The sequence below is a fragment of the Streptomyces sp. RLA123 genome (assembly GCF_056270165.1).
Map to the genome: position 1 here is coordinate 5037844 of NZ_JBWDOR010000003.1, position 55126 is coordinate 5092969.

Annotated in this window: 53 protein-coding genes, 3 tRNA genes and 5 pseudogenes (2 of these 61 running past the window's edge); 18 read left to right on the forward strand and 43 right to left on the reverse strand. The window is 73.1% G+C overall.

Going from position 1 to position 55126, the window contains the following annotated elements; all coding sequences use genetic code 11:
- From RV983_RS22925 to RV983_RS22935, 3 genes are all read right to left on the reverse strand, one after another.
- Positions 1–449, reverse strand: partial view of a YidC/Oxa1 family membrane protein insertase gene (locus tag RV983_RS22925; protein ID WP_475987620.1) — the 5' portion only. It extends 223 nt beyond the left edge of the window; only the first 449 of its 672 coding nucleotides appear in the window; its start codon is at positions 447–449; its stop codon lies beyond the left edge, outside the window.
- A 92-nt stretch (positions 450–541) separates the two neighbouring features.
- On the reverse strand, positions 542–862 hold the full coding sequence (locus RV983_RS22930; RefSeq protein ID WP_475987621.1) for a DUF6412 domain-containing protein: 321 nt from the start codon (positions 860–862) through the stop codon (positions 542–544).
- 168 nt (positions 863–1030) lie between these two features.
- The gene (locus tag RV983_RS22935; RefSeq protein ID WP_475987622.1) at positions 1031–2338 is read right to left on the reverse strand and encodes a DUF445 domain-containing protein; all 1308 of its coding nucleotides are present in this window, start codon (positions 2336–2338) and stop codon (positions 1031–1033) included.
- A gap of 178 nt (positions 2339–2516) precedes the next feature.
- Here RV983_RS22935 and RV983_RS22940 point away from each other — a divergent pair, with 178 nt between their 5' ends.
- Together RV983_RS22940 and RV983_RS22945 are read left to right on the forward strand one after the other, a co-directional pair.
- Positions 2517–3824, forward strand: a complete 1308-nt coding sequence (locus RV983_RS22940) for an SGNH/GDSL hydrolase family protein (protein WP_475987623.1) — start codon at positions 2517–2519, stop codon at positions 3822–3824.
- A gap of 53 nt (positions 3825–3877) precedes the next feature.
- Entirely contained in the window at positions 3878–4990 is a 1113-nt protein-coding gene (locus RV983_RS22945; RefSeq protein ID WP_475987624.1) for an aminotransferase class V-fold PLP-dependent enzyme, read from the forward strand.
- Positions 4991–5014: 24 nt separating this feature from the next.
- Here the strand turns inward: RV983_RS22945 and RV983_RS22950 are convergent, their stop codons facing one another.
- From RV983_RS22950 to RV983_RS22960, 3 genes are read right to left on the reverse strand one after another with little or no spacing between them, the layout of a single operon-like run.
- Complete coding sequence (locus tag RV983_RS22950; protein ID WP_475987625.1) at positions 5015–5983, reverse strand: ABC transporter ATP-binding protein; 969 nt, start codon at positions 5981–5983, stop codon at positions 5015–5017.
- A gap of 7 nt (positions 5984–5990) precedes the next feature.
- The gene (locus tag RV983_RS22955) at positions 5991–6794 is read right to left on the reverse strand and encodes an ABC transporter permease (RefSeq protein ID WP_475987626.1); all 804 of its coding nucleotides are present in this window, start codon (positions 6792–6794) and stop codon (positions 5991–5993) included.
- Positions 6787–7587: an ABC transporter permease gene (locus RV983_RS22960; protein WP_475987627.1), complete on the reverse strand. Its 801-nt coding sequence runs from the start codon at positions 7585–7587 to the stop codon at positions 6787–6789. Before RV983_RS22960 ends, RV983_RS22955 begins: the two co-directional genes overlap by 8 nt.
- A gap of 291 nt (positions 7588–7878) precedes the next feature.
- On the opposite strand from RV983_RS22960, the gene RV983_RS22965 reads away from it, so the two are divergent.
- On the forward strand, positions 7879–10119 hold the full coding sequence (locus tag RV983_RS22965) for a transglycosylase domain-containing protein (protein WP_475987628.1): 2241 nt from the start codon (positions 7879–7881) through the stop codon (positions 10117–10119).
- Between the two features lie 25 nt (positions 10120–10144).
- Here the strand turns inward: RV983_RS22965 and RV983_RS22970 are convergent, their stop codons facing one another.
- From RV983_RS22970 to RV983_RS22980, 3 genes are all read right to left on the reverse strand, one after another.
- Entirely contained in the window at positions 10145–10465 is a 321-nt protein-coding gene (locus RV983_RS22970; protein WP_475987629.1) for a DMT family transporter, read from the reverse strand.
- A 101-nt stretch (positions 10466–10566) separates the two neighbouring features.
- A complete protein-coding gene (locus RV983_RS22975) occupies positions 10567–10905 on the reverse strand; it encodes a GroES family chaperonin (protein ID WP_475987630.1) in 339 nt (112 codons plus the stop codon).
- A gap of 10 nt (positions 10906–10915) precedes the next feature.
- A complete protein-coding gene (locus RV983_RS22980; RefSeq protein ID WP_475987631.1) occupies positions 10916–11239 on the reverse strand; it encodes a DUF3618 domain-containing protein in 324 nt (107 codons plus the stop codon).
- 100 nt (positions 11240–11339) lie between these two features.
- Between RV983_RS22980 and bcp the strand changes: the two genes are divergently transcribed.
- Positions 11340–11807 carry a thioredoxin-dependent thiol peroxidase gene (gene bcp / locus RV983_RS22985; protein ID WP_475987632.1) on the forward strand — a complete coding sequence of 156 codons (468 nt, stop codon included), beginning with the start codon at positions 11340–11342 and terminating at the stop codon, positions 11805–11807.
- A 30-nt stretch (positions 11808–11837) separates the two neighbouring features.
- Here the strand turns inward: bcp and RV983_RS22990 are convergent, their stop codons facing one another.
- The 10 genes and pseudogenes from RV983_RS22990 to RV983_RS23035 all read right to left on the reverse strand — a co-directional run bounded on the left by RV983_RS22990 (position 11838) and on the right by RV983_RS23035 (position 20167).
- Positions 11838–12482: a class F sortase gene (locus RV983_RS22990; RefSeq protein ID WP_475987633.1), complete on the reverse strand. Its 645-nt coding sequence runs from the start codon at positions 12480–12482 to the stop codon at positions 11838–11840.
- Between the two features lie 5 nt (positions 12483–12487).
- Complete coding sequence (locus RV983_RS22995; RefSeq protein WP_475987634.1) at positions 12488–13480, reverse strand: hypothetical protein; 993 nt, start codon at positions 13478–13480, stop codon at positions 12488–12490.
- A 109-nt stretch (positions 13481–13589) separates the two neighbouring features.
- Entirely contained in the window at positions 13590–14369 is a 780-nt protein-coding gene (locus tag RV983_RS23000; RefSeq protein WP_475987635.1) for an HAD-IIA family hydrolase, read from the reverse strand.
- Between the two features lie 79 nt (positions 14370–14448).
- On the reverse strand, positions 14449–14709 hold the full coding sequence (locus RV983_RS23005) for a hypothetical protein (protein WP_475987636.1): 261 nt from the start codon (positions 14707–14709) through the stop codon (positions 14449–14451).
- A 167-nt stretch (positions 14710–14876) separates the two neighbouring features.
- A pseudogene (locus RV983_RS23010) lies at positions 14877–15017 on the reverse strand (ATP-binding cassette domain-containing protein); the annotation flags it as partial.
- Between the two features lies 1 nt (position 15018).
- The gene (locus RV983_RS23015; protein WP_475987637.1) at positions 15019–15708 is read right to left on the reverse strand and encodes a phosphonatase-like hydrolase; all 690 of its coding nucleotides are present in this window, start codon (positions 15706–15708) and stop codon (positions 15019–15021) included.
- A 5-nt stretch (positions 15709–15713) separates the two neighbouring features.
- A complete protein-coding gene (locus RV983_RS23020) occupies positions 15714–16835 on the reverse strand; it encodes a TIGR03364 family FAD-dependent oxidoreductase (protein WP_475987638.1) in 1122 nt (373 codons plus the stop codon).
- A gap of 144 nt (positions 16836–16979) precedes the next feature.
- Positions 16980–17732, reverse strand: a complete 753-nt coding sequence (locus tag RV983_RS23025; RefSeq protein ID WP_475987639.1) for a GntR family transcriptional regulator — start codon at positions 17730–17732, stop codon at positions 16980–16982.
- Between the two features lie 138 nt (positions 17733–17870).
- Complete coding sequence (locus tag RV983_RS23030) at positions 17871–18959, reverse strand: hypothetical protein (protein ID WP_475987640.1); 1089 nt, start codon at positions 18957–18959, stop codon at positions 17871–17873.
- Between the two features lie 81 nt (positions 18960–19040).
- Positions 19041–20167, reverse strand: a pseudogene (locus RV983_RS23035) (ROK family transcriptional regulator).
- Between the two features lie 56 nt (positions 20168–20223).
- Between RV983_RS23035 and RV983_RS23040 the strand changes: the two are divergent.
- Complete coding sequence (locus RV983_RS23040; RefSeq protein ID WP_475987641.1) at positions 20224–21294, forward strand: Gfo/Idh/MocA family oxidoreductase; 1071 nt, start codon at positions 20224–20226, stop codon at positions 21292–21294.
- A gap of 61 nt (positions 21295–21355) precedes the next feature.
- Here RV983_RS23040 and RV983_RS23045 read toward each other — a convergent pair whose 3' ends face one another.
- The 3 genes from RV983_RS23045 to RV983_RS23055 form a co-directional block, all read right to left on the reverse strand.
- Complete coding sequence (locus RV983_RS23045; protein WP_475987642.1) at positions 21356–21904, reverse strand: hypothetical protein; 549 nt, start codon at positions 21902–21904, stop codon at positions 21356–21358.
- A gap of 130 nt (positions 21905–22034) precedes the next feature.
- Positions 22035–22400 (reverse strand): STAS domain-containing protein, encoded by a 366-nt coding sequence (locus tag RV983_RS23050; protein ID WP_475987643.1) that lies wholly within the window; start codon positions 22398–22400, stop codon positions 22035–22037.
- A 75-nt stretch (positions 22401–22475) separates the two neighbouring features.
- Positions 22476–23213 carry a GAF and ANTAR domain-containing protein gene (locus tag RV983_RS23055; RefSeq protein ID WP_475987644.1) on the reverse strand — a complete coding sequence of 246 codons (738 nt, stop codon included), beginning with the start codon at positions 23211–23213 and terminating at the stop codon, positions 22476–22478.
- Between the two features lie 316 nt (positions 23214–23529).
- Between RV983_RS23055 and RV983_RS23060 the strand changes: the two genes are divergently transcribed.
- On the forward strand, positions 23530–24015 hold the full coding sequence (locus RV983_RS23060) for a glycoside hydrolase family 6 protein (RefSeq protein ID WP_475990425.1): 486 nt from the start codon (positions 23530–23532) through the stop codon (positions 24013–24015).
- On the opposite strand, the pseudogene RV983_RS23065 reads toward RV983_RS23060, so the two are convergent.
- From RV983_RS23065 to RV983_RS23085, 5 genes and pseudogenes are all read right to left on the reverse strand, one after another.
- Positions 23991–24918, reverse strand: a pseudogene (locus RV983_RS23065) (glycosyltransferase family protein); the annotation flags it as partial. The gene RV983_RS23060 and the pseudogene RV983_RS23065 overlap by 25 nt on opposite strands.
- Positions 24919–25303: 385 nt before the next feature.
- Complete coding sequence (locus RV983_RS23070; RefSeq protein WP_475987645.1) at positions 25304–26428, reverse strand: PP2C family protein-serine/threonine phosphatase; 1125 nt, start codon at positions 26426–26428, stop codon at positions 25304–25306.
- A gap of 98 nt (positions 26429–26526) precedes the next feature.
- Positions 26527–28626: a SpoIIE family protein phosphatase gene (locus RV983_RS23075; RefSeq protein ID WP_475987646.1), complete on the reverse strand. Its 2100-nt coding sequence runs from the start codon at positions 28624–28626 to the stop codon at positions 26527–26529.
- Between the two features lie 154 nt (positions 28627–28780).
- Positions 28781–28853, reverse strand: a tRNA-Lys gene (locus tag RV983_RS23080).
- Complete coding sequence (locus tag RV983_RS23085; protein ID WP_475990426.1) at positions 28816–29214, reverse strand: LuxR C-terminal-related transcriptional regulator; 399 nt, start codon at positions 29212–29214, stop codon at positions 28816–28818. Before RV983_RS23085 ends, RV983_RS23080 begins: the two co-directional genes overlap by 38 nt.
- On the opposite strand from RV983_RS23085, the gene RV983_RS23090 reads away from it, so the two are divergent.
- The 3 genes from RV983_RS23090 to RV983_RS23100 all read left to right on the forward strand — a co-directional run bounded on the left by RV983_RS23090 (position 29161) and on the right by RV983_RS23100 (position 30722).
- Positions 29161–29796 carry a hypothetical protein gene (locus tag RV983_RS23090; protein ID WP_475987647.1) on the forward strand — a complete coding sequence of 212 codons (636 nt, stop codon included), beginning with the start codon at positions 29161–29163 and terminating at the stop codon, positions 29794–29796. The genes RV983_RS23085 and RV983_RS23090 overlap by 54 nt on opposite strands.
- 348 nt (positions 29797–30144) lie before the next feature.
- Positions 30145–30291, forward strand: coding sequence for a hypothetical protein (locus RV983_RS23095; RefSeq protein WP_401583050.1), 147 nt, complete (start codon positions 30145–30147; stop codon positions 30289–30291).
- 358 nt (positions 30292–30649) lie between these two features.
- Positions 30650–30722: transfer RNA gene (locus RV983_RS23100), tRNA-Lys, on the forward strand.
- Positions 30723–30770: 48 nt separating this feature from the next.
- Here RV983_RS23100 and RV983_RS23105 read toward each other — a convergent pair.
- Both RV983_RS23105 and RV983_RS23110 read right to left on the reverse strand, forming a co-directional pair.
- Positions 30771–31526: an IclR family transcriptional regulator gene (locus RV983_RS23105; RefSeq protein WP_475987648.1), complete on the reverse strand. Its 756-nt coding sequence runs from the start codon at positions 31524–31526 to the stop codon at positions 30771–30773.
- Positions 31527–31742: 216 nt separating this feature from the next.
- Positions 31743–32375: pseudogene (locus RV983_RS23110) on the reverse strand (ATP-binding cassette domain-containing protein).
- Between the two features lie 430 nt (positions 32376–32805).
- Here RV983_RS23110 and RV983_RS23115 point away from each other — a divergent pair.
- Positions 32806–34290 (forward strand): NAD-dependent succinate-semialdehyde dehydrogenase, encoded by a 1485-nt coding sequence (locus RV983_RS23115; RefSeq protein WP_475987649.1) that lies wholly within the window; start codon positions 32806–32808, stop codon positions 34288–34290.
- Positions 34291–34328: 38 nt separating this feature from the next.
- Here the strand turns inward: RV983_RS23115 and RV983_RS23120 are convergent, their stop codons facing one another.
- Together RV983_RS23120 and RV983_RS23125 are read right to left on the reverse strand one after the other, a co-directional pair.
- A complete protein-coding gene (locus RV983_RS23120; protein WP_475987650.1) occupies positions 34329–35420 on the reverse strand; it encodes an LLM class flavin-dependent oxidoreductase in 1092 nt (363 codons plus the stop codon).
- Positions 35421–35487: 67 nt separating this feature from the next.
- Positions 35488–37329 carry a putative bifunctional diguanylate cyclase/phosphodiesterase gene (locus RV983_RS23125; protein ID WP_475987651.1) on the reverse strand — a complete coding sequence of 614 codons (1842 nt, stop codon included), beginning with the start codon at positions 37327–37329 and terminating at the stop codon, positions 35488–35490.
- A 549-nt stretch (positions 37330–37878) separates the two neighbouring features.
- On the opposite strand from RV983_RS23125, the gene RV983_RS23130 reads away from it, so the two are divergent.
- Both RV983_RS23130 and RV983_RS23135 read left to right on the forward strand, forming a co-directional pair.
- The gene (locus tag RV983_RS23130) at positions 37879–39039 is read left to right on the forward strand and encodes a M6 family metalloprotease domain-containing protein (protein WP_475987652.1); all 1161 of its coding nucleotides are present in this window, start codon (positions 37879–37881) and stop codon (positions 39037–39039) included.
- A gap of 3 nt (positions 39040–39042) precedes the next feature.
- On the forward strand, positions 39043–40332 hold the full coding sequence (locus RV983_RS23135) for a M6 family metalloprotease domain-containing protein (RefSeq protein ID WP_475987653.1): 1290 nt from the start codon (positions 39043–39045) through the stop codon (positions 40330–40332).
- Here RV983_RS23135 and RV983_RS23140 read toward each other — a convergent pair.
- The 7 genes from RV983_RS23140 to RV983_RS23170 all read right to left on the reverse strand — a co-directional run bounded on the left by RV983_RS23140 (position 40333) and on the right by RV983_RS23170 (position 46597).
- Positions 40333–40408, reverse strand: a tRNA-Lys gene (locus tag RV983_RS23140).
- Between the two features lie 73 nt (positions 40409–40481).
- Entirely contained in the window at positions 40482–41009 is a 528-nt protein-coding gene (locus RV983_RS23145) for a bifunctional DNA primase/polymerase (RefSeq protein WP_475987654.1), read from the reverse strand.
- A 144-nt stretch (positions 41010–41153) separates the two neighbouring features.
- The gene (locus tag RV983_RS23150) at positions 41154–41522 is read right to left on the reverse strand and encodes a hypothetical protein (protein WP_475987655.1); all 369 of its coding nucleotides are present in this window, start codon (positions 41520–41522) and stop codon (positions 41154–41156) included.
- Positions 41523–41609: 87 nt separating this feature from the next.
- Positions 41610–42950, reverse strand: coding sequence for an AAA family ATPase (locus tag RV983_RS23155; RefSeq protein WP_475987656.1), 1341 nt, complete (start codon positions 42948–42950; stop codon positions 41610–41612).
- On the reverse strand, positions 42947–44509 hold the full coding sequence (locus tag RV983_RS23160; RefSeq protein ID WP_475987657.1) for a hypothetical protein: 1563 nt from the start codon (positions 44507–44509) through the stop codon (positions 42947–42949). The genes RV983_RS23155 and RV983_RS23160 overlap by 4 nt, the downstream gene beginning before the upstream one ends.
- Positions 44500–45552 (reverse strand): hypothetical protein, encoded by a 1053-nt coding sequence (locus RV983_RS23165; protein ID WP_475990427.1) that lies wholly within the window; start codon positions 45550–45552, stop codon positions 44500–44502. The genes RV983_RS23160 and RV983_RS23165 overlap by 10 nt, the downstream gene beginning before the upstream one ends.
- Positions 45553–45667: 115 nt before the next feature.
- Entirely contained in the window at positions 45668–46597 is a 930-nt protein-coding gene (locus RV983_RS23170; RefSeq protein WP_475987658.1) for a phosphatase PAP2 family protein, read from the reverse strand.
- 243 nt (positions 46598–46840) lie between these two features.
- Between RV983_RS23170 and RV983_RS23175 the strand changes: the two genes are divergently transcribed.
- Positions 46841–47539, forward strand: coding sequence for a TetR/AcrR family transcriptional regulator (locus RV983_RS23175; RefSeq protein WP_475987659.1), 699 nt, complete (start codon positions 46841–46843; stop codon positions 47537–47539).
- A 121-nt stretch (positions 47540–47660) separates the two neighbouring features.
- Here the strand turns inward: RV983_RS23175 and RV983_RS23180 are convergent.
- From RV983_RS23180 to RV983_RS23190, 3 genes and pseudogenes are all read right to left on the reverse strand, one after another.
- Positions 47661–48239, reverse strand: a pseudogene (locus RV983_RS23180) (glycoside hydrolase family 18 protein); the annotation flags it as partial.
- 364 nt (positions 48240–48603) lie between these two features.
- Positions 48604–49992 carry a sensor histidine kinase gene (locus RV983_RS23185; protein ID WP_475987660.1) on the reverse strand — a complete coding sequence of 463 codons (1389 nt, stop codon included), beginning with the start codon at positions 49990–49992 and terminating at the stop codon, positions 48604–48606.
- On the reverse strand, positions 49989–50666 hold the full coding sequence (locus tag RV983_RS23190) for a response regulator transcription factor (RefSeq protein WP_475987661.1): 678 nt from the start codon (positions 50664–50666) through the stop codon (positions 49989–49991). Before RV983_RS23190 ends, RV983_RS23185 begins: the two co-directional genes overlap by 4 nt.
- A 110-nt stretch (positions 50667–50776) precedes the next feature.
- Here RV983_RS23190 and RV983_RS23195 point away from each other — a divergent pair, with 110 nt between their 5' ends.
- Positions 50777–51349 carry a hypothetical protein gene (locus RV983_RS23195; RefSeq protein ID WP_475987662.1) on the forward strand — a complete coding sequence of 191 codons (573 nt, stop codon included), beginning with the start codon at positions 50777–50779 and terminating at the stop codon, positions 51347–51349.
- Positions 51350–51360: 11 nt separating this feature from the next.
- Here the strand turns inward: RV983_RS23195 and RV983_RS23200 are convergent, their stop codons facing one another.
- Positions 51361–52215, reverse strand: coding sequence for a spermidine synthase (locus RV983_RS23200; RefSeq protein WP_475987663.1), 855 nt, complete (start codon positions 52213–52215; stop codon positions 51361–51363).
- A 31-nt stretch (positions 52216–52246) separates the two neighbouring features.
- Positions 52247–52717, reverse strand: a complete 471-nt coding sequence (locus tag RV983_RS23205) for a hypothetical protein (RefSeq protein ID WP_475987664.1) — start codon at positions 52715–52717, stop codon at positions 52247–52249.
- 155 nt (positions 52718–52872) lie between these two features.
- On the opposite strand from RV983_RS23205, the gene RV983_RS23210 reads away from it, so the two are divergent.
- From RV983_RS23210 to RV983_RS23225, 4 genes are all read left to right on the forward strand, one after another.
- Positions 52873–54216 carry a tetratricopeptide repeat protein gene (locus tag RV983_RS23210; RefSeq protein ID WP_475987665.1) on the forward strand — a complete coding sequence of 448 codons (1344 nt, stop codon included), beginning with the start codon at positions 52873–52875 and terminating at the stop codon, positions 54214–54216.
- Between the two features lie 208 nt (positions 54217–54424).
- On the forward strand, positions 54425–54715 hold the full coding sequence (locus RV983_RS23215) for a Scr1 family TA system antitoxin-like transcriptional regulator (protein WP_475987666.1): 291 nt from the start codon (positions 54425–54427) through the stop codon (positions 54713–54715).
- Positions 54712–54978 carry a DUF397 domain-containing protein gene (locus tag RV983_RS23220; RefSeq protein WP_475987667.1) on the forward strand — a complete coding sequence of 89 codons (267 nt, stop codon included), beginning with the start codon at positions 54712–54714 and terminating at the stop codon, positions 54976–54978. Before RV983_RS23215 ends, RV983_RS23220 begins: the two co-directional genes overlap by 4 nt.
- Before the next feature lie 56 nt (positions 54979–55034).
- A protein-coding gene (locus tag RV983_RS23225) for a LacI family DNA-binding transcriptional regulator (RefSeq protein ID WP_475987668.1) crosses the window boundary here: on the forward strand, positions 55035–55126 show its beginning. It continues 937 nt past the right edge of the window; 92 of the gene's 1029 nt are visible here — the first part of the coding sequence; it begins with the start codon at positions 55035–55037; its stop codon lies beyond the right edge, outside the window.

Sequence of the window (55126 nt, forward strand, 5' to 3'; positions counted from 1 at the left end):
GCCTCGGGGGCGGCTTTGCGGGCGCGGCGGTAGGAGAGGAGGGCCACGGCGGCGACGACCGCGAGGACGGTGGCGTGCACGGGTGTGTCCCAGTGTTCGCCGAGGCGGGTGCCGGAGGAGGCGTGGTAGAGGACGGCGAAGGCCGGCAGTTGGAGCAGGGTGGGCAGGATGCCGGCGAGCGGCGAGGTGCCTTCGGCGGTGTGGAGGGCGGTGAGGGCGCGCTGGAGTTCGCGGGGGTCGCGCCCGTGGGTGCGGCGCAGTTCGGTGACGCGGGGTGCGAGGGCGGCGCGGGCGCGTTCGCCGCGTGCGGCGGCGCGGGCGAGGGGGTGGAGGGCGAGTCGTACGAGGACGGTGAAGGCGATGACGGCGGCTGCCGGGGCGGCGGCGTGGCCGGTGAGGGGGGCCAGGAGGCCGGTCAGGGAGTGCAGGAGGTGCGGGAGGACGGACATGGTGGCGGGAACCCTCCGCGGGTCTCGTCGTGCCGGACACGGTGGTGGTCGGCGTGACGGGCGGCGTGCGGGCTGCGCGGGTGGCAGGTGCGCTACGCGGCCGTCGGGACGGGACGGCCGGGGGCCCGGGGGCGTGGGCGGCCGGAGGCGTCGGGGTCGCGCTGGGGGAGGAAGGCGGTGCGGCGTTCGCGGTCGCGCAGGGCGGTGCGGACGCGTCCGCGGGGGACGGGCGGGGAGCCGGCGGCGGTGTGGAGGGCGCGGCCGAGCAGGATCGCGGCCGCGGTGGCGGTGGCGGCCGCGGCGAGTGCGCCGGTGAGTCCGGTGTGGGTGAGGAGCAGCCCGGCGAGGAGGGCGAGGGCCGTGAGGCCGATGACGGTGCGCGCCCGCAGTGCCGCGTCCTCGGTGCGGGTCATTGGGTCCTCCTCTCCGTCCGCCGGGTGGGCTGGGTCTTGTGGGGTGATGACGTTCGTGGGGCCGGCGGGGTTCCGCGGTGGCGCGCCGGGTTTCCGGCGGCCGTGCGGGGATTCCTCCGATGTCTGGCGGGGTGCGGTCGTCCGGGCGGGTGGCTGCCGCCGGTGGACCTACCCCGCGAGGACCCGCGACACCGTGTAGATGGCCAGGCCCGCGAGGGCGCCGACGACCGTTCCGTTGATCCGGATGAACTGCAGGTCCCGGCCGACGTTCGCCTCGATCTTGCGCGTGGTCTGCTCGGGGTCCCAGCCGGCGATGGTGTCGGTGATCAGGGCGGTGATCTCGTCGCGGTAGGTGGTGACGACGTAGGTGGCGGCGTCCTCCAGCCAGCCGTCGATCTTGGCGGTGAGCCGCGGGTCCTCGGTCATGCGCGCGCCCAGCGACAGCAGTGAGGCGCGGGCGCGCAGCCGCAGTTCGCTGCGTTCGTCCTCGGCCGCGGCGACGATCATGCTGCGGACCGAGCTCCACGCGGACTCGATGAGGTCCTGGACTTCGTGACGTTCGATGAGGTCCTTCTTCAGCCGCTCCACGCGCCTGCGGGTGTCGGGGTCGGACTGGAGCTCAGTGGCGAAGTCGGCGAGGAAGGTGTCGAGGGCGCCGCGTGCCGGGTGTTCGGGCATGTCGCGCATCTCGGCGGTGAAGCGCACCAGTTCCTTGTAGATCCGCTCGCCGACCTTGCGGTCGACGAAGCGCGGGGTCCAGCCGGGCGCGCCGCCCTGGACGGCGTTCATCACCGAGTCGCCGTGCTCGTTCAGCCAGTCGTGGGCCCGTACGCAGACCAGGTCGACCATCCGCCGGTGGCCGCCGTCGGCGACGATCCGTTCCAGCATCTTCCCTATGCCGGGGGCGATCTCCTGTGCGTCGGCCCGGCGGGTGATGGCTTCGCCGACCACGGCCTGGACGTCGGAGTCGCGCAGCACCGTCAGGGCGCCGCGCAGGGCCGCCGCGCCTTGTTCGGTGACGCGGTCGGCGTGTTCGGGGTCCTCGAGCCAGGTGCCGAGGCGGTGGGCGATGCCGACTTTGCGCAGCCGGGTGCGTACGACGGTCTCGGACAGGAAGTTCTCGCCGACGAAGTCGCCGAGGGTGCGGCCGAGGGCGTCCTTCTTGGTGGGGATGATGGCGGTGTGCGGGATGGGCAGGCCGAGTGGCCTGCGGAAGAGCGCGGTCACGGCGAACCAGTCGGCGAGGGCGCCGACCATGCCGGCTTCGGCGGCGGCGGCGACGTAGCCGCTCCATGTGCCGGCGCCGGCCGACTCCGCCCATTTGGCGAGGCCGTACACCACGGTGGCGGCCAGCAGCAGGCCGGTGGCGATCACCTTCATGCGGCGGACGCCGCGCCGCCTGTCCTCGTCGGCGGGGCTGTAGGAGAACGCCGGAGTCGCGTTCTCACCCGTTGCGGTCACCGGAGTCCTCTCCATCCGTCGCACCCGTCTCCCTTCCGCGTATTGCGCACGCCACACTCACCAGTTGGAACGAACAACGGGTTCCCGGCGTCCGAGAGAGCAGACGGCCGGGTCCGGCGCTCTCCATGGGATCATGAGTGGGGTCGGATCGCGCCGGTTTCCGACGCCCCCCTGCCCAGGAGTTGAGCACCGCGTGACCAGAACGACCGGTTATGCCCTGCTCGCCGGACTCACCGCCCTGGTGGCGGTCGTCTCTGCGGCGATCTTCGTCATGGTCGGCCGTGCGGATGTCTCGGCCCGTACGGGGCGTCCGGCCCTGGCGCCCGGCACCGCCGCGCCGGCTGTCGCGGGTTCCTGGGTCGGCACGTGGTCCACCTCTCCTGCCGGGGGTGAGCCCGGTACCCGGAGCGGGTACCCCGGATGGTCGATCCGCAACGTGGTGCACACCAGTGTCGGAGGCACCTCCGTGCGGGTGCACCTGTCCAATGTCTTCGGCACCGCGCCGCTGGTGATCGCGCGCGCCAGCGTCGCCCGCGCCGCGGGGGGCGGCGGCGCGGCGGCCGTCGAGGACACCATGCGCACGCTGAGCTTCGCCGAGCGGGAGTCGGTGACGATCCCGGCGGGCGGGGGCGTCGTCAGCGACCCGGTGCAACTGACCGTGCCGCAGCGGGCCGATCTGCTGGTCACCACGTTCACGGCGCTGCCTTCAGGGCCGGTGACCTACCATCCGCAGGCCCGGCAGATCTCGTTCATGGCGCGGGGCGAGCGCACCGCGCAGGTCTCGGGGGTGTCGTACCGGACGCGGAGTCCGTACTGGCGGTATGTCAGCGGCGTGGATGTCTTCAGCGCGCGGGCGGCGGGCGCGGTGGTGTTCCTCGGCGACTCCATCACCGACGGTCTCACCTCCACCTTCGGTGCCAACCGCCGCTGGCCGGACTACCTGTCGGACCGTCTGTCGGCCTCCGCGGACCGGCGGCTGCGTCTGGGGGTGCTCAACCAGGGCATCAGCGGCAACCGGGTGCTTCGCGACGGCGTCGCGGGGGACAATCCGAGCGCGCTGCGCCGGCTGGACCGCGATGCGCTGTCCCAGACGGGGGTCCGCACGATGATCGTGGAGCTGGGTATCAACGACATCATCCGGCCGCCGCAGGAGGCCGACGCGGACGCCGTGGTGGCCGGGCTGCGACAGATCGTGGCACGCGGCCACGCCCGCGGGATACGGGTGATCGGCGGGACGCTGCTGCCTTTCGAGGGCCACCGCCGGTTCGGCCCGGCGACCGAGGCGGTGCGGCAGCGGGTCAACGCGGCGATCCGGTCGGGCACGGTGTACGACGCGGTGATCGACTTCGACAAGGCGCTGCGTGACCCGTACCGTCCGACGAGGATGCGGGCCGGTTTCGACTCCGGCGACCATCTGCACCCCGGCGACGCGGGCTTCCGCCGGATGGCCGAGGCCGTCCGGCCTGCGCTGCTCAGGGGTTCCGCCGCCGCGAAGGTGTGACGGGACCCGGGGCGAGGACTGCACGGACTTCACGAGGAATTCAAAGGGCGGCGATGACGGATCACGCGGGCGGCCTGCCCGGTTACGCCGGGCACTTCACCGAGCCCGAGGGCTATCTGGACTTCGCCCGGTACGGGCCGCCCTCGCGTGACGTGCTGGAGGCGACGGCGGCCGCGCTGGCCGACTCCGCCGGGGCCGACCACACCACCGTCAACGAGCTCATGCGCGCCGAGCCGCGGGCGCGCGCCGCGGCGGGCCGGCTGGCGGGCACGGACACCGCGCACGTGGCGCTGCTGCCCAATGCCTCCACCGGGCTGTTCCACGCGGCGTTCGGCCTGGCCGGGGGCTCGGTCCTGGTGCCTGCCGCGGACTTCCCGGCCAACCACTACCCGTGGCGGCGCAGCGCGGCCCTGGGCCGTGCGGTGCCGCGCTGGCTCGACTCGGCGCCCACTCCTGAGGCGGTGCGGGCCGCCCTGACCGACGAGGTGGTCGCGGTCTCGGTCAGTGCCGTGGACTTCCGCACCGGCTACCGCGCCGATCTGGCCGCACTGCGCGAGGTCATCGGAGACCGGCTGCTGATCGTCGACGCCATGCAGGCCTTCGGTGTCGCCGAGCTGCCCTGGCAGGCCGCGGACGTCGTGGTCGCCGGCGGTCAGAAGTGGCTGCGGGCCAGCTGGGCTACGGGCTTCGCCGCGGTGTCGGACCGGGCCCTGGAGCGGCTGGAGCCGACGCTTGCGGGCTGGACGGGGGTGACGGACGTCGGTGTCTTCGACGACACCGAGCATCCGCCGGCGCCCGACGCGCTGCGCTGGAGCATCACCAATCTGAGCCCGGTGACGGCCGCGGCTTTCGCGGTGGCGCTGGAACTGGTGGAGTCGTCGGGGGTCGCCGCGATCGAGGCCCATGTGGCGCGGCGGGTGGACGAGCTGATCGAGGTGGTGCGCACGGCGGGCGGTGAGGTGCTGTCCGCGGTCGGGCGGGAGGAGCGGGCGGGCATCGTGTCGTTCTCGGTGCCCGGCACCGATCCCGCGCGGATCGCCGAGGAGCTGTACGAGCACGGGGTCACGCCCTCGGTGCGGACGGATTCGGTGCGGCTGTCGGCGCACGCGTCCACGACGTCGGGTGCGGTCGAGCGGGTGCGGGCGGCGCTGGGTTCGCTGCGCTGAGCCGCCGGGTGCCCGCCGGCGGTGTCACACGGGCGCGCCGCCGGTGGCGTACATGCGGGCGATGACGTCCTCGATGACGGGTTCGCGTACCGACAGGTCGACGACGCCGTGCCGGGCGGCGAGCTCCGCGACCAGGGGCGCCGCGCTCGCGGAGGCGGGGAAGGCGATCCACTGGCGGGGGCCGTCGACGCGTGCGCAGCGGGCGCCGGGCAGTTGCACGGGCGGCAGTTCGCGTTCGAAGTCGACGACGAGGGTGCGTTCGCTCTCGCCGATGGCGTGCAGTCCGGCGAGGCCGCCGTCGTACATCAGGCGCCCGTGGTCGATGACCATGACGCGGCGGCACAACTGCTCGATGTCGGTGAGGTCGTGGGTGGTGAGCAGGACGGTGGTGCCCTGCTCGGTGTTGACGCCGCGGAGGAACGCGCGGACCTTGGCCTTGCTGACCACGTCGAGGCCGATGGTGGGCTCGTCGAGGTAGAGCACTTCGGGGTCGTGCAGCAGGGCGGCCGCGATGTCGCCGCGCATGCGCTGGCCGAGGGAGAGCTGGCGGACCGGCACGTCCAGCAGCGGCGCGAGGTCGAGCAGTTCGACGCAGCGGTCGAGGTTGCGGCGGTAGCGCGGCGTCTCGATGCGGTACATGCGGCGTACCAGTTCGTAGGAGTCGCGAAGGGGCAGGTCCCACCACAAGGTGGTGCGCTGGCCGAAGACGACGCCGATACGCCGGGCCAGGCGGGCGCGTTCGCGGGAGGGGTCGATGCCCGCGACGCGCAGCCGGCCGGCGCTGGGGGTGAGGATGCCGGTGAGCATCTTGATGGTGGTGGACTTCCCGGCGCCGTTGGGGCCGATGTAGCCGATCATCTCTCCGGCGGGGACGCTGAAGGTGAGGCCGTCGACCGCGCGTACCTGGTGTCGTTCGCGGCGCATCAGCCCGGTCTTGCGGCGGACGTCGAAGACCTTCTCGACGTGGTCGAGTTCGATGACGGGGGTGGTCATGGCGGTATCAGCTCCCGGTGCTCCGGTACGAACGCAGGGCGGTCCGCCACAGTGCGCCGGCGAGCGCGCAGCTCGCGGCGGCGACGAGCGGCGGGGCGAAGTCGGCCCAGCCGGGCAGGCCGAGGGGGTCCTGCCGGCCGAGGATGCGCAGGGCGGGCAGCCAGTTGACGAAGGCGAGCGGTACGACGAAGGTGACGCCGCGTACGAGGTCCTTGGCGAAGATCGAGGGCGGGTACTGGAGCACGGTGTTGCCGCCGTAGGTGAAGGCGTTCTGGACCTCGGAGGCGTCGCCGGCCCAGAACTGGAAGGCGGCGCCCGCGATGAAGATCGCCGCGAAGATACCGGCGCCGCTGAGCACGCTCAGGGGCAGCAGAGCGATCGTCAGCGGGGTCCATGCGACGTCGAGCCGGGCCAGTGCCCAGCCGAGCACGAGCAGCCCCTGGGCGACGCGGCCGACGCGGCGCAGCGCGAACTGGTCGGCGGCGACCTGTGCCAGGACGGGCAGGGGCCGCACCAGCAGGGTGTCCAGTGTGCCGTCGCGGATGCGGCGGCCGAGCCGTTCCATGCTGCCGAGGGCCAGGTCGGCCAGGCCCATGGAGGTGCCGGCGGTGCCGTAGAGCAGGGCCACTTCGGGGAGGCTGAAGCCGCCGAGGCGGTCGATCCGCGAGAACATCAGCAGGATGACGGCGAAGTCCAGGGCGGTCGCCGCGAAGTTGCCGAGCGCCGTCATCACGAAGGACGCCCGGTAGGCCATGGTCGACCGGATCCACATCCCCACGACGAGTCCGTAGCCGCGCAGTGCCTCAGCCACCCTGGATCACCACCTTGCGGGTCGCCGCGGACTGCAGGAGCCGGCCGGCGCCGAGCAGTGCCACCGCCCAGCCTGCCTGGAAGGCCAGGCCGCCGGCGAGTCCCGCGCCGGTGCTGCGGCCGAGCAGGATGTCGGCGGGGACCTGGAGCAGCGAGGAGAAGGGCAGGGCGCGGGCGATCGCGCCGAGGCCCGGGGGGAAGGCGTTGAGCGGCAGCAGCGAGCCGGAGAAGAACATCGTGGCCAGTGCGGCGACGGTGACGACGCCGCTGCCGTCCAGCAGCCAGAAGGCGCTGAGGACCACCAGGTAGCGCAGGGCGAAGCTGACGATCGCTCCGAGGAGCACCGACAGCAGGAAGAACGCCCAGGTGGCGGGCGAGGCGGGCAGGGCGAGGTGGAAGGCCAGGGCGCCGCAGGCCATGGGCGCCACGCCGCGGGCGAGGAGTTGGTAGGCGGCCCGGCCGAGGTCGGCGGCGAGCCACCAGGTCTGCAGGTCGGCGGGGCGGTACAGGTCGACGGCGACGTCGCCGGTGCGGATGCGTTCGATGAGCTCGTCCTGGAAGCCGCCGCCCAGCAGTGCGCATGCGGCGATCAGTGCCTGGCCGATCCAGACGTACGTCAACGCCATGGAGCGGTCGTACCCCCCGAGGTGGGGACGTTCGTCCCAGAGGGCGATGTAGGTGTAGGCGATGACGAAGCCGAAGACCGTGTTGGTGAAGACCCCGGCCACGGTCGCCGTCCGGTAGGTCGCGTGCCGGCGGAAGCCGCTTGCCGCGACGGCGGCGTACAGGCGCATCCTGGTGTCGGCCCCTCCTGTCGTGCCGCTCTCCCGTTCCCGGGCCGTGCCGAACGGAGCGGGCGCAAGCGCTCGACGCTACCGGCCGCCGTAACGCGCTGCCACGGGTTTTTCACTCCGTGGTGTGGTCCCGGCGTGCTCCAGGGCTGTCACAGCCCTGTCACGGACGCGTGCCATTGGGCCGTTTTGTCCTGAAGGTGCGCGAGTGTCCGCCGGGTCGTACGGCACGATTGACCCAAGATGTTCCGCCGCGGCACAACCCTCGGCGGCCGCGGAGGAGTCAGTACAGACATGAGCAGCAGCAACGCTTCCCCCGGCGGCGGGGGAACCGCGCCGTCCGGATCGAAGCCGAAGCGCACCGGAGTCCGCAGACTGATCCCGGGCTGGAAGACGGTGATGGGTACCTTCCTGCTGGTCGTGCTGGCCTGCGCCGGTGCCTTCATCATCGGGTACCAGCTGGTGGAGATCCCCAAGGCCAACGCCGGCGCGGTCGCGCAGAGCAACGTCTACCTGTACTCCGACGGCAGCCAGCTGGCGCGCGACGGCCAGGTCAACCGGGAGAACGTCGACCTGGGCCAGATCGCCAAGACCGCCCAGTACGCCACGCTGGCCGCCGAGGACCGCAACTTCTACAACGAGTCCGCGGTCAGCCCCAAGGCGATGATCCGCGCGGCCTGGAACACGGTCACCGGCAAGGGCAAGCAGTCCGGCTCGACCATCACCCAGCAGTACGTGAAGAACTACTACCTGAACCAGGATCAGACGGCGATCCGCAAGGCCAAGGAGTTCTTCATCGCGATCAAGCTCGACCGCGAGAAGAGCAAGAGCGAGATCCTCCAGGGCTACCTCAACACCAGCTACTACGGCCGCAACGCCTATGGCATCCAGGCCGCCGCCCAGGCCTACTTCGGCAAGGACGCCGATCAACTCGACACCGCCCAGGGCGCCTACCTCGCCACGCTGCTCAACGCCCCCAGCGAGTACGACGTGATCGCCCACCCGGAGAACAGGACGCAGGCGCAGGACCGCTGGAACTACGTGCTGGACGGCATGGTCAAGGAGGGCTGGCTGAGCGGGACCGAGCGCGCTTCGCTGACGTTCCCGACGCCGTTGAAGGCCAAGCCCGCCACCAGCCTGTCCGGTCAGCGCGGCTACCTGGTCGAAGCGGTCAAGAACTACCTGGCCGCCGAGCACGTCCTCGACGAGGAGACGCTGCGCTCCGGCGGCTACCGCATCACCACGAGCATCGACCGCAAGAAGGAGGACGCCTTCGTCAAGGCGGCCGAGGACCAGCTCCTGGACCATCTGGACCCCAAGGCCCACAAGACGGACCAATACGTGCGGGCGGGCGGCGCCTCCATCGACCCGGCGACCGGGAAGGTCGTCGCCATGTACGGCGGCATCGACTACACCAAGCAGTTCGTCAACAACGCGACGCGCCGCGACTACCAGGTCGGCTCCACCTTCAAGCCGTTCATCTTCGCCTCGGCCGTCCAGAACGACTCCACCACGCAGAGCGGCCGGCGCATCACGCCGTACACGATCTACGACGGCACCAACAAGCGCGAGGTGGTGGGCCGCAGCGGTTCCACCGGCTACGCCCCGGCCAACGAGGACGACGTCTCCTACGGGCCGATCACGGTCACCCGCGCCATGGACAAGTCCGTCAACGCCGTCTACGCCCAGATGGCGCAGGACGTCGGCACGGACCACGTGAACAGCACGGTGCGCGCGCTCGGTGTCCCCGAGCAGGTCAAGCTGGTCAGCACCCCGGCGATGGCGCTCGGCACCATGGAGGCCAGCCCGCTGGACATGGCCCAGGCCTACGCGACCCTCGCCAACCACGGCCGGTACATCCCGTACACGATGGTGGTGAAGGTCACCAAGAACGGCGAGGACCTGAAGCTGCCCGAGCGGGCGCCCAGGCAGGCGATCTCCCGGGAGGCGGCCGACACCACGACCTCGATCCTGCGCTCGGTGGTGCAGGGCGGTACCGCCACCGCCGCCCAGGCGTCCGGCCGCCCGGCCGCCGGCAAGACCGGCACGGCGGAGGAGGACAAGGCCGCCTGGTTCGCCGGGTACACCCGGAACCTGGCCACCGTGGTCGCCGTGATGGGACAGGACTCGCAGACCGGCGCCCAGAAGCGGCTGTACGGCGCCGCCGGCCTGGAACGGGTCAACGGCGGCGGCTTCCCGACGCAGATCTGGGCGCAGTACACCGCGGGCGCCCTGAAGGGCACCCCGGTGCGGGGCTTCGACCTGCGGCTGGAGCCCGGTGCCTCGGCCCCGCCGGCCACCTCGGCGCCGCCCGCCAGCTCCGCGCCGCCGAGCTCGTCGGCCCCTCCGGCGTCCTCCCCGCCACCCGTCACCAGCAGCGAGCCCCCGGCCTCGTCGGAGCCCCCGCAGTCCCCGTCCGAGCCACCGGCCAGCAGTTCCCCGCCGCCGAGCGAGGGCGGCCCCGGAGGCGCCGAGTTGCCGATCGGCGGCCCGGTCGGAGGAGACGACGGCGGAGGGGGCGGCGGGTTCCAGTAGCCGCTGGACGGGCAGCGGGGCGGCCTCAGTGACCCGAGGTCGCCTTCAGCCCGACGACGGCCACCAGCAGCAGGCAGATGAAGAAGATCCGGGCGGCGGTCGCCGGCTCACCGAGGACCACGATGCCGAGCACCGCCGCCCCGGCCGCGCCGATCCCGACCCACACCCCGTAGGCGGTCCCGATCGGCAGCGTCCTCGCCGCGTAGGACAGCAGGAGCATGCTGGCGACGATGCCGAGCCCGGTGCCCAGGCTCGGCCACAGCCGGGTGAAGCCGTCGGTGTACTTCATACCGACCGACCAGCCGACCTCCAGCAGGCCGGCCACACACAACAGGACCCACGCCACGACGGCACCTCCATGATCATCGAAGACTCAGGCGGTGCGTCGTCTTTGCGTGGGTCCTGGTACGGCGCGTCTCGTCAGGGGATGAGAGCGACGATAGCAAATCAGAGGTAGAGACCGGTGGAATCCTTCGAGCCCTGAAGCCGCTCGGCGGCCACCGCGTGCAGGTCCCGCTCCCGCATCAGCACATAGGCCGTGCCCCGCACCTCGACCTCGGCCCGGTCGTCCGGGTCGAAGAGCACCCGGTCCCCGACCTCCACGGTGCGCACGCTCTGGCCGACCGCGACCACCTCGGCCCAGGCCAGCCGCTTCCCGACGGCCGCCGTGGCGGGGATCAGGATGCCGCCGCCGGAGCGGCGCTCGCCCTCGGGCGTGTCGGAACGGACCAGCACACGGTCGTGCAGCATGCGGATCGGAAGCTTGTCATGCGATTGCGAACTCACAGGTACGACGTTACCGGCGTCGTCTGCGCATCGAGAGCCCGGCCACCACGGTGACCAGCGCCACCGCCGCCACCGCGACCGGGACGATCCGCTCCACGCGCGGCGCGCCCTCCTCCGTGACGAAGTGCCCGCGGATCTCCGTCACACCCCGGTTGACCGCCACGTACGCCCGCCCGGCGGTGCGGTCCACGGCCGATGCGACCTTCGCCTTCGTGTCGGCGGCGATCGTCGCCGGATGCACGCGCACGGCGATCTCGTCCAGGGTGGCGGCCAGCTCCCGCCGCTTCAGGGCGATGTCCGCCTCGATCTGAGCAGGGCTCCTGCCATCCGACACCGTGCAGCCTCCATCGTTGTATCGACCGGTACCGTGCAGACAGTCTGTCAGTCCGCCCGTGCCGGCGCCCGTCGGCACCCCGAACCGGAGAACTGCACCCATGAGCGAGCGCCTCCAGCCCGGCGACACCGCACCCGCCTTCACCCTGTCCGACGCCGACGGCAACGAGGTCTCCCTCGCCGACCACGCCGGCCGCAAGGTCATCGTCTACTTCTACCCCGCCGCGCTCACCCCGGGATGCACCAAGCAGGCCTGTGACTTCACCGACAACCTCGACGTGCTCGCGGGCGCCGGCTACGACGTCATCGGCGTCTCGCCCGACAAGCCCGAGAAGCTCGCGAAGTTCCGCGAGAAGGAGTCGCTGAAGGTCACGTTGGTGGCCGACCCCGACAAGTCGGTGCTGACCGCGTACGGCGCCTTCGGCGAGAAGAAGCTGTACGGCAAGGTGGTGACCGGGGTGATCCGCTCCACGGTCGTCGTCGACGAGCACGGCAAGGTCGAGCACGCCTGGTACAACGTCAAGGCCACCGGGCACGTGGCCAAGCTCATCCGCGACCTCGGGGTCTGAGGCCCCGTCGGCCGGTGCGGTGCCACCGGCTCAGGCCCGGGTGTGCGAGCCGGTCAGCGCCGCGTAGACCACGACGTTGGCCGAGTAGCTCTGGGTGGCGTGGTCGAAGGTGCCGCCGCAGGTGATCAGCCGCAGCTCGGGGCGGACGCCCGAGCCGTACACCCGGTCCGGGCGGAAGCCCTCCTTCGGGACGATCTCCACGCCCTCGACGGTGAACTCCGCGACCGAGCCGTCCGAGCGGTTGACCTCCACGAGGGTGCCGGGTGTGACGGTGCTGAGGTTGTAGAACACCGCGGCCCGGGTGCGGGTGTCCACATGGCCGACGATCAGCGCCGCGCCCGCGTCGCCGGGCGCCGGGCCCGCGCCGAACCAGCCCGCCACCCCGGGCGAGCTGAACGGCGGCGGGTCCACGGCCCCGTCGGCGGTGAGCCCGCGTGCGACGAGCGGGGCGTCGATGCCGGCCGAGGGGATCTCGATGCTGAGCGGCCGGGCGTGGCCCAGCGGGGTGTGCGCGGCGTAGACCGGGGTGGGGCGCCCGTCCGCCCCGGGCGCGGACGTGGCGGTGACCCCCGGGGCGCCCATGGCGTCCCCGGGGGCCGGGTGGACGTAGCCCTTCAGCCACGCCGCGAAGAGCACGACCGCGGCCGTGGCGGCCGCGACGGTCCGTCCCTGCACCGCGCTCAGTCCCGGGTACGGCGCCGGTGCATGACCAGGCCCGCCGCCCCCGCCACGGCCAGCACGCCCGCGGCCACGGTGCCGGGCACCCCGGCCGGCTGTGCGGGGGAGGCCGCGTGCCGTGCCACGCCCGCGGCCATGGCGCCGCCGCCCGCGGGCACCGGCGCGGACGGGAACGCGCCGTCCCCGGTCCCGTCGCCGACCTCGACCTCGCCGTCGTGCGACTGGCCGTTGCACTCGATGGAGACCTTGTACGAGCCGGACGCGAGCCCGGAGCGCACCACGGCGGAGGCGTACATGCCGCCGTCCGACGCGGGGGCGAGCCGCACGGGGGCGACGAAGGCCGAGGAGTTCACGGTGCCCGACTGGGCCCGGTCGCAGTCCTGGGTGCGTACGTCGACGTCGCCGCCCGGGCCGACCGAACCCGGGTTGACGGTCACGCCGCCACCGCCACCGCCACCGCCACCGGCACCGCCCCCGCGACCGCCGCCACCTCCACCGCCGCCGCCACCTCCACCGTCGCGGCCCTCGCCGCCGTTGTCGCGCCCGCCGTCCCCGTTGTCGCGTCCGCCGTTGTCCTGGCCGCCGTCCCCGTTGTCGCGTCCGCCGTTGTCGCGCCCGCCGTCCCCGTTGTCGCGTCCGCCGTTGTCCTGGCCGCCGTCCCCGTTGTCGCGTCCGCCGTTGTCGCGGCCGCCGTCCCCGTTGTCCCGGCCGTTGTTGTCGCGCCCGTTGTTGTCCCGGCCGCTGTCGCCGCGGTCCCCGTTGTCGCGGCCGCCGTTGTCCCGGCCGCCGTCCTGCTTGCCGAGGTCCTGACGGTTGCCGCCCTGGTCTCCGCCGCCACCGCCACCGCCGACCGCCCGCTCCCACAGCCGGCTGGTGGCGTCCCCGTTCCCGGCGGGGCCGTCGTCGGCGACGGCGACGGGACCGCAGATGGCGATCACCGTCACCGCCGCGGCGGCGCACAGGGGGATGCGGGCGGCGTCCATGACAGAGCCCATGATGAAAACCTCCACTCACCCGGGCTCACGTTGTCGGAATCGGTCGGCCCCGGTACTCAGAAGGTCTCTTTCCTGACGGGCCACCGCATGCGGGACTGCTCCGGTTGGGTCAGACGAGGTCCACCAGATCGGCGATGGACTCCACCACCCGTGAGGGCCGGTAGGGGAAGCGGTCGATGTCGGCCGGCCGCGTCAGTCCGGTGAGGACCAGGAACGTCTCCATACCCGCCTCGAGGCCGGCCAGCACGTCGGTGTCCATCCGGTCGCCGATCATCGCACTGGTCTCGGAGTGCGCCTCGATGGCGTTGAGCCCGGCGCGCATCATCAGCGGATTGGGCTTGCCGACGAAGTAGGGGTCCTTGCCGGTGGCCTTGGTGATCAGCGCCGCGACCGAGCCGGTGGCCGGGAGCGCGCCCTCGGCCGAGGGACCGGTCTCGTCCGGGTTGGTGGCGATGAACCGGGAGCCGTCGTTGATCAGCCGGATGGCCTTGGTCAGCGCCTCGAAGCTGTAGGTGCGGGTCTCGCCCAGCACCACGTAGTCGGGCTCGACATCGGTCAGCACGTAGCCGATGTCGTGCAGCGCGGTGGTCAGGCCCGCCTCGCCGATGACGTAGGCGGTGCCGCCGGGCCGCTGCTCGTCCAGGAAGCGGGCGGTGGCCAGCGCGGAGGTCCAGATGTTCTCCACCGGCACGTGCAGGCCCATGCGGGTCAGCCGGGCGTGCAGGTCGCGCGGGGTGTACATGGAGTTGTTGGTGAGTACCAGGAACGGCTTCCCGGACTCCTTGAGCCGCTTGAGGAACGCGTCGGCGCCGGGGATCGGGGTGCCCTCGTGGATCAGGACTCCGTCCATGTCGGTGAGCCAGGACTCGATCGGCTTGCGTTCTGCCATGGGGCGGACTCCTGCGGTGTGCCGGGGTGCTGAGGTGAGGGGGCGCCGCCACGTCGTCGTGCCGGCGCCCCCAGCCTAGTCAGGCGGTGGTGACCTTGACCCCGTCGATGACCCGGTACCAGTTGTCGGCCCCGGTGCAGCGGAAGCGGAAGCCCACGCTGGAGGCGCCGGCCGGGACGGCGGCCGTCACCGACTGGGGCTGCGGGACCACGTCGGAGGTGTAGCTCTTGACGGCGGTGGGGGTGCCGCCGTTGAAGGAGGCCAGGATCTGCGCGGTCCGGGCGTCCTCCTGGCGGTAGAAGGTGGTGAAGGGCAGCGTGACGCCGCTCCTGCCGGTCACCGCGTACGCGGGGGTGCTGTGCGGGGTGCCGGGTGGCGCCGGGCGCGCGGCGGGGTGTGCCCGCCGCGGGCGGTCGGCTGCCGGTGGACCTTGATGCCGGTCTGCTTCTCGAAGTCCTTGAAGATCTGGTCGTACCAGCCGTCGCCGTTCTCGCCCTTGAGGCCGTCGGCGCGCAGCGCGGTGGTCTTGCCCGAGCCGGAGGGGCCGAGCAGGGCCATCACCTCGCCGGCTTCCACGGTGAGGTCGAAGGAATCCAGGACGGTGGTGCGGCCGTAGGCCACTGTCACGTCCTCGAACCGTATGCCCATCTCAGAACTCCGCCAGCAGGGCGGGGAGTCCGGCGACCGAGGGCAGGACGTGGGTGGCGCCCGCCTCGCGCAGCGTCTGCTCGTCATGGGCGCCGGTCAGCACGCCCGCCACGACGGGCGCGCCTGCACGGACGCCGGAGAGCATGTCGTACGCCGTGTCGCCGGCCACCGCGATCTCCTGGACGGAGTCGGCGGCGCGGGTGCGCAGCAGCGCGGTGAGCACCATGTCCGGGTAGGGGCGGCCGCGGCCGCCGGCGTCGGCGGGGCTCAGGGTGAGGTCGGCGATGTCCTGCCAGCCCAGGGCCGCCAGGATCGCGTCCTGGGTGGTGCGGGAGAAGCCGGTGGTCAGCGCCACGGTGCGGCCCCGCTCGCGCAGGGCGGCGATGGCCTCGGCAGCGCCGGGCAGCGGCGCGCAGGCGCCGGAGTCGACGAGGTCGGCGTAGGCGGACTCGAACTCGGTGTTGGCGCGCCGCGCCTGCTCCTCGGTGCCGAACAGGGCGCGGAAGACGGAGATCTTGGACTCGCCCATGGTGCGGCGGACGTAGTCCAGGTCGGGCTCGACGCCCAGGCGTTCTGCGGCCCGGACGAAGGCCCGCTCGACCAGGCCGTCGTCGGCGACGGTGGTGCCGGCCATGTCGAGCACGACGAGCTTGAGGGGGCTGAGGGGGCTGCGGGGGGAGGTCTTGGTCATCTTCGTTACCAGCCGATCTCGTTGGCGGTGTCCTCGCCGATGGCGGGGGAGCAGGTCATGCCGCGGCCGCCGGGCCCGGTGACCAGCCACACGCCGTCGGCGACGCGCTGCCGGTGCACCACCAGGGACGGGTCGGTGCACTGCGCGTACACCCCGGCCCAGCGGCGGCGCACACGCGGCAGGGGGCGGCCGAGGAGTGCCTCTGCGGTGGCGGTGAGGTGGTCGTACGGGTCCTCGGTGACGTCGAAGGCGAAGGGCTCGTCGTACTCGTGGGTGTCGCCGATGGTCAGCCCGCCGTCGAGGCGCTGCACCATGAGCAGTTGCATGCGGTGCTCGGCGGCGACCGGCGGCTGGGGCTGCCCGGCGTGCAGGGCGTCGAGGGCGGTGCCGGCGTAGGCGGGGTAGTAGCGGAAGCTGTCGGCGTCGGCGACCGAGGTGGTCAGCGGCTCGTCCAGCGGGTCGGTCTGCGCCATCTGGAGGCGGACCCGGCGCACCGGCAGGGCGGGCCCGGCGAGTTCGCGGACCAGCCCGGTGAGGTGGGCGCCGGTGGCGAGCACGACGGCGTCGCCGTGGTGGGTCCGGCCGTGGTCGTCGCGGACGGTGCCGGGCGCGACGTCGCGGACCTCGCGTCCGGGCAGGAAGGTGTAGCGGCCGGTGGCGGCCAGGTGCTCGCGCAGGGCGGGCAGCGCGACCCGGGACTCGACGGCGGCGTCCCGCTCGCAGAGCAGGGCGCCGGTGAACTCGCCGCGCAGTGCCGGGTTGCGCAGCCGCACCTCGCCGGCGTCGAGCCACTTCAGTCCGCGCGCGGCGGCGTCGGGGGAGGCGAGGACCTGATCGGCGACGGCGCGTTCGGCCTCGGTGCGCACCACCGTCAGTGAGCCGTTGGCGCGGAATCCGACGCCGGGAACCAGGCTGCCGATGCGCTGCCAGAGCTCGCGGGCGCGCTGCGCCGTCTCCAGCTCGGCGCCGGCGGCCCGGCCGCCGACCCAGACCAGGCCGAAGTTGCGGACGGAGGCGCCGCGGGCCTCGGTCTCCCGCTCCAGGTGGACGACTTCGTGTCCGCGGTCGACGGCGTGCCAGGCGTGAAGGGTGCCGAGTGCTCCGGCACCCACGATCAGGACTCTCATGCGGACCACAGTCGTGCGGCCGGCGGACGCGATCGGGTCCGGTTTCTGAACCGGTCGTGAACGGACCCGCAATCCTGGACTAGACCCGTTATCTTCTCGTGACCAAAATCGTCCCGTGGGAGGGGGTGTGAAGGGTTCGATCGGCTATGTACGGGACAAATGGGTCGTGAAGCTGAAGCGGTCCCCCCGGTACAGCGACCGCACCCGCTCCAGCGGCGCGCCCTCGGTGTCCCGGCTGTGGCGGTGCAGCAGCAGCATGGGCAGCGCGGGAGGGGTGCCGATCAGCAGCGCCTCGCGCGGGGTTGCCAGCACCGTCTCGATCCGCTCGTCCGCGTCGCCGAACTCCACGCCCACGCGCTCGCGCAGATAGGTGTAGAAGGAGGAGTCCGGGTCGAACTCCGCGTCCAGCCGCGGGACGCGCTCCACCGCGACATAGGTGCTCTCCAGGCCCACCCGCTCCTCGTCGGCGAACAGCACGCGCTCCATGTGCCACACCGGGCCGCCGGTGGCGATGCCCAGCTGCCCGGCCAGCACCTCGTCCGCGGCGATCCGGTCGAGCGCGGTGAGATTGCGGCCCGGCACCCGCCCCTGGCGGCGCACCCCTTCGGTGTAGCTCGCCAGCGACAGCGGCTGCTCCAGCTTCGGGCCGGCGACCACCGTGGCGCGGCCGCGCCGTCGCAGCCGTCCCTGGATCAGCAGCTCGCGCAACGCCTGCCGCACGGTCTCCCGCGCCACCCCGAAGCGGGCGGCGAGTTCCCGCTCGGTCGGCAGCGGCACCCCTTCGCCGAGCTCGCCGAGCAGTTCCTCCAGGCGCGTCTTGACGACGAAGTACTTGGGAAGCCGTCCGTGCTCGGGGATGCCGGCGCGGGCCGGCGCGCCCGCCTGGGTGTCGTTCACACCGTGAATCCTCGCAGATCGGAGCGGGGCGGGCGGCCGCCGGTACGGGGGGCGGGAGGCGGCCGGGGGCGCCGCGCCCAACACCGAACACCGGCCGGTCGCCCGCCGGGCGGCGGGAGTTCGCGGTCCTCGCCCGGATCACCTGCGGCGGCCGACCTTCAGGGCGACCCCGCCCGCCAGCAGCAGGGCCCCGGCGCCGATGAGCAGCAGGGCGGGCATCGGGTCCTGGGTGGGACCGGTGTCGGCCAGGCCGGGCGGAGGGGTCCGGGTGTGCGGTGCCGCGGAGGCGCCGGGCGCGTCCTGCGCCTGGTGGCCCAGGGCGTCCTGCCGTGCCGCCTCGCCCTCGTCGCCCTTGCCGGGGACCGGGCCGGGACGGGTGGCCGCGCCGGGGCCGTCCCCGGGGCCGTCCCCGGGCGCGGTGTCCGGGCCCGTGCCGCCGTCCTCGCCGGGACGCCCGCCGGGGTGCTCGCCGGGACGCCCGCTGGGGTGCCCGCCGGGGTGCTCGCTGGGGTGCCCGCCGGGACGTTCGCCGGGGTGCCCGCCGCCGCCCGCGCCGGGGGCCGTTGCGGTGCTGTCCGGTGCGCGGCCGCCGGCGGTCTCCCGGGGCGTCCCGCCGGGCACCGGCGCACCGGGCGCCGCCCCCGGCGCGGGCGGCGGCACGGCGCCGGAGGCACCCCCCGGCGGCGCGACGGTGAAGCGGTACAGCGCCGACTCGCCGACCCAGTCGCCGTCCGCGCCGCGCCGCTGGATGACGGTGGCCGAGGCCGCGACCGGCCCGGGCGGCGCGTCCGCGGTGAAGCGCAGCCGCAGCGCGACGCGCACCGTGCGGTGCGCGGGCAGGACCGCGCCGGGGCCGTGCTCGCCCACCACCGCGACGTTCTCGTCGTTGTCGGTGTGCGCCACCGGCACCGGGCGCCAGCGCGGCTCACGGGACGGGCGGGCCCTCTTCGCCCCACCTGTCGTGAACTCGCGGTACTCAAGATGCACCTGGCGTGCCGTCAGCTTGCGGGCGCGGTCGTAGAAGACGATGACCGGATGGACGTCCCGCCGCGCCCGCCGCGTGGTGTTCTCCAGCTCCACGCGGAACTCCCGCGCCGCGGCGCCCGCCACGAAGACCCGCGGACCGTCCTGGAGCCGGGCGCGTACGGGGAACGGTTCACCGGTCGCCTGGGCCGAGGTCAGCACGACCGAGGCCGCCGCCATGGCAAGAGCGCTGCGCCACCTCATGGGAGCCGAAGCTCTCACGTTCGTACGGTCATATGCGCGTGCGACGCGGGGGTGGTCCCCGGCGGCTACCCGTACGGGCGGTCAGCCGCCCGCCGTCTGGCCGAACAGCGGGGCCAGGGCCAGCAGCGCCGCCCCCCGGGCGACGGCACGCGCGCCGTCCGGGACGAGGGTGACGGGAACGGTACGGCCCGCCGACCGCCGGGTGCGGGCGTCCATGGCGGCGGCGACCTCGCGCCGGAACAGTTCGGGCCGCGCCAGCACGGTGCGCCCGCCCAGGACGACGCGGTCGATGTCGAGCAGCGAGACCAGGTTCGCCGCGCCGAGCCCGAGGAGCCGGGCCGCCCCGGCGTGGTCGCCGCGGCCGACGGCGGCCAGGCAGAGTGCCTCCAGGCAGCCGTGGTTGCCGCAGGCGCAGCGCGGCCCGTCCAGGGCGACCGCCTGGTGCCCGAACTCCCCGGCGCCGGTCCGGGCGCCGCGGTGCAGCGTGCCGCCCAGGACCAGGCCCGCGCCGAGTCCGCTGCCCAGGTGCAGACAGCCGAAGGAGTCCCCGGTGCCGGTGCGGTCCGGCGGCGACAGCACGGACAGGGCGGCGGCGTTGGTGTCCTTGTCCAGTACGACGGGCAGCCCGAGGCGGTCGGCGAGTGCGTCCCGCAAGGGGTAGCCGTCCCAGGCGGGGAAACCGGTGATCCGCAGCAGCGCGCCGGTGCCGTGGTCCAGCGGGCCGGGGGAGGCGACTCCGGCACCGAGGTGATCCGCACCGCGCCGCTCGCGCCGTGGGTGTCCGCGACGGTCGTGTGCACAAGGTCCGCGACCGCGCGCAGCACCTCGGCGGCGGGCCGGCCGAGGTCGAGGGGGGCGGTGCGGGCGTCCGTGGTCTCGCCCGCGAGGTCGGCCAGGAGCACGGTGACCTCGTCCCGGTCCAGGTGCACCCCGACCGCGTAGCGGGCGCGGCGGGCCAGCCGGAGCAGGGTGCGCGGCTTGCCGCCGGTGGGGGCGCCGCGGCCGGCCTCGTCGACCAGTCCGTCCGCACGCAGCCGTGCCACGATCTTGCTGACCGCCTGAGGGGTGAGGCCGGTGTGCTCGGCGAGCTCCAGGCGGCTGATCCCCTCGCCGTCCGCGACGGTCGCGGTGCGCAGCAGCCCGAGCACCAACGCGGTGTTGTGGCTGCGCAGCGCGGGCAGGTTGGCACCGGCGGTTCCGTTGTTCACCTGCCCATTGTCGGGCACGCTTGCGCTTTCGCAACAGCGTTGCTTAAGTGGGGCGCATGGCTTCCGCACCCCTTCGCGTCGCACTGGTCGGCTACGGCCTGGCCGGCTCGGTCTTCCACGCCCCGCTGATCGCCGCCACCGACGGCCTGGTCCTTGACACCGTTGTCACCGGCGACCCCGAGCGCCAGGCGCAGGTCCGCGCCGCGTATCCGGACGTCCGCCTCGCCTCCGCCGCGGACGAACTCTGGAAGCGCGCGGACGAACTGGACCTGGTGGTCCTGGCCTCGCCGAACAAGACCCACGTCCCGCTGGCCACGGCCGCGCTGGAGGCCGGGCTGCCGGTCGTCGTCGACAAGCCGCTCGCCGCCACCGCCGCCGAGGGGGACGCGCTCGCCGCCCTCGCCGCGGAGCGCGGGCTGCTGCTGTCGGTGTTCCACAACCGCCGCTGGGACAACGACTTCCTCACCCTGCGCGGCCTGCTGGAGCGCGGCGAACTCGGCGAGGTGTGGCGCTTCGAGTCCCGCTTCGAGCGGTGGCGGCCGAACCTCAAGGGCGGCTGGCGCGAGTCCGGCGACCCCGCCGAGATCGGCGGTCTGCTCTACGACCTCGGCAGCCACCTCGTCGACCAGGCGCTGACCCTCTTCGGCCCGGCCGTGAGCGTGTACGCCGAGCGGGACGTGCGACGAGACGGCGCCCAGGCCGACGACGACACCTTCGTGGCCCTCACCCACGCGGGCGGGGTCCGCTCCCACCTGTGGATGACCGCCACCACCGCCCAGCTCGGCCCCCGCTTCCGGGTGCTCGGCAGCACCGCCGGCTATGTCAAGCACGGCCTCGACCCGCAGGAGGCCGATCTGCGCGACGGCGCCCGCCCCGCCCCCGGCGCCGCGTGGGGCACCGAACCGGAGTCCGCTTGGGGCCTGCTGGGTGCCGGCGAGGACGTACGCCCCGAGCCGACGCTGCCCGGCGACTACCCCGCGTACTACGCGGCGGTCGCCGCCGCCCTGCGCGACGGCACCGAGCCCCCGGTCACCGCGGCCCAGGCCGCCGCGACGCTGGCGGTGCTGGAGGCCGCGGCGGTCTCCGCCCGTGAGGGCCGCACGGTGCCACTCGGGCACCGCGGCTGACGACGCTTCCGGCCGCCCGGCCCGCGGCACGCTCCCCTCGCAGCCGCCGGCCGGGCGCTCCTCACCCTCGGGTACCAGGACCGCGGGAGTGGTCCGGCGCGTCCGGGGGAGAACGGTGGGCCCGCGGCGTCTCGCCGGTCCCGGGCAGCCGGGCGCGGAAGCGGATCAGCACGGCGCCGTCCGCGGTGTGGTGCACCTGCACGCCGTCCAGCGGCTCCTCGTCCCCGGTGCCCGCCAGCTGACGGCACAGCCGGGTGGTCTCGGAGGAGGACGGTGGTTCCGGTGGCGCCCCGCCGCTGTGCGCGGGCGGCCGGTCGTAGCCGGTGTCGGTGACGCACACCGAGCAGTGCCCGTCCTCCACGCCGAGCGTGACGCGGAAACGGCGCGCCTGGCCGTGCGTGACGACGTAGTCGCAGGCCACCAGTACGGCCTGGGCGATCCGGGCACCGGCCGTGCCGCAGGAGAGGATCTCCAGCGCGGCACGGCTCATGCGCGCCGCGAGGGCGTCGCTGCCGGGCACGCGGCGCAGCGAACAGGTCCAGGAGGCGTCGAGGGCGGATCTCTTCGGATCGGACAGGGACAGTCGTGAGGAGGCCGCGAGCTTGGCCATGGCCGGACCACGTCCTGTTGGCGTAGGAGGCTGCTCTGCCGGCGGCCGGGGTCCTGGGCCGCCCTGTCAGGCTAGAACAGCCGATCTCGGCCTTGCCAGGGCGCGTTGGGGGCGCGCGGACGGGTGTGCCTCAGGCCGTGGGAGCCGGCCAGTCCGGCAGGATGGTGAAGTACTGGGTCAGTCGCGTGGCCCGCAGCGTCCGCAGGGTGAAATCGTCCCGGCACACCAGCCGTACGCGCCCCTGCTGCTGCTCCGCGCGGCGGCGCGCGCGCACCAGCGCGGACAGCCCGCTGCAGTCGATGAAGTCGACCGGCCGCAGGTCCACCACGATGTCGGGGCGGTCCGTCCCGGTGAGCAGGTCCAGCGCGGCCGAGACCCGCGGTGCGGTCAGCACGTCCACCTCGCCGTCGAGCGTGACCACCGTGCTGTCGCCCTCCGCGCGGCGGCGGACCGAGGCGATGGACGGGGTGCTCGTGAGGAGGGAGGTCTCGGACATGGGCACCACCCTAGGGCAGACGGTCCGTCATCCCTCTACTTCAGGCCAGGACTTGACAATCAGCAACCGAAGACGTCAGGTCGCCTCGTCCAGCAGCCGGTCGGTGTCGAAGCTGCCGGCCACCACGCCGGTCGCCAGCTCCGCCACCCGCAGCCGGTGGCTGCGGGCATACCGGCGCAGCGCGCCGAACGCCTCGTCGACGCCGACCCCCCACCGCTCGGCCAGCAGCCCCTTGGCCTGCTCGACCGCCACCCGGCTGTCCAGCGCCCTCTGCAACTGCTGGGCCAGCAGCTCCTGTTCACGGCGGGCGCGAAGCTGAAGCACTCCGACGGCCGCGGCGTCCGCCAGCGCGTGGGCCAGCTCCACGTCCCCCACGGGCGGCTCCCCGGGGGCCGCCCGCAGCACGCACAGCGCGCCTATCACCTCCGGGCCCCGGCGCAGGGGCACCGCGTACGCCGCGTGCAGGCCGGCCTCCCGCGCCCGGGGCGCGAAGCGCGGCCACAGCTCGTCGCAGTGCGCCAGGTCGGGCACGTCCATCGTGGCCGCACACCGGTAGCAGTCCAGGCACGGCCCCTCCTCGTCGAGGGCGGGCAGGAGTTCCGGGACCGCTCCGGAGGCGGCCGTGCGCAGCGCGCCGTCCGGGCCGGCCAGCAGCAGCCCCGCCGCGCGGGCGTCCAGCAGCTCCACACAGACCGCGGCCAGCCGGCCGAGGTGGGCGTCCATGTCCAACTCCCCGTCGAGGGTGTCGGCGAGCCCGACGAGGACTTCGGCGAGCCGCCGTTCACGCGGGATGCGGTGCGGGTGTTCGGTCACGTCGTGCTCCAGCCATCGTCGGCCACGGCTCCGCCGGGATTCTGTCATGCCGGCGAACCGCGGCATTCGACGGGAAAACGGCAACTGACCCGTTCTGGCAGTGCTTTGACCGTGCGGTATGTCAGGATTGACGAAGACCGGTCCCGTCCCGCCATCCAAGGGGGAGTGGATGTACGGAACCTTCACCGGCCCGTTGCGCAGGCTCGCTTGCGCGGCGTCAGCCGCCGGCCTGCTCGCGGCGGCCCTCGGCGGCTGCTCCCGCGGCGACGACACCGCGGGAGGCGGACAGGGCAAGGGCGCGCAGCGCGGCACACCCATGGCAGGCGCCCCCTTCTGGGTCAACCCGGACACCGCTGCCGCGCATCAGGCCGGCCAGTGGCGCGAGGACGGCCGCGGCGCCGACGCCGCCCTGCTGGAACGCATCGCGGGCCGGCCGGTCGCCGAGTGGATCGGCACCGACGACCCGCGCGGCCGGGCCGAGGGCCTGACGCGGGCCGCCGAGGAGGCCGGCCGCACCCCCGTCCTGGTCCTCTACAACATCCCGCACCGCGACTGCGGCCAGTACTCCAGCGGTGGCGCCGCCGACGCGGACGCCTACCGCACCTGGGTGGACCAGGTCGCGGCCGGCATCGGCGACCGGGAGGCACTGGTGGTCCTGGAGCCCGACGCGCTCACCCACCTGGTGGACGGCTGCACCCCCGGCCGCTTCGCGCAGGAGCGCTACGCCCTGCTCGGCCACGCCGTCGACACCCTGGGCGGACTGCCGCACACCGCCGTTGCCTTGGTCACGGCGGAGTCGTAGTTGCCGTACACCTGCGGGCCGACGACGAAGGCGATGTCGGGGTCGCGGAAGTAGCCGAGCATCCGCTCCAGGAAATTGGGGAGCGGGACGTGGTCGGTGTCGACCGAGGCGAAGAACGTGTAGTCGTCGCCGTGCGCGTCCAGCCAGGCGTTGTCGTTGCCGTGCTTGGTTCTCGCGCGGAAGGAGCCGGTGGGCCGGTTCCACTTCTCGACGTCCTTGCGGGAGAAGTGGTGCACCCCCCCGCCGGTCGCACAGCCGCCGGACCTCGGGGTCGTCGCCCTCGTCCAGCAGCCACACGTCCAGCGTGCCGCGGTGCCGGAGCCGGATCGCGGCCTCCAGGGTCGCCCGCACCATCTCCAGGCGCTCCTTGCCCGGGACGAAGGTGGTCAGGAAGGCGACCTTGGTGCCCTCCTCGGGGACCACGGGCACCGGGTCGCGCGCGACGAGCGTCGCGTGCGCGTTCGACGTCACGTTGATCAGCCGGAAGGGCTCGATCAGGCCGATGGATATCAGCATCACCGTGTCGCAGGCCGTCATCCCGCCGGGCGCGTGCTCCCGGCGGGTCCAGTGGGCCGGCTGCAGCAGCCAGGTGAGCAGCACCGCGGAGAGCACCGGAGCCGCGCCGAGCAGCAGTGCCGCGTGTATCCGCTGGGGTTCCTCGGCGAGCAGGCTGCGGTAGCGCACCCGGTACGGGACATCGGGCTTCGGCTCGGTGAGCGGGCCGGCGAGTCTGCTGTAGTGCTCGTAGTCGTACCGGGGTGCCACCGCGCCCGGCCGCGGCCGGGGCGGGTCTGGTGCGGGATGACGGGTACGGCTCCGGGCACGCCGGAATCGGGGTGGTCGGTGGTGTACTGCTGGGCGCCGGTAGGTGTCGGCGGCATGGGAATGCTCCCCCCGAAGCATCTGCGCCGCTCGCGCGGCGATGGTGTCCCGGGCGTTGCGGCCCCCCGCCCCCCGGGGTGTACACGCGTGTGCGGTCTGCTCCCGGTCCCGCGATGCCGGCTTCGGCTCGTCGACGACCGGACACCGCGCTGGGTCACGCCGGTGGCCCACCCCCCTTGCCGGGGCCGTCTCCCCTTGGCCCCGCTCGGCCGAAGGCGCCGAGACGGATCCCAGTCCTCCCGTTTAGGGCGGAGAGATTCCGTTTGGTGCTTACGTGTTCTGCGGCCCAAGCCTTCCCGAATGCCCGTCTTGATCGCAAGGCGGGAAACGAGTTGTTAACCAGCCAAATGAACGATTTGGGACGTTTGTTCGGTCATGCGGTCGGCGGGGGCCGGGCCGGCTTTCGTCAGGAGCGGGCGACCAGCATGAGCAGCGCGTCGTCGGAGAGGCTGCCGCCGGTGTGCCGCAACAGGTCCGCGTAGAGCCGCTCGACGGCGGCGTCGAGGTCGTCGGCCGATGCCGCGGCCAGCCGCGCCGCACGCTCGGTCAGCGGGTAGAACGAGCCGTCCACGGCGCTGCGCGCCTCGATCACCCCGTCCGTGCACAGCACCAGGACGTCGTCGGCGCCGAGCGACTCCTGCCACGGCCGGGGCGGCGCCCCCGAAGCGAACTGGGACAGCCCGAGGGGCACCCACGGATCGGGCGGGTCGAGGGAGGTGACCGTGCCGTCCGGCGCGACCCGCAGCGGGGGCACATGCCCGTAGTGCAGCAGGCCCACCTGTCCGGGGTCGTTGAACTGCAGGAACAGCGCCGTGGTGAACTCACCCGGGGACATGTGCCGCGCGACGCTCGCATCCACCCGCTGCGCTACCCGGGTCAGGCTCTCCTCGTCGTACGCCGCCTCCCGGAAGGAGCCCAGCGTCACCGACGCCGTCTGCACCGCGTCCAGTCCCTTGCCGCGCACGTCGCCGATGAGCGCGCGCACCCCGTGCGGCGTCTCCACCACCGTGTACAGGTCGCCCCCGATCTGCGCGGTGTCGGCCGCCGAGACGTAGCGCACCGCCAGCCGCAGGTCCCCCACCACCGGCCCGGGTGGCAGCAGCAGCGCCCGCTGGGCGGCCTCGGCGACCGAGTGGACGGCGGCGAACACCCGCCGGCCCTGTTCGTAGCGCCACGCGATGTAGGTGCCGAAGAGCGAGACCACGACATAGGCGACGAGCTGCGCCCGCAGCAGAGTGCTGGTGTCCGGCAGGCGCACCTCGTCGTACGGGAGCAGCGCCAGCTGCGCGACGAGGCCGGCCGCGCCGACGCCCAGCGTGCGCCGCCAGGTCGTGGAGACGCTCGCCAGCGCGGGGGCCATGACCATCATCGGCGCGAGATAGATCTGCGGGCCGCTCAGCCAGTCGCTCAGCGAGATCCCGATGATCAGCAGCAGGGGCAGCAGAATCCCGCTGCCGACCGGTACGACCGAATCGAGGACCCGCAGGGCGGGTCCGCCGCTGTAGGGCTTTCTCCTGCGTGACGACTTCACCACTCGAACATAGACAGACAAAGCGGGCAGTGGGAAACCCGGGCGGCGTCGGGCGCCGTGCCGGGCGCCCGTGCGCGGACCACGCCTGTCGCCCGTCGTCAGGGTTCCGCCGGGGCGGCGGGGCCCATCCGGGCCAGCAGCAGGGCGATGTCGTCGTCCGCCGACTGCTGCAGGGTGCCCAGCACCAGGTCGCAGGTGTCCTCCAGGGACCGGTGGCGGGGCTTGAGCTTCAGAACGCGCATCAGCGCCCGCAGACCGACGTCGAGGGACTGGCGGCGGTCCTCCACCAGCCCGTCGGTGAACAGCGCGAGCACCGTCCCCTCGGCGAGCTGCCGCTCCACCGTGTGGAAACCGATCCCGCCGACGCCCAGCGGCACCCCGTTCGGGATGTCGATCAGTTCGGCGCGGCCCCCGGGGGGCACCAGCACCGGCGGCAGGTGCCCCGCGGTGGAGAACTGGCAGCGGCCGGTCCCCGGGTCGCACACCGCGTAGACGCAGGTGGCGATGAAGTCCCCCTCGGCGCTGCCGATGATGTCGTCCAGGTGCCGCAGCAGCTCGTCGGGGGCCAGGTCGAGCTGGGCGAAGGCCCGGGTGGCGGTGCGCAGCTGCCCCATGATCGCAGCGGCGCGCAGGCCCTTTCCCATCACGTCGCCGACGATCAGGCCCACCTTGCCGTCCTTCAGCGGCAGCACGTCGAACCAGTCCCCGCCGACCTCCCGGACCGCGGGGATGTAGCGGGTGGCCAGCTCGATGCCGTCCACCGTCGGCGGCTCGTGCGGCAGCAGGCTCCGCTGGAGGGTGAGTGCGGCGAGACGCTCGCCCGCGTACAGCCGTGCGTTGTCGATGGATATCGCGGCCCTGGCCGCGAGCTCCACGGCCAGGGTGCGGTCCTGGTCGTCGAAGGCCTTCTGGTTGAGGGTGCGGTAGAGGCCGATCACGCCGAGCACCTCGCCGCGGGCGATCAGCGGCGCGGCCAGGTACGAGTGCACCCCGGCCCGCCGCAGCAGCGCGGCGGCGCGATCGTCCCGGGCGATCCGGCGCAGCATGCGGCTGCTCACCCGGTGCACCACCACCGGCTGCCCCTCCCGCACCGCCCGGGTGATCAGCCGGTCGGTCGGGTACGAGGCCGGCTCGCCCACCGGGTCGACGGCCCCGATCACCTCGCCCGGGTCGGCCGCGGCGATCGCCAGGGCCCGGAAGTCGGCGTTCTCGCCGGAGGCCACCCGGGACACCGTCTCACCGCGCATCACCGACTCCAGCACGTCGACGGTGGCGATGTCGGCGAGCATCGGCACGACGACCGAGGCCAGCTCCTGGGCGGTCTGCTGGAGGTCCAGGGTGGTGCCGATGCGGGTGCCCGCCTCGGCGATCACCGCCAGCCGGCCACGGGCCGCAGCGATCTCCTCGGCGGCGTGATGCCGCTCGGTGAAGTCCGCCACCGAGGTGGCGAGGCCCAGCACCCGCCCGGTGGGGTCCTCGATCCGGTAGTACGAGATCGACCACGCGTGGTCCCGTCCCAGGTCGGCATAGGTGCGGCCGACCGTCTCCAGGTCCAGCAGCGGCTCCCCGGTGTCCAGGACACGCCGCATCGCCGTCTCGATCCCCACGGCGTCGATGCCCGGCGAGACCTCCCGTACGGTGCGCCCCAGCATGGACGCGGCCGACAGGCCGTACATGCCCTCCAGGGCCTCGTTGACCCGCACGATGCGCAGCTCGGTGTCGAAGACCGCCAGCCCGATGGGCGACTGGTCGACCAGGCTGCTCGACAGTCCCATGTCGGTCTCGACCCGGCGGACGGTCGTCAGATCGGCGCCCAGCCCCAGGGCGAAGACCCCGCCGTCCACGTCGAGCATGCGCATGTTGCGGAACTCGATGTCACGGACCGTACCGTCGGCGTGCACGATCGGGAACACGCCCTGCCACACCGCACCCGCCCTGACCTGCTTGAACAGCTCCGTGACCAGCTCCAGCTTCGCGGGCTCCACCATGAGCAGCCCGGCGTTCTGGCCCAGCGCGTCAGCCGCGCTGTAGCCGAACAGCCGCTCGGCCTCGGGGCTCCACAGGACGATCCGGCCGTGCCGGTCGAGGACCATCGCCGCGACCCCGAGAAGGTCGAGCAGGCCCCCGGGCGAAGGGGTCCCGGGAGCTGGCCGGGCCTCCGCGTCCGTACCGGGCGGCGTTGCGTCGTGTGCGTGCATGGCCTCCTCGTAGGCCCCGCCTGAGAGCCCCGTTGGAGCCCCTGCCTCGTCGTTACGGCATATTTTCGCACCGAGTCCCCAAGGATGCCGCCTGTTCGTTCGGGGGCCAACGAACGAAGGCGTCCCTCCCGGAGGAGGAACGCCTTCATGTCTGTGCGCCGCCAGGGACTTGAACCCCGAACCCGCTGATTAAGAGTCAGCTGCTCTGCCAGTTGAGCTAGCGGCGCTCACCGACAGAGAGGATCCTACCGGACCACCCGGGGTGCCCCCGACCACGTCCTCCAGCAGCGCGGGGTCGTCGTCCAGCCACCCGAGGCGGACCATCTTCACCCCGGCCTGGAAACGGCTGTCGGCCCCTATCTGCTGCATCAGCTCCGCCACGATCCGCCGTACCGTCCGGTCGGACAGGCCCAGCTTGCGGCCGATCGCCTCGTCCGTCAGCCCGGAGGCCAGCAGCCGTACGACCTCCCGGTGCCGGGCGGCGGGCGCGGCGCCCACGTCGTCGGTGAACAGGTCCGACGCGGACGCCCAGCAGTGCTCGAACATCTGCCGCAGCACTCCGACCATCGCGGGGCTGCGCAGCACCATGGCGGAGCCGCCGGCGCGGTCGTCCGGCCCGAGGGCCGGCACCACGGCGAGCGCGTGGTCCACAATGATCATCTTCATGGGGAGTGTGGCGGCGGTTCGTACTTCGCCACCGTCGTTCACGAAGGTCCGCAAGTGGGTGCGTATGTTCGGCACCGCCGCCGCCGTGGCGAGGTAGATGGAGCGTTGGCGGACACCGCGGCCGAGCGCCTCGCGATTGCGATCGTCACCCAAGTGTTCGTCCTGCACGCTGGCGTGCATGGAGAGGATCTCGGCGGTCACGGTGCTGGCGGCCTCGTCCAGGATGGCCGCTATCTGCGCGGGTTGAGCGGCGACCTCGATGCGTGCCTCGGCCAGTTGCCGTATGTGGACAGGCTGGAATTCGGCCGCCAGCTGGCTCAGCGCGATATGGGTGTCGGTGATGGTGCTCACCAATTCCTCGGTCCGGCGTCGGCCGCCCTCGATGAGCTGCGCCATCGCGGTCGCGGGCGAGTGCACCGTCCAGCCGCTCCTCGCGGCCGAGAACGGTGCGGCCAGCCCCAGGGACGTCAAGGAATGCAGTACTGCGTCGAGTTCGCCTTGTGACCAACCGGTGAGCGTGCAGACGCTTTCTGGTGTCCAGTCGGCGTCGGCGAGCGCCAGAGCGTAGAGTTCCTGCGCCCGGGCGCGCAGAAGGTCGTCGGTCACTGCACGCACCCCCAATGCTTCACGTCCCCCGGCTTCGATCAGGTTACGGGGCTGGGCCCGCGTATGGACCCATCGGGGGCCATCCGGTCCCATGTGTCCGCATAGGGCCATGTCCGAATCCGGAACGTGAAAAGTGAAGACCACCGGCTCGGCGTCCGACAGAATTCAGTCAGTCGTACGGTTCCCCCAAGCCGGCGCTGCACCCCCAAGCACCACCCCAGCTCACACTCCCAGGACAGGCCTGCCATGACAAGCTTCCGTCGCAACGCCCTTCGTGCAGTTCTGGGCGTCGTCGCCGCCATTACGTTGGGGCTGATCGGCGCGACAACTGCCTCCGCGCAGCCTGCTCCAGGCGACATCGTTTGGCACACCGCCAACGACATCGTCTGGTAGCACCCTGGGCCGTCCCACAAAGACAACACCCCCCCCAAGAGCCACACCCCCCCCAAAAGAAGCAACATCCCCCCAAGAGCCACACCCCTCCCCCCACGCTGATGGGCCCGGCATACCTCCCCCCTCTTGCCGGGCCCTTCAGCATGCCCGGATACCGGCCCGCGGGGGGCGCCGACAAGGCCGGTCGCGTGGCTTTTGGCGAGATGTCATGGGTGCCGCGCCGGGGCGTCATCACCCCGAGTGGCCGGAGAAGGTGAGGTGGGCCACTCGGCGACCCTGGTCGCCCGGCCGGCGCCCTGCGGTCGAGGGGGTGGTCATGACCACCCCCGCGGAACCCGTATGATGGTCTCGTTCGCACGCGCCGCTAGCTCAAGTGGCAGAGCAGCTGACTCTTAATCAGCGGGTTCGGGGTTCAAGTCCCTGGCGGCGCACAGTGCGAGGGCGCCCCTCCTCCGGGAGGGGCGCCCTTCTGTGTTCCGTCAGAGTGCGAGCGAGAGCAGCACGGGGGCCGCCCGCTCGTTCAGGGTGTCGGCGGCGCCCTTGAGGCGGTGGGCCTGGGTGACGGGCAGGGAGAGCGCGAGGCAGCCGACCGTCGCCCCGATGGTCACCGGGATGGCGGCGCAGACGGTGCCGATCGCGTACTCCTGGAGGTCGAGGGTGGGCACGCTGGCCGGCTGGCTCTCCAGCTTGGTCAGCAGCACCTTCTCGCTGATCGTCGTCTTCGAGGTCAGCCGCACGGTCTTGTGCCGCGACAGGTGGTCGCGGCGGCCGTTGTGGTCGAGCTGCGTGAGCAGGCACTTTCCGACCGCGCTGGCGTGCGCGGCGGACCGGAAGTCGACCCATTCGTTGACCTTGGGCGCGGCGGGTCCGTCGGCGAAGTCGACGATCTTGACCTCGCCGTCGTCGTACCGGCTGAAGTAGACCGCCGCGCCGACCTCGTCGCGCAGGGCCATCAGTACGTTCTTGATCTTCTCGGCGAGCGCCGTGTCGCGGCTGGCACTGCCCAGCAGGACGAGCGATTCACCGACCGCGTACCCGCCACCGGGCAGGGCGTTGAGATAGTGCTCCCGATTGAGCATGGCGAGGAGTTGCGAAAGATATCCGATGGGCACGCCGATTTCGCGGGCGAGCTGCTCGGCGCTGACGCCGTGCCGGTGCTTGTCCACGGTCTCCAGCACGCGCAACGCGTGCTGGACGGCGTAGACCGGCGCGACCTGTCGGTGCTCAAGCGCCACGGTGTCCCCCTACAGGTGTGACCGTTTGCGTCCTTGCTGCGGCTGCTGGTCATGGCCACCGCGCACGACGGACGGGACCCGGCAGCCGGGCCGCATTCCACGATAGCCTCAAAGCGGTTTCGAGTAGAGCCCGTTGAAGCTTTGTCTGAACGCCCTCGGACGTATATGCAGGAACGCGCCACTCTGGCATATGCCCGAGGCACGGACCAATTTCCGTCAGAGCACCGCACTGAGGAATTCTCGGGTCCTGCGGTGCTCCGGGGAGCCGAAAATCCGCTCCGGCGCACCCGACTCCACCACCCTCCCGCCGTCGAACATCAGCACGCGGTCGGAGACGTCCCGGGCGCACCCCGTCTCGTGGGTGACGCACAGCAGGGTGATGTCCGTGCCGCGGGCGATGTCCCGCAGTGTCCAGTACACCGGCCGCGAGTGCGCGGGCGATGTCCGGCTGCCGGCCGCCGGCCGCCGGAGAGCCGGGTGGGCCTCGGTGACGTTCTCCAGCACTTTCATGTGGGGGAAGAGGTCGAAGGGCTGGAAGACCATGCCGATCCGGCGCCGTTCGGCGCGTAGGTGCTTCTCGTCGGCCGGCACGAGCCGGCCGACGCGGCCCGGCATGTGCGAGAAGGGCGCGCCGTCCACGTGGACGACGCCCTCGGTGACCCGCTCCAGGGTCATCAGCAGCCGCAGGACGGTGGTCTTGCCGCTGCCGCTCGGGCCGATCAGCGTGACCCCCTCGCCGCGGCGGACCTCCAGGACAGTGTGGTCCCCGTAGCGCTTGACCACCTGGTCGAAGCGGGCGGCCGGGGTCACGGAGGTCTTGGCGCGCTGGTGGGTCTCGTCAGTGAGCAAGGCGCTTCTCCGGCTTCCGCATGAGGCGGTCGGCGCTCAGTGCGAGTATGAGCGCCGCGAAGTCGGTGAGGGCGGGCCGCAGTTCGGGCAGCACCGGGGCCTTGAAGATCTCCGGTGCGGGGTCGGGGCCTCGCCCGCCGGTCTGCCGCCGTCCTGGTAGCCGTACGGTGCCTCACCGGCGAAGCCCACCCGCACGTACCCCTGCTTCCTCAGCTTCGCCAGCAGGTCCCCGCCGCCGCGGTGCGGGCGAGGAATCCCCGCCGGGTACTGCCGCTGCGCTCCGTCATGTGCCGGACCTCCGGTAGTTCGTCTCCGTGCGGTGCGCCGACCGCACGAGGGCCGCGCCTACCCCGGCGTACGGAAGGCATTCATGCGAATGTGGAGGGGTACCCGACTGCCCGGACCGGTTCGCGAGAGGCAGGAAGCCGCGATGAGCGACAGCACCGACATGAACGCCAAGCGCGAGCAACTGGTCGTGGAACGGGTACCGAAGGGGCTGCTGATCGGCGGCCGGTGGCAGCCGGCGAAGGACGGCCGCGAGTACGAGGTGGAGGACCCCTCGACCGCGCAGCCGCTGTGCGCCGTGCCCGACGCCGGCGCCGCGGACGCGCGCGCCGCGATGGACGCGGCCGCCGCCGCGCAGGCCGGCTGGGCGGCCACCGCGCCGCGCGAGCGCGGGGAGATCCTGCGGCGGGCGTACGAACTCATCGTCGAGCGGCAGAACGATCTCGCGCTGCTGATGACCCTGGAGATGGGCAAGCCGGTCGCCGAGTCGCGCAGCGAGATCGTCTACGCCGCCGAGTTCTTTCGCTGGTTCGCCGAGGAGGCGGTCCGCGTCGACGGCGGCTGGGCGACCGCCCCGGACGGCAACGGCCGGATCTGGGTGATGCGGCAGCCGGTCGGGCCGGCGCTGCTGATCACCCCGTGGAACTTCCCGATGGCCATGGGCACGCGCAAGATCGGTCCCGCCGTCGCCGCCGGCTGCACGATGATCGTCAAGCCGGCGCACCAGACACCGCTGTCGATGCTCGCCCTGGCCGAGATCCTCGGCAACGCAGGGCTCCCCGACGGCGTCCTCAACGTGCTGACCACCTCACGGCCGGGCGAGGTGTCCACCCCGGTGCTGGAGGACCCCCGGCTGCGCAAACTCTCCTTCACCGGTTCCACGGGCGTCGGGCAGAAGCTGATCGGGCAGAGCGCGAAGGGCGTGCTGCGCACGTCCATGGAACTCGGCGGCAACGCCCCGTTCATCGTGTGCGAGGACGCCGACCTGGAGAAGGCGGTGGAGGGCGCGGCCATCGCCAAGATGCGCAACATCGGCGAGGCCTGCACCGCCGCCAACCGCGTCTATGTGCACCAGGACCTGGCCGAGGCGTTCACCGGACGGCTGGCCGAGAAGCTGGGCTCCATGGTCGTCGGCCGGGGCACCGACCCCGGCGCGCAGGTCGGGCCGCTCATCGACGGCGCCGGACTCGGCAAGGTCGACCGCCTCGTGCGCGACGCCGTCGGCAGTGGGGCCAGGGTCATCACCGGCGGCGAACCGCTGTCCGGCCGGCCGGGCTACTTCTACCCGCCGACCGTCCTGGCCGACGTCCCCGCCGACGCGGCGATGCTCCGCGAGGAGATCTTCGGGCCCGTCGCGCCCATCGTCACCTTCACCGACGACGACGAGGCGATCCGGCTGGCCAACGACACGGTCTTCGGCCTCGTCTCCTATGTCTTCACCGAGAGCCTGCGGCGCGGCATCCGCTACGCCGAGGAACTGGAGACGGGCATGCTCGGCCTCAACAAGGGGGTGGTGTCCACCCCCGCGGCGCCCTTCGGCGGCGTCAAGCAGTCCGGGATCGGGCGCGAGGGCGGCTTCGTCGGCATCGACGAGTACCTGGAGATGAAGTACGTCGCCGTCGACGTGTGACACGGGCCGGGGCACCGCCCCCGGCCCGTCCGCGCGGGTCAGGCCTTGGGCAGCCCGTACACGTCGGCGACCAGTTCGTACGAGCGCAGGCGGGCCTGCGGGCTGTGCGCGTTGCCCGTGAGCATCAGCTCGTCCGCCCCCGTGCGCCGCACCAGCGCGTCCAGCCCGTCGCGGACCTGCTCGGCCGTGCCGTGCACGATGTTGACCAGCCAGGAGTCGACGAACTCCCGCTCGGCGGGGCTGAACTCGTAGGCCTCCGCCTCCTCGGGGGTCGGGACGAGCCCGGGCCGCCCCGTACGCAGCCGCAGCATCGACAGGGCACCGGTGAGCACCTGGCGGGCGGCCTCCTTCTCGTCGTCCGCCGCGAGGGCGGCGACGCCTATGACGGAGTACGGCTTGTCCAGGACCGCGGAGGGCCGGAAGGACTCGCGGTACAGCTCCAGCGCGGGGACCGTGTTCGCCGCGGAGAAGTGGTGCGCGAAGGCGAAGGGCAGACCGAGGGCGCCCGCCAGCCGGGCGCTGAAGCCGCTGGAGCCGAGCAGCCACACCGACGGCCGCGCGGGCGACTGCACACCGCCGGGGGCGGTGCCCTGCACGGGGCCGGGGATGGCGTGGATCCGGGCGTAGGGGTGGCCGGCCGGGAAGTCGTCGTCCAGGAAGCGCACCAGTTCGCCGAGCTGCTGAGGGAAGTCGTCGGCGCCCTCGTTGAGCCGGTCGCTGCGGCGCAGCGCGGCGGCGGTCGCGCCGTCGGTGCCCGGCGCGCGGCCGAGGCCGAGATCGACACGGCCCGGGGCGAGCGCCTCCAGCGTGCCGAACTGCTCGGCGATGACCAGCGGGGCGTGATTGGGCAGCATGACGCCGCCGGAGCCCAGGCGGATGCGCTCGGTGTGCGCGGCGAGGTGCGCGAGGATCACGGCGGGGGAGGACGAGGCGACCCCGGGCATCGAGTGGTGCTCGGCCACCCAGTAGCGCTGGTAGCCCCGGGCCTCGGCGAGCCGGACCAGTTCGACGCCGGTGCGCAGTGCGTCGCTCGCGGTCTGGCCCACGCCGACGGTGGCCAGATCGAGCACGGACAGGGGTACGGGTGCGGTGCCGAGGGCGGTGCCTCGTACGGGGTCGTTCGTCTCCACGGCGGTCCGTCGCCTCCTGGCCGGTCGGTGCTGCGTACGGGCAGCCACAACCGGAGAGCGGCTCCGCTTATTCCCCCGCTTCTCCCCGGTCCCCGGGGGCGGGGTCCGCGGTGGCGTCCCGCCGCAGCTCGGCGATCCGCTCCGGGGGAACGGGCCGCGAGTACAGCCAGCCCTGGCCGGTGTCGCAGCCGATCCGCCGCAGCCGATCCGCCTGCTCGGCGTTCTCCACGCACTCGGCGGTCACGGTCAGCCCGAGCCGGTGGGCGAGCTGCACCAGCGCCTCGACGATCGTCTCGTCGGCCGGGTTCGGGTGCAGCGTGTCGCGGAAGCCGCGCACGAAGGTGCCGTCGAGCTTCAGCGCGGAGACCGGCAGCCGGCTGAGGTAGGCCAGGTTGGAGTAGCCGGTGCCGAAATCGTCGATGGCGATGTGCACCCCCATCTCGTGCAGGGCGTGCAGCGCCTGCAACGGCCGGCCCGCCGAGCCCATCACCGCAGACTCGGTCAGCTCCAGTTGCAGCAGCTCGGGCGGCAGCCCGGTGTCGTCCAGGATCTCGGCCACGTCCGCGACCAGGTCGGAGTCCCAGACCTGGCGTACCGCCACATTGACGCTGACGAAGATCGGGTCGTCCGGGTGGTCCTTCTGCCACTCCCGCGCCTGGCGGCAGGCCTCTGCGAGCACCCAGCGGCCGAGCTGGACGATCGAGCCGTTCTCCTCGGCCAGCGGGATGAACCGGTTCGGCCCGAGCAGCCCGAAGTGCGGGTGCTCCCAGCGCACCAGGGCCTCGACACCGCGCAGCGCGCCGCTGCCCAGCTCGACCAGCGGCTGGTACTCCAGGACGAACTCGCCGCGCTCCACCGCCTGCCGCAGCGTGCTGGACAGCGCCTGCTTGGTCATGCGGTGCGCGTTGCGTTCGGGGTCGAACAGCGTCCAGCGCGCCTTGCCGTCCGCCTTCGCCCAGTACAGCGTGGTGTCGGCGGCCTGCATGATGCCGGTGGCCGTGGTCCCCGACGCCTCCCGTTCGACCACGCCGATGCTCGCGGAGACCGCCAGCCGCTGCCCGGACAGGTCGAACGGACGTTGCAGCGCGCTCAGTACGGACTCGGCGAGCGCGGTGGCCTGCCCGGTGCCTGTGGAGTCCTCGACGAGGACGGCGAACTCGTCGCCGCCGAGCCGGGCGACGAGCGTCCCGCCGCGGCCGAGCCGTGCCGCGCAGTCGGTCAGCCGGTCCGCGACGGCCTTGAGCAGCCGGTCGCCGGTCCGGTGGCCGAGGGTGTCGTTGATGGCCTTGAAGCCGTCGAGGTCGAGGTAGCACAGGCCGATCCGGCCGGTGCGGCTGCCGGCGCCCTCCAGCGCGGTGGCCAGGCGTTCGAAGAACAGCTGGCGGTTGGGGAGTTTGGTGACCGGGTCGTGCATGCGCAGATGCCGCAGCTGTTCGCGCAGTTCGTGCCGTTCGCCGAGGTCCTCCACGGAGAGCAGCACCCCGCCGGGCACGGGCACCACGACGACCTCGGCCCACACCGTGCGGCCGTCCGGCCCGCGGACCGGCCGGGTGCGGCGCAACTCCTCGCGGCGGCCGGTGAGTACGGCCTCGTACTCGGCGTAGTCCGCTCTCGCCGTGTTCGCGGGGCTCTCCGTGTCCTCTGCGTACTCCGCGGTTTCTGTGCTTTCCGCGTTCTCCGGGGCCTCGGTGGCCGCGCCGTGCCCGCCGGTTCCGGTCTGTGCTGCCCGGCCGTCCCGCGCGGTGGGTGGCTGGTCGTCGGGACCGCCGCCCCCCGCGAGGCCGACGAGCTCCGCCGCGGTGAGCGCGGTGAGCCGCACCGGGTCGGCGCCCAGCAGCTGACCGAGCGCCGGATTGGCCTCCCGGACCCGTCCGTCGGGGCCGATCAGCGCCATCGGCAACCGCGCCACATTGAAGGCGGCACGGTAGTCGTGGACCTCGGAGACTGACCCTTCCGAGGCCGGAGCATGACACTGAGTGACTGGGGGGGCCGTCATCTCGGGGTCGAGGTCGGGGCCTCCCGAGGGTCCGCCCATCGCTGACTCCCGTATAGCTGTCGTCTCGCACACATGGTCGTGGAGGGATCGAATGACCGCCAAGAGGCGGCGTTCATGCTGGAAATGTGCCGATCATAGAGGTTTTCCGAATGGCCCGGCCACCGCCGTAGCGGTGATTCTCGGTGCGCGGAGTGTGGCGGTGGTCATTTTTCGTCGCACCGCGAATTGAATGGATCGTTTTTCGTCACTCATTACGCACTGTAGTGATCGGACGGTAACCCGGGCGGAGCAGCACAAGGGGGCGTACCACCGCAAAACATAGCAGCGTGATGTGGGTGTCCCGACACCGTCCGGGAGGTCCACGTGCCGCTGCCAGGGCTACCCATACGTGCGCATCGGCGTGTTCACGGGAGTGACTCCCGGCGCGCTGCCCGCCGCGTGCTGCGGGCCGCGGTCGCGGCGATGAGCGTGTTCGCCGCCGTCGTGGCCTGGACCCTGGTCACCGGACCCTCCGCGGGAGGTGCCGGCGGCGAGGTGTGCGTACTGCCCCGGGGCAGCGCCCACCACTCCGAGGGCGTGTCGTCCAGGGACCCCTCCTACCCGCGGGCCCACGGGGACGTCGACGCGGTGATGATCTTCCTGTCCTTCCCCGACGCCCGGCCCAGCCTCACCCCGGCGGAGCTGGCGGAGGACCATTTCCCGGCCACCGCGCAGTACTTCGAACGCGCTTCCTACGGCGCCTTCCGGCTGCGGCCGCACGTCGTGCCGGTCTGGGTGCGCATGCCGCTGCCCTCCTCCGCGTACTCGATAGCGCGCGACTGGAACGCCCCCGTGCGCTCACGCTTCCTCACCGACGCGGTGGCGGCCGCCGACCCCCGCGTGGACTTCCGCCGTTACAAGGTCGTCTACCTCGTCGCCGACCCCGACGCCCCGGGCGTCGACCCGGACGCCACCAAGGTGGTCAGCCTCGGCTCGCCGCTGCACGCCGACGGCATGGACCTGCGCCGCTTCGTCACCGTCTTCGAGAGCCATCCGCCGGACGTCAACGTGCTGGCGCACGAGACCGGTCACGCCTTCGACCTGCCCGACCTGTACTACCGGCCGCCGGCCGGCAGCCGTGCCGACTGGGACACCCACGTCGGCGACTGGGACATCATGGGCAGTCAGTTCGGACTGGCACCGGATCTGTTCGCCTGGCACAAGTGGAAGCTCGGCTGGCTGCGCTCCTCGCAGGTCCACTGCGTCGTCGACAGCGGCACGCACACCTACCGGGTCACCCCCGCCGAACGGCCGGGCGGCACCAAGCTCCTGGTCGTGCCGGCCGGGCTCAAGTCCGTCGTCGCCGTCGAGGTCCGCGCCGCCACCGGCAACGACCGGCTGACCTGCACCGAGGGCGTCCTGCTGTACCGGGTGCGCGCCGACGTGCCGTCCGGCGACGGCCCGATAGACGTCATCGACGGCCACCCGGGCACCGCCCGCTGCTCGCCGGTCTCGGTCTACCCGCCGCTGGCCGACGCCCCGCTGCACGCCGGCGAGGGGTACCAGGTCGGCTCCGACTCGCGGATCGACGTCATCGCCCGTCACCAGGACGGTTCCTGGACCGTCCGGGTCACGCAGGGCTAGGCGGTGCGCGGAGCCAGGGCCCTGGCCGTCTCGGCCTGCGTGATGCTCTTCGCGGCGGGCAGCGGCGCCGTCACCGGGAGCGGCACGGCCGCGGGCCTGCCGCCCGCCGACCGGCCCTGCGCCCTGCGCGCGGCGCCGGGCACGGCCATGTCGGAGGGGTTCACCGACGGGGGGCACGGCTTCGCCTCCGCCACCGGCGATGTGCGCGCCCTCACGCTCATGGTCGACTTCCCCGACAAGCAGGCCCCCTACTCCGCGCAGGAGCGCTACCGCGAGTTCTTCCCCGCGGTGCGGCAGTGGTTCCACCGGGCCTCGTACGGCAGGCTGCGCTACGACTCCACACCGGTGCTGCACTGGATCCGCATGCCCCGCCCCTTCACCGCGTACGGCATAGGGCGCGGCTACGGCTGGAACGCGCACACCGCCATGATGCGCGACCTGCTGCGGGTCGCCGACAAGACGATCGACTTCTCCGGGTACGGCCTGGTCAACGTCCTGGTCACGCCGAACGCGGGCCCGCCCGCGGACCAGGCGGTCCTCTCCGTCACCTGGACCGGCGCGGCCGCGGCCACCACCGACGACGGCGCCCGCCTGGACCGGGTGTCGCTGATATACGGTCACGACCAGTCGGGCGCACGTGTGCTCAGCCACGAGAACGGCCATGCCTTCGGCCTGCCCGACCTGTACTCCGTCGACCGCTTCGGCCGCACCGACCTCCTGGCCGGCCAGTGGGACAGCATGTCCCTGGACTGGGGGCTCCAGGGGGACCTGTTCGCCTGGCACAAGTGGCGGCTGGGCTGGCTCGACGACGCCCAGATCCTCTGCGTCCGCGACTCCGCGACCCACCTGGTGCGGCTGTCCCCGGTCGAGGTCCCCGGCGGCCGCAAGGCGGTGGTCGTCCCGCTCGGCCGGACCCGCGCCTACGTGGTCGAGGCCCGGGCCGCCCGTGGCAACGACGCCGAGGCCTGCCGTGAGGGCGTCCTCGTCTACCGCATCCGCACCGACGTGGACTCCGGCCACGGCCCGGTCACCGTCCGCGACGCCCACCCGGGCACCTCGGCCTGCGAGTACAGCAGCGCCTCGTTCAACTCCCTCAACGATGCGCCCTTCCGGCCCGGCGAGCACTTCGCCGACCCCGCCTCGGGCCTCACCGTCGAGGTCCTCGCCCACGACCCGGCCGACGACGGCTGGACGGTGCGGATCATCAATCGCCACCCGTGGCGCACGGAGAAGGCACGGGCGGCCGCGCACACGACGACGGGCGCCCTCCGGAGGGAGGACGCCCGTCGATGATGGTGCGCCGCCAGGGACTCGAACCCCGAACCCGCTGATTAAGAGTCAGCTGCTCTGCCAGTTGAGCTAGCGGCGCTCGCTCACGTCGTAGAGATTAGCATCCGCTTGCGGGAGGGTAAAAATCGATATTCAGGCGCCCGGCCCCCCGGTCAGCGGGCCGCCCGGACGCAGGCCCACAGCACGTCGGCGGCCTCGGGGAGCCAGGGGCGGTGGGTGTCGGGGGCGACGAGCCAGCGGGACCGGGCGGTGGAGCAGTCGGCGTAGGGCGGGGGGAGGGCCACCGAGTCGCCCTCGCCGTGGCAGAGCAGGGACGGCACGGGTCTGCCCCACTCCTCCCAGGACAGCAGGGAGGGCAGCCGCTGGGCGGCGCCGGGCGCGACGAGCAGCAGGATGCGCCCGCGGCACTCGGCGGCCGGCCCGGAGCCCGGGCCCGCGGACCACAGCTGCTCCAGGACCCGGCGGCCGAACAGTGCGGGCAGATTCACCACGTCGAAGGCCGTGCCGCAGGGCAGCACGGTGGGAGCCGTGGGCCGGGCGGACCACAGCGCCCGGACGCTGCGCGGGAAGGAGCTGGCGGAAGCCAGCCATTCGGCTCCGTCAGGGGTCACGTACTGCGCATGCCGGTACGCGGCGGAGCCCGCCGCTTCGGGTACGCCTGAGGAAGCAGAATCGATCATGCCCCCCGGCCGTGTATGCCACTGCCCATCACTCATGACATATACAACTACCGTGCGTGAACGGTTCGTTACGCCAATCCGGTAGAAGGAGGGACACGCGGGCCGGAGGTCGGGTACGGTGCCCCGGCCGCATATATGCGTGCGCTACGAGCCCGTGGAACCGCCCTGCAGCAGGCCCTGGCCGAACTCGATCATCCGCTTGGCGTAGTCCTCCGACCAGCCCGCCTGCTCGGCGATCGCCGCCGGTACCAGCCGGTCGAACCGCTTGGGGTCGGCGAGCTGCGCCGCGGCCATGGCCTGGAACTCGGTGGCGCGGTCCGCGGCGGCCCGGAAGGCCAGGGCCAGCTCGGTGGAGCGCGCCAGCAGCTCTCTGGGGTCCTCCACGGACTCCAGGTCGAAGAAGTGCTCGTCGTCCTCGGCGATCGCCGCCGGTTCGAAGAGCAGCTGGGCGGGTTTCAGCCGAGGGGCGGGCGGCTTGCCCGCCGCGTTGTGAGCCGACTGCGGCTCGGACATGTACGTACCTCCAGGATCGTCAGCGCCTTCCATTGTCCCGCCTCGCGCAAGAGGACCTCCGCGAGGCGGGAACGGGGCGGGGACGCGTCAGGGATGCCAGGTCACGCGGTGTTCGGCGAGATGGGAGAGGACGGCGTGATGGGCCTCCCAGCCGTCCGGGAACTTCACCGTCACGCCGAGCTGCACCGGCTCCGTCGAGGGGTGCTCGTCCAGCAGCTCCGGCACGCCCGCCCGGCACACCACCACGCAGGCGTGGCGGTGCCGCGAGGCCAGCACGCACAGCCGGCCGGTCTCCAGGTGGAAGGCCGTGGCGTCGGGACGCCCCGACAGCGGGTGCAGCACCACGGTGACGTCGAACTCCCGGCCCTGGAGCCGGTTGGCCGTGTCCACCGTCACACCGCGGACGCCGAGGTCGGCCAGCGCCGCCCGCACCGCCGCCGCCTGGTCGCGGTGCGCGGTGCCCACCGCGATCCGGTCCGGGCCGACCGGGGCCGTGCCGCGTTCCGAGTGCGCCACCCCGCCACGGTCCAGCAGCCGCCGAGTCACCAGCGCGACCGCGCGCACCGCCTCCGGGTCCGTGCGCGGGGTGCGGCGGGCCGGCAGCTCCAGCAGGCCCCAGCCGGACAGCGCCGCCTCGTCCAGCACGCGGTCGGGGCCGGAGCCGTCGCCGGGCACGCCGAAGGCCAGCCGCCGCTCACCGGGCTCGGTGCCGCTGCGGAACGGGGTGTACGGGTAGAAGGCGCCGGAGATCAGCGGTGCCGCCGAGGCGGGCAGCCGCCACGACACCGGCAGCCGGTGCTGCGGCAGCCCCGGGTTGTGGGCCAGCAGGGTGACCACCGCGCTCGCCGAGGGGTCGTAGCTCAGCCCGGCCCACTGCTCGGAGCCGACCACGCTGAACGGGTCCAGCTGGCCGGGGTCGCCCACGAACAGCGCCCGCTGGAACAGCCCGGCGACCTGGAGCAGCGCGTCCGAGCGCATCTGGTACGCCTCGTCGACGATGGCGTGCCGCCACGGCTCGATGCCCTTGGAGGCCGCGGTGAAGGCCCACTTCGCCGCGGTGGCGATCACCACCTTCGCCCCGGTCAGGTCGGCGGCCTTGGTCGACTTCAGCACGGAAGGGTGCCGGTCCAGCGCCGGGTCCGGCGGGGAGTCGCTGCCGTGCAGCCGGCCGACGGGCAGGGCGGGGTCGGCCGTGGCCAGCCGGTCCACGAGGTCGTCGACCTGGGAGTTGGTCTGGGCGACCACTATCAGGGACTCGCCCGCCGCCACCAGTTCCCGGGCGGCCCGCACCACCAGCGTGGACTTGCCCGCGCCGGGCGGGGAGTCCACGACCACGCCGCGGTGCGTGCCGCGGAGGGTGTCGTGCAGGATCCGCTCGGTCGCGGCGCCGGCGGCCCGGGCCGCCTCGCTCACCGGGCTCGGGCTCACAGGTAGTCCTCCGCGGTCGCGGGGTCGGCGCTCTCGGCGAGCGCTGCGGTGGTGGGGCCGGCGGCGGCGCCGGCCGCGATGACAGCGCCGGTCGCGGCGCCCGGGGGGCCGCCGTGGGTCCACGGGGTGTCCTCCGGCTCGGGCAGTCCCGCGCCGCCGCGCGGGGCGTGCTCGAACAGCGTCCAGCACGTGGCGTCACCGGGCTCCGGCACGGTGCCGGGATCGGGGACCTTGGACCGGCCCATGCCGTTCACCACCCGCAAGAGCACGGTGCCGGGCCCGTTCCATTCCACGAACTGCGCCTGCTGGGTGCGGCCGTCCGGCAGGGCGCGATAGACCTTGGCGTCCTGGTCGAGATGCGGCCGGTCCTCGGTCTCCACGGTCACCAGCGGGCGCGGCTTGGGGATCTTGCCCTCGCTCATCGCCATCTGCACGTCCACCACCCGGCCCGCGAACGCCTGGCCGGCCAGCCGCCGTCCCGCCATCTCCAGCGGGTCGTCCAGTGCCTCCTGCGCCTCCAGCCGCACCTGCGCGGTCTCCCGCCCGGCCAGCTTCTGCGCGGCGGAGACCGCGTCGTCGCGCCGCGGCTGCGGCGGCTCCCCGGCCCGTACCCGGTCCCGGTGCGAGGTGTACGACCAGCGGTCGCGCTTCCACCGCTCCTCGACGTGGGCGCCCTCGGGGAGTTCGCGCAGCAGGTCGACGGAGCGCCAGACCGCGTCCCACGTGGGCCGCATCTGCCCGTCCAGCAGCGCGGCGATCTCGTCCGCCGCACCGGGGATGCCCGCGTCGAAGCGGGCCGTCGCGGGCGCGAGCACCGTGTTGTCGAACACGGGGTCCGTGGCGGGGCCGGCCGGCGGGCACTCCAGCAGCCCGTCGGTGCCGCGGCCGCTCTCCGCGCGGCGCGCCGCCTCGGCGCCGGACATGCCCTCGGGCGGTTCTGTCCAGGCCAGCAGGGCGCCGAGGTGCTGGTCCTCCAGATTGCTCTGGCCGGTGGCCCAGTGCCGGGTCAGCAGTTCCGTCGCGGACAGCAGCAGCGAGGACCCGGGGGTGCGGGCACGCTCCCCGTAGTGCGTCAGCCACCGTCCGAGCAGCGGCACCCGGGCGGGTACGGGGTGCGGTTCGTCCGGGTCGTCCTCGACGGTGCGGCGGAAGCGGGTCGAGCGGCCGAGCAGCCGGACGTACTCCATGGCCGCGGTGTTGGCCACCAGCAGCTGGGGCGCGTCGGTGCAGACCTCGGACTCCTCGCGGTTGCGGGTCGCGGGCTCGGTCTCGGTGTCGTCGGCGAAGCTCTCCAGGTAGGGCAGCACGATCTGGGCGAGTTCGGCGAGGAAGGCGAAGCGCAGGTCGCGGTCGCGCGGCTGCGGCACGGTCAGCAGCCGGGGCTCCGCGCGCGCGGAACCGACGAGCGCGCCCAGGGGCGCGCCGACCTCGCCGGCGGTGGTGAGCAGCACCAGGACCAGTGGCCGGTCCGACAGATGGCGGTGGCGCACCGTCGCGAGCGGGGTCGCCCGCCCGGTCGCCATCGCCTCCGCCCTGGCCAGAACGGAGATCAGCGACATCCCAGCGCCTCCGCACGGAGCGCGGCGGCCCGGCGCAGCGCGGCCACCGCGGGGTCGTCGGGTGCGGCGGGTCCGCCGGAGCCGGGGCCGGGGCCGTCGTCGCCCAGCGCGGCCGCCAGCACCTGCTCGACGTCGGTGAGCGAGCCGAGTTCGGCGCGGACCCCGCGGCCCAGCGCCTCCACGGCGCCGCAGGCCCGTGCCTGCTCGCGGCAGTGGAAGGACAGCTCGCAACTGGCAAGGCACTCCGGGGCGTACGCCGCCGGCAGCAGGTCCACCGCGGCGCGCAGCTCCGGTCCGGAGCGGGTGGGGGTGCGCCGGTCGTCGGCGAGCCGCAGGTCGAAGGTCGTGCCCTCGGGCAGGGTGTCGGCGATCTCCTCGATCCGGGTGAGCCGGGCGAGCTGCCGCCGGGTGACCGACAGCTGCTTGCGGACGTCGACGACCTCGGCGACCGGGAGGTTGGAGAAGTCCTTGGGGCACACCAGCAGCACCCGGTGGTCCGGGGCGCCGAAACCGAGCCGTTCCAGGGCCAGGACGTAGACCGCGGCCTGCCGGGCGGCGGCGCCGACCTTCACCGCGTCCGCCGAACCGTCCAGGATCGGGAAGGACTTGATCTCGATCACCGTCCACGACCCGTCAGGGCGCACGGCGATCGCGTCCGGCTCCAGGTAGACCGGCGAATCGGCGACCTCCAGGGCCAGCAGCGGATGGTCCAGCACCGCCCAGCGGGCCGCGGCGGTGGCCTCCTTGAGCGCGAGGCGGGTGCGCGCCACGCGGCCCTCGGGGCCGGGCGCGGTCAGGTCGGGCAGGGCGACCTCGGTGTCCTCCGGCGCGCCCAGCAGGCGCAGCAGCTCGGCGCAGCTGTTCCCCTTGACCCGGGCCTCGAAGGCGTGGCCGCGGATGAACGCGAACTGCGACTGCCCGAACGGCGCCGGGTTGCCCAGCACGCCGGCCACGGCCGCCTTGTCCACCCCCGCGGCGTCCAGCAGCGCGCGGCGCCGGCAGCCCGGGTTCGCCGCCAGCGCCGCCAGTGCCCGTGCGTCCATCGGGCGCGGGTCGGTACCCGGGCCGCGCAGCCCCGCCAACCGCTCTCGCAGATCGTGCGTAGTGCTCACCCGCGCAAGTCTCGCACTCCCCACCGACAACGGGGGCCACCGCGGTTCAGCCGTGGGATTCCCGGGCCGGTGGCCGGGCCGCCCGCTGGGCCGGGACGGCCGCGTGCTCCGCCGGGTGCTCTGCCGGGTGCTTTGCGGGGGAGGCGGCGCGGGAGGAGGTGATGACGGTGGAGGAGACGGGGCGCGCCGGGCGGGCGAGCCGTGCGGTGACGGCGTCCCGCAGGCCGTCCACGGCGCGCAGGAAGGGCCGCGTGAGCAGGAAGCCCAGGCCCATGACCGCCGCGCCGGCGAGCGCGTCGAGGAAGTAGTGGTTGGCGGTGCCCATGACGACCAGGGTCGTGCCGAGCGGATAGGCGATGCCGAGCGCGCGCACGAAACGGGTGCGCCCGTAGCGCCAGAGGACGATCCCGCACCACAGGGACCAGCCGACATGGAGGCTCGGCATGGCCGCGTACTGGTTGGTGAGTCCGCCGAGGCCGCGCGGGGCACTCGCGTCGCCGCCCCACCAGCCGTAGGAGCTGTACTGCGCCATGGTGTCGACGAAGCCGTGTCCCCCGGCCAGCAGCCGCGGCGGGGCGGTCGGCGCCAGGGTGAAGCCGATCAGCCCGACGAGGGTGGAGGTCATCAGCCAGGTGCGGGCGAAGCGGTAGACGGTCGGCCGCCGGCGCCAGAGCCAGACCAGCACGGTGGGGGTGACCACATAGTGCAGGGAGGCGTACCAGAAGTCGGCGGGAATGCCGAGCGCCCGGTAACGGCTGAAGAGGGAGTTGAGCCAGCGTTCGGGGTCCAGGGTGAGTGCCGTCTCCAGGTGGAGGATGGCGATGCCGTGGTCCACCGCTCGCGTCACGTCCCCGCGTACCAGGAGGCGTCCCGTCGTGTAGAGGCCGTACACCACCGCGATCAGCGGCAGCTCGGTCCACCAGCGCAGGCCGCCCCGGTAGGTGGCAGCCCGCGGCGCGGTGGTGGTCATGGTCATCGGGCCGTTCTCCCCGTTCTCTCCCTGTGAGAGCTCATGCGGACTACCGTACGACGTACGCTAGGCAACCCGAACACCACCCCCACCTATTCCGGTAACTCCTGGTTCGTCCGAGGTTCAACAACGTGTGCTCGTGAACGCGTGCGAAAAGACGCCGCGCGACCGTCATGGGTTGCCTGTGAACGCGGGAGAATCAAGGAAACCGCTCACCGACCGCTCCCCATGACCGGACACGCATCCCTCATGACTGTCACCCCGCCGGCCCGCTCCCCACGGCGCCGCGTCCCCCGCAACACACTCAACCCCGACCGCATCCTCGACGCAGCCGTCGCGCTTCTCGACCGTGACGGCCCCGAGGCCTTCACCATGCGCGCGCTCGCCCAGGAGCTGGGAGTGGGCACGATGGCCGTCTACTCGCACTTCAAGGGAAAGGAGGAACTCAGCGACGCCGTCCACGAGCGGCTGCTCGGTGAGATCGAGATCCCCCCGGACGCGGGCGCGCCCCGCGAGCAGCTTATTGAACTCTGTGTGGGGGTGTACCGCCTTTTCAGTGAACATCCTGCGGCTCTCCAGCTGTTGGCGAGCCGTCCGCTGCGCGGCGTCGAGGCGCTGTCGGTCATCGACCGGATGCTCTGCCTGCTGCGCTCCGCGGGCCTGGAACCGGCCGCGGCGGCCGCCGGCCAGGTCGCGCTCATGCAGTACACGGTGGGCTCGGCCATGTGGGCCGTGCGCCGCAAGCGTGCCGAGTGCGACGCGGAGGTCAATCTGCGCGAGCAGATCCGTGAACGCCTCGCCGAACTCCCGGCGGAGAGCTACCCGTCGCTGACCGGCCTCGCCCCCGAACTCAGCGCCGCGCAGGAAGCGGGCCGCGCGCAGTACGAGGCCGGGCTGGGCGCCCTCCTGAACGGTCTGCTCAACAGGCCCACGCACCCGCGCACATGAAAGAGCGCCCCGGCCGTGACGGGAGTGAACTGCCGGCCGGGGCGCTCGTGTGGGGGGATCGGGAGATGGCTGGTGAGGGGTGCCGACACCCCTGGGGTGGACCCGGCGTGATCCCGGAGGATCAGCCGTTGTAGGCGGCGAAGGCCCTCGAGAACGCGCCCGCGTCCTGGACGACCGAACTGCAGGTGGCGTCCGCGACGTTCTTGGCGCCGCCGGGGCACTGCTTGTCGCGGGTCGCTGACCACATCGACAGCCGGCCCAGTCCCTTGGACTTGGCGAAGGCCACCAGCTGCGAGGCGTCGTCGACCGTGAAGACCTCGGTGCTGACGTCGTTCACGCCGATCATCGGCGTCACGGCGACGGCCTTCCATGCGGCCGCGTCCGACAGCCCGAGCAGGCTCCTGATCTGCGCCCGGGTGGCTGTCGCGGCGTCGATGGCGTAACCGCCCATGTCGCCGCTGAAGGAGGCGCCGTAGTCCATCGCCATGATGTTGACGGTGGCGATGCGCACCCCGTTGGCCTTGGCGTCCGCGAGCAGGTTGACGCCGTCCTGGGTGAGACCGGTCGGCATGACGGGCAGGGTGTAGGAGACCTCCAGGCCGCTGTGGCCCGCCTGGAGCTGCGCGATGGCCTTGGCGCGCCGGGAGTTGGCGGTGGCGTTGGCGATGGCGCCGCCCTCGACGTCGAAGTCCACCTTGGTGGTGAGGCCCCCGAGAAGGGCGACCTTGCGCGTGGGGCGACGACGATGTGAGGTCCTCATGAACCGGCACGCTACCGAGGGGTATTCGGACAAATGGCCCGAGCCGGGCATGCGTTCGATTTCTTATGGCGCGCTTAAGGTGCGGCTAAGCGGCGCCTGAGGCAGGTGGTCCTTGTGATGGCCGCGGGCCTCCTGCGACGGGATCCGCCGTCCGTCGCGGTCCAGGAGTGGCCCTGTGATGGTGCGGGGTGTTGCGGGCGCTTCCCTCCCCCTGCGCACCCGGACCGGTGCCCGGAGTCGCGCGTGATCGTGACACACCTCGCTCGGCGCGTCCACGGCTTCCCTGCGCGGCGGCCGTGCGGGCTCAGGCGGGGCGTGTGCCCGCCGGCCGTTTGCCGCGACGGCGGCGTACGTCGCGGTGGGTGCGCTTGCCGCCCGACGCGTAGGGGCGCAGGGCGATCCAGACGCGGATCTCGGCGCCCCCCAGCATCGAGGAGCCGATACGGACGTCTCCGCCGGTGGATTCCGCGAGGCGGCGCACGATGTCCAGGCCGAGTCCCGTCGAACCGTCGCCGCCCGCGCCTTGGCCGCGCCGCATCGCTGCGGAGGGGTCGTTTATGCCGGGGCCCGCGTCGGAGACGAGGACGATCACCGCGTCCTCGCCGCTGTGCACGTCCACCGCGAAGGCGGTCCCCTCAGGGGTGTGGCGGAAGACGTTGCCGAGCATGGCGTCGAGCGAGGCGACGAGGTCGGCGCGGGACACCGGAACGCGTACCGGGCGCTCGACGCCGGCCGTGCGGGCCTCGCGGCCCTGGTCCTCGGCCAGGGCCGACCAGAAGGCCATCCGCTCGCGGATCACGGCGGCCGCGTCGCAGCCCACCGCCACCGGTTTGCCCTGTGCCTGCTGGGCGCGCGCGGTGCGGATGATCTGGTCGACCTCGCGCTCCAGCTGGGCCACCGCGTGCCGGGTCTGCTCGCCGGCCGGGCCGTCGCCGAGGGAGGCGGCGTTGAGCCGCAGCACGGTCAGCGGGGTGCGCAGGCGGTGCGAGAGGTCGGCGGCCAGTTCCCGCTCGTTGGCCAGCAGTTGCACGACCTGGTCGGCCATGGCGTTGAACGCGACGGCGGCCGAGCGCAGTTCGGGCGGGCCGTCCTCCGGGACGCGCACCGTCAGGTCCCCGCGGCCGAGTCCGTTGGCCGCGTCCGCGAGCCGCTTGGCCGGGCCCACCATCCGGGTGCCGAGCCGGTCGGCGACCGCGACCGCCCCGATGATCAGGCCCACGCCGACCGCCGCGAGCACCGCCCACGCGGTGGTGACCCCGCGGGTCAGCTCGCCGTCCGGGACGAAGACCTCCACCACGGCCACTGAGCCCGAGCCGACGGCGGTCGGCTGCAGCAGCGCGTACCCGCCGGGCACCGGCACCGTGGCGGCCCTGCCCAGCTGCGAGGCCCGCTCCACCTCGGCGTCCGGTGCGTGCGGGCGGCCGATCCGTACGCCGTCCGCGCCCTCCGTGGCCGGCACGCTCACCGCGATCCGGCCGTCCGCGCCGGCCTGCGTGGAGGCGACGGCGCGTTCCAGCTGCGTCCGGTCCGTGGTGATCGCCAGCGCCGGGCCTATGGCGGCGGCCTGACGCTCCGCGTTGCCGATCGCCCGGTCGCGCGCCATCTCCTTGACCGTCAGCGCCAGTGGCACCGCGAAGGCCACCACGACCATCGCCGTGACCGCCACACAGACCTTGACCAGGGCCCATCTCACAACGGCGGCTCCAGTTTCACGCCCACGCCGCGCAGGGTGTGCAGGTACCGGGGGCGGGCGGCGGTCTCGCCCAGTTTCCTTCGCAGCCAGGACAGATGGACGTCGATGGTCTGGTCGTCGCCGTACGACTGCTGCCAGACCTCCGACAGCAGTTCGCGCCTCGCCACCACCACACCGGGCCGGGCCGCCAGGAAGGACAGCAGGTCGAACTCACGCCGCGTCAGGTCCAGTGGCGCGCCGTCGAGGACGGCCTGCCGGCGCAGTACGTCGATCTGCAGCCCGCCCACCCGCATCACCTCCGCGGCCGCGCGGGCGCGCGAGCGGCGGAGCACGGCCGTCATGCGGGCCGACAGGTGCTCGACCGAGAACGGCTTGATCAGGTAGTCGTCGGCACCGGCGTTGAGCAGCCGTACGATCTCCGACTCGTCGTCCCGCGCGGTCGCGATGATCACCGGTACGTCCGTGATGCCGCGCAGCATCTTGAGCGCCTCGGCCCCGTCCAGGTCCGGCAGGCCGAGGTCCAGGATCACCACGTCGAAGCCGACTTGCGCCACCTCGCGCAGCGCCTCCAGGGCCGTGCCCACGCTCCGTACGGAGTGCGTGGCGTCGGTGAGGTGCCGGATGAGAGCGGAGCGCACGAACTGGTCGTCCTCGACGACGAGCACACTTGCCATGGCCCGCAACTTAGCCCATCCGGGGGATGCCCCGGGCGGGTCCGAGCACGTCCGGGCCGTGCGCGCAACCCTCAACTCCGCGGCAGGGGCGCGTCCGGCAGTATGAGCGCATGCGAAGAGGACTGGTGCACGCCGGAGCGTGGACACTCGCGACGAGCGCCGCCGTCGCGCTGTCCTGGTTCGGCGTCCACCACGTGCTGGCGGGCACCGCGTACGACCCGCCGCGCGCGCTGCCCCTCGCGGAGCCGGCGGCAGCGTCGGCGCCTCCGCCCGCCCCGTCGTCCGCTCCCTCCGCCTCCGCCTCCGCCTCGCACCGCCCGTCGACGCCGGCCCGCAAACCGGCCGCCACCGATCCGGGCAGGTCGCCCGCCGCGAAGCCGTCGGCCTCCGCGCCCGGCCGGCCCCCGGGCACCCCGACCCCCGCGGCCTCCGCCTCCGGCGCCACCGGCGACGTCCACAGCTATCCGGTCCAGGGCGGCCGGGTCGTCCTGGAGCTGGACGCCGCCTCGGCGACCCTGGTCTCCGCGACCCCCGAGGCCGGTTGGGAGATGAAGGTCTGGAACCAGTCCGAATCCTCCTGGATCCGCGTCGACTTCACCTCCGGCACCACGACGTCCTCGCTGTTCTGCACCTGGAACGGGCATGCGCCGACCGTCGAGACGTACACGGCCGGGGGCCGATAGCGCCGGCGCCGCTAACGGAACACGGACTCCGGGGGAGCCGGCGACGCCGCCGCCGTCGCGTCCGTGACCGGCGCCGCGCCGCCCGCGAAGGCGTCCAGTTCCCGCCCGTGCTCCACCCGCCCCGGGTGCGGGTCCGAGGCCACCCGGCGGGTGAACTCCGCGACGGGCAGTTCCCCGTCGCCCGCCACCAGGATCACGTTGCCGAACCGCTTCCCGCGCAGCACCGCGGGATCCGCCGCGAGGCAGGCGTACGGGAAGCAGGCCCTGACGGTGGCGATCTGCCCGCGCAGGAACTCCAGCCGGCCGCCGTCGGCCGCGTTGGCCGCGTACAGTCCGCCGGGCGCCAGCGTGCGGCGCACCTCGGCGAGGAACTCGGTGCTGGTGAGATGGGCCGGGGTGCGCGCCCCGCTGAAGACGTCCGCGACGACCAGGTCCGCCCAGCCCTCGGCCACCTTGGCCAGTCCCGCCCGGGCGTCGCCGCCGCGCACCTTGATCCGCCACGTGCGGTCCCAGGGCAGCTCGCGCCGGACGAACTCGACGAGCGCGGTGTCCACTTCCACGACCTGCTGGGTCGAGCGCGGCCGGGTGGCGGCCGTGTAGCGGGCCAGCGTCAGGGCGCCGCCGCCGAGGTGCAGCACCCGCAGCGGGCGGCCGGGCGGCGCGGCGAGGTCGATGACGTGGCCCAGCCGCCGCTGGTACGCGAAGTCCAGGTGGGCCGGGTCGTCCAGGTCCACGTGCGACTGCGGGGCGCCGTCGATCAGCAGCGAGCGGCCGCGCGGCCGGTCCCGGTCCGGCACGAGCTCGGCGAGACCTCCGCCGACCTGCTCGCGTACCCCTTCCGGGTCCTTCGTCCTGCGCTGCGCCATGCACTCAGTATGGGCGCGGCACCGCCGCAGGTCAGAACCGGTCCGCGAGCTCGATCATCCGGGCGGCCTCGCCCAGCGCGGCGCGCAGCACCACCGGGTCCGTGACAGGGGCGTCGTTGTGCGGCGGCACCAGCCAGTCCGTGCCCGTGACCGGCGGCTCACGCAGTTCTCCGGGGATCGCGAAGCCGCGTCCCGAGGTCTGTGTGCAGGCGCTGCCCGGCACGTCCCAGCCGGCCGCCGTGCCCGGCGGCACGAGGAAGCCGAGGCTGTCGCCCGAGCTGTCGTGCAGCACGGGCCCCAGGCCAGGTACGGGGCCGGTCCGCAGGCGCAGGATGTCCACGGCTTCCAGTCCCTGCCGGGCCGGGACGGTCACAAGGTCCCATGGCTCGTCCAACAAGGCGGGTCCTCCTAGCAGTCGGACGCACGGTTGGTTGCCTGTTGTCCAACGCGCGTACGGCGTCAACGGCAACGCCCGCGTGACGCCGGGAGGGTGGCGTTTCATGGCGGATGATGGGTGAGATATCCCTTTTGTAGGCAAACCGACGCTCTGTCCCTCCCGGTACCGAGTACGGTCGTCGCGCCGCTACGCTCCGCTTCCGCCTGGCAGCGCACCGCGACAAGCACCGCTCCGCACCGATCGCTCCCGGGAGTCAGGCGATGCCCTCGTCACCTTCCACCCCCACCACACCCAACGCCGCCTTCCGGCTGCTGCGCGCGGACCGGTCGCCCGGCGAGTTCGCCGCCGCCGTCCGTCGCGCGGCCCGGGAGATCGGCGAGCAGGTCAGCTGCGACGCCCGTTACATCGGACGCGTGGAGTCGGGGGAGATCCGATGTCCCAACTACGCGTACGAACGGGTCTTCCGGCACATGTTCCCCGGCCTCGGCCTCGCCGACCTGGGCTTCGAGCCCCGCGAGTCCGTCCGCGGCCGGCGCGCCGCAGGCACCACCGCACCACCGCTCACGATGGCGGCCGGCCCCCGTGAGCCCGAAACCGACGAGGAGAGCGACGTGCTGCGTCGCGCGTTCATGACCGGCGGCCCGGCCGCCATCGCCACCACCCTGGTGCTGGGACCCCCGGCCGCGGCGGAGCCGGTGCACAGGGTAGGCAGATCCCAGGTCCGCGCCGTACAGGACGCCGTCCGCGAGATCCGGCTGCACGACGACCGGCACGGCGCCGGCGCGCTCTACCGCCAGGCCGGTCACTCCCTCGGCGCCGCGTACCGCCTGCTGGACGAGGGCAGTTACGGCCAGGCGGTCGCCGACGACCTGCACGCCGGCGCCGGTGAGCTGGCCATCTCCGTCGGCTGGCTCGCCCACGACTCCGGCCGCCACGCCGAGGCCCGCTCCTACTACGGCGAGGCCCTCGCCACCGCCCGTATGGCCGGTGACCCCGCTCTGGAGGCGCACGCCTTCTGCAACGCCTCCTTCCTCGCCCGTGACGCCGGCCGGCCCCGCGAGGCCGTCCGCGCCGCCCAGGCCGCCCAGGAGGCCGCACGCACCCTGGGCTCCCCCCGGCTGCTCTCCCTGCTGGCCCTGCGCGAGGCCGGCGGCCGGGCAGGCCTCGGCGACCGCTCCGGCTGCGAACGCGCCCTGCTGCGCGCCCAGTCGCTCTTCGGCCGCGGCTCCCGCGACGCCGACCCGCAGTGGATGACCTTCTACGGCGAAGCCGAACTCGCGGGCCTGGAGGCCCAGTCCTGGGCCGCGCTCGGCGACCACCACCGCGCGGTGGAGCACGCCCGCCGCGCCATCGGGCTCCAGGCGCCCCACTTCACGCGCAATACCGCGCTCTACACCGCCGAACTCGCCAACAACCTCGCCTGCGCCCAACGCGTCGACGAGGCCGCCGTCACCGGCGCCCGCGTCCTGGACCTGCTGGGCCGCGTCCAGTCCCCGCGCGTCCGCGGCATGCTCTCCTCCGCCGCCCAGACCCTCCAGCCGTACGCCCGCCGCCCGGACGTCGCCGGGTTCCTGCGCCGGCAGGCGGAGTCGCGCACGGCGTGAACACACGATGCCGGTGGCTGCGGCGGCCGGGGTCGGAGCAGGAGATCGTCGCGGTCCGCCGGCCGGGCGGGAACGGTTTGGACGACGAGCCGGTCCGCCGTGCTTCTCCGGCCACGGCAGGACTGCCGCCTCGTGTGTCAAACGGCCGACACCCTGGTGACGTCGAGCGGCGGCAGCGCTCCGCACCTTCGTGGGAGGTCCCGAGGTGATGAGGCGGCAACTGTTCCACGTTCTTGAAGTCGGGCGGTTGCGAAACGTGTCCGTTCAGGTCTTGCCGGTGGGCCGTGCGGCCCCCACGCTCTTAGCGGGCCGGTCGTGCTGTTGGAGTCCGCGGACCACGAAGCTTTGCGTACGTGGAGGGGCAGGAGGCTGGGGGGGGCTGAACTCGGACCCGGGCAAGGTCAGCGTCCTCACTCAACGGCACGGCGTGGTTCGCATGCAGGCGCTCGGAGTCGAGGAGACGGCGCATGTCGTTCGGGAGGTGGCGGAAGCACGGTGATCGGCGAACCGGCCTGGTTCAAATCGAGTCACAGCGGCTCCGAGGGAGGCGAGTGCGTCGAGGTCGCACGCGCGCCCCGCGCCGTGCACGTCCGGGACTCCCAGGACCCGCAGGGTCCGACGCTCGCGTTCACCCCCGCCGCCTGGGCGGAGTTCGTCGCCGCCGTGGCGACGGGGCGCGGCGGCTTCCCCAGGAGCTCCCCGCTGCGCCCCCCTGACGGTCGGTCGGGCCGTCGTGGGTTCCGCCGGGAGGCCGCCGTGTGAAGGGAGTCCGACGTTCTAAGGTGGCGCAGCTACCACCTCGTGATTGGGAGGCCGCAATGGTGATGGGCGGACGGCGCAGCGGCAGGCCGACGCTGGAGGAGGTCGCCGCGCGGGCCAGGGTGGGCCGCGGCACGGTCTCCCGGGTGAT

What these genes read in the sequence shown, in the direction of transcription:
- RV983_RS23200 (WP_475987663.1), bottom strand. Translation starts at nt 52,215, where the DNA reads ATGGCGCAGCGCAGGACGAAGGACCCGGAAGGGGTACGCGAGCAGGTC.
- RV983_RS23175 (WP_475987659.1), top strand. Translation starts at nt 46,841, where the DNA reads ATGACTGTCACCCCGCCGGCCCGCTCCCCACGGCGCCGCGTCCCCCGC.
- RV983_RS23000 (WP_475987635.1), bottom strand. Translation starts at nt 14,369, where the DNA reads ATGGCAGAACGCAAGCCGATCGAGTCCTGGCTCACCGACATGGACGGA.
- RV983_RS23085 (WP_475990426.1), bottom strand. Translation starts at nt 29,214, where the DNA reads ATGGTGCTGCGCAGCCCCGCGATGGTCGGAGTGCTGCGGCAGATGTTC.
- RV983_RS23130 (WP_475987652.1), top strand. Translation starts at nt 37,879, where the DNA reads ATGAGCGTGTTCGCCGCCGTCGTGGCCTGGACCCTGGTCACCGGACCC.
- RV983_RS22960 (WP_475987627.1), bottom strand. Translation starts at nt 7,587, where the DNA reads ATGCGCCTGTACGCCGCCGTCGCGGCAAGCGGCTTCCGCCGGCACGCG.
- RV983_RS23045 (WP_475987642.1), bottom strand. Translation starts at nt 21,904, where the DNA reads ATGGCCAAGCTCGCGGCCTCCTCACGACTGTCCCTGTCCGATCCGAAG.
- RV983_RS22965 (WP_475987628.1), top strand. Translation starts at nt 7,879, where the DNA reads ATGAGCAGCAGCAACGCTTCCCCCGGCGGCGGGGGAACCGCGCCGTCC.
- RV983_RS23050 (WP_475987643.1), bottom strand. Translation starts at nt 22,400, where the DNA reads ATGTCCGAGACCTCCCTCCTCACGAGCACCCCGTCCATCGCCTCGGTC.
- RV983_RS23205 (WP_475987664.1), bottom strand. Translation starts at nt 52,717, where the DNA reads ATGAAACGCCACCCTCCCGGCGTCACGCGGGCGTTGCCGTTGACGCCG.
- RV983_RS23160 (WP_475987657.1), bottom strand. Translation starts at nt 44,509, where the DNA reads ATGTCGCTGATCTCCGTTCTGGCCAGGGCGGAGGCGATGGCGACCGGG.
- RV983_RS23150 (WP_475987655.1), bottom strand. Translation starts at nt 41,522, where the DNA reads ATGTCCGAGCCGCAGTCGGCTCACAACGCGGCGGGCAAGCCGCCCGCC.
- RV983_RS23095 (WP_401583050.1), top strand. Translation starts at nt 30,145, where the DNA reads ATGACAAGCTTCCGTCGCAACGCCCTTCGTGCAGTTCTGGGCGTCGTC.
- RV983_RS22950 (WP_475987625.1), bottom strand. Translation starts at nt 5,983, where the DNA reads ATGACCACCCCCGTCATCGAACTCGACCACGTCGAGAAGGTCTTCGAC.
- RV983_RS23195 (WP_475987662.1), top strand. Translation starts at nt 50,777, where the DNA reads ATGCGAAGAGGACTGGTGCACGCCGGAGCGTGGACACTCGCGACGAGC.
- RV983_RS23145 (WP_475987654.1), bottom strand. Translation starts at nt 41,009, where the DNA reads ATGATCGATTCTGCTTCCTCAGGCGTACCCGAAGCGGCGGGCTCCGCC.
- RV983_RS22945 (WP_475987624.1), top strand. Translation starts at nt 3,878, where the DNA reads ATGACGGATCACGCGGGCGGCCTGCCCGGTTACGCCGGGCACTTCACC.
- RV983_RS22930 (WP_475987621.1), bottom strand. Translation starts at nt 862, where the DNA reads ATGACCCGCACCGAGGACGCGGCACTGCGGGCGCGCACCGTCATCGGC.
- RV983_RS23210 (WP_475987665.1), top strand. Translation starts at nt 52,873, where the DNA reads ATGCCCTCGTCACCTTCCACCCCCACCACACCCAACGCCGCCTTCCGG.
- bcp (WP_475987632.1), top strand. Translation starts at nt 11,340, where the DNA reads ATGAGCGAGCGCCTCCAGCCCGGCGACACCGCACCCGCCTTCACCCTG.
- RV983_RS23040 (WP_475987641.1), top strand. Translation starts at nt 20,224, where the DNA reads ATGGCTTCCGCACCCCTTCGCGTCGCACTGGTCGGCTACGGCCTGGCC.
- RV983_RS23030 (WP_475987640.1), bottom strand. Translation starts at nt 18,959, where the DNA reads ATGAGGTGGCGCAGCGCTCTTGCCATGGCGGCGGCCTCGGTCGTGCTG.
- RV983_RS22935 (WP_475987622.1), bottom strand. Translation starts at nt 2,338, where the DNA reads ATGGAGAGGACTCCGGTGACCGCAACGGGTGAGAACGCGACTCCGGCG.
- RV983_RS23165 (WP_475990427.1), bottom strand. Translation starts at nt 45,552, where the DNA reads ATGGACGCACGGGCACTGGCGGCGCTGGCGGCGAACCCGGGCTGCCGG.
- RV983_RS22995 (WP_475987634.1), bottom strand. Translation starts at nt 13,480, where the DNA reads ATGGGCTCTGTCATGGACGCCGCCCGCATCCCCCTGTGCGCCGCCGCG.
- RV983_RS23020 (WP_475987638.1), bottom strand. Translation starts at nt 16,835, where the DNA reads ATGAGAGTCCTGATCGTGGGTGCCGGAGCACTCGGCACCCTTCACGCC.
- RV983_RS23015 (WP_475987637.1), bottom strand. Translation starts at nt 15,708, where the DNA reads ATGACCAAGACCTCCCCCCGCAGCCCCCTCAGCCCCCTCAAGCTCGTC.
- RV983_RS23170 (WP_475987658.1), bottom strand. Translation starts at nt 46,597, where the DNA reads ATGACCATGACCACCACCGCGCCGCGGGCTGCCACCTACCGGGGCGGC.
- RV983_RS23075 (WP_475987646.1), bottom strand. Translation starts at nt 28,626, where the DNA reads ATGCACGCACACGACGCAACGCCGCCCGGTACGGACGCGGAGGCCCGG.
- RV983_RS23190 (WP_475987661.1), bottom strand. Translation starts at nt 50,666, where the DNA reads ATGGCAAGTGTGCTCGTCGTCGAGGACGACCAGTTCGTGCGCTCCGCT.
- RV983_RS23060 (WP_475990425.1), top strand. Translation starts at nt 23,530, where the DNA reads ATGGCAGGCGCCCCCTTCTGGGTCAACCCGGACACCGCTGCCGCGCAT.
- RV983_RS23115 (WP_475987649.1), top strand. Translation starts at nt 32,806, where the DNA reads ATGAGCGACAGCACCGACATGAACGCCAAGCGCGAGCAACTGGTCGTG.
- RV983_RS23215 (WP_475987666.1), top strand. Translation starts at nt 54,425, where the DNA reads ATGAGGCGGCAACTGTTCCACGTTCTTGAAGTCGGGCGGTTGCGAAAC.